Source organism: Actinomadura sp. RB99, from assembly GCF_014706005.1.
GTDB lineage: Bacteria > Actinomycetota > Actinomycetes > Streptosporangiales > Streptosporangiaceae > Spirillospora.
Genome location: NZ_JABMCA010000005.1, coordinates 170,033 through 227,703, shown reverse-complemented (window position 1 = coordinate 227,703; position 57,671 = coordinate 170,033). Strand labels below are relative to the sequence as shown.

Annotated in this window: 45 protein-coding genes and 3 pseudogenes (2 of these 48 running past the window's edge); 26 read left to right on the top strand and 22 right to left on the bottom strand. The window is 69.9% G+C overall.

The window, feature by feature from the left end:
- The 5 genes in view from amrb99_RS07475 to amrb99_RS07455 are tightly spaced (at most 39 nt apart) and all read left to right on the top strand, a layout consistent with a single transcriptional unit that may run on beyond the window.
- Window positions 1–246, top strand: the final stretch of a protein-coding gene (locus tag amrb99_RS07475) for a CocE/NonD family hydrolase (protein ID WP_190853885.1). The gene continues 1,650 nt to the left of window position 1, outside the view; only the last 246 of its 1,896 coding nucleotides appear in the window; the start codon falls outside the window, past its left edge; the stop codon is at window positions 244–246.
- 39 nt (window positions 247–285) lie between these two features.
- Window positions 286–1,884 carry an ABC transporter substrate-binding protein gene (locus amrb99_RS07470; protein WP_190853883.1) on the top strand — a complete coding sequence of 533 codons (1,599 nt, stop codon included), beginning with the start codon at window positions 286–288 and terminating at the stop codon, window positions 1,882–1,884.
- A gap of 21 nt (window positions 1,885–1,905) precedes the next feature.
- Window positions 1,906–2,847 (top strand): ABC transporter permease, encoded by a 942-nt coding sequence (locus amrb99_RS07465; protein WP_190853881.1) that lies wholly within the window; start codon window positions 1,906–1,908, stop codon window positions 2,845–2,847.
- Complete coding sequence (locus amrb99_RS07460) at window positions 2,844–4,763, top strand: dipeptide/oligopeptide/nickel ABC transporter permease/ATP-binding protein (RefSeq protein WP_190853879.1); 1,920 nt, start codon at window positions 2,844–2,846, stop codon at window positions 4,761–4,763. The genes amrb99_RS07465 and amrb99_RS07460 overlap by 4 nt, the downstream gene beginning before the upstream one ends.
- Complete coding sequence (locus tag amrb99_RS07455) at window positions 4,735–5,496, top strand: ABC transporter ATP-binding protein (protein WP_206699851.1); 762 nt, start codon at window positions 4,735–4,737, stop codon at window positions 5,494–5,496. Before amrb99_RS07460 ends, amrb99_RS07455 begins: the two co-directional genes overlap by 29 nt.
- 2,073 nt (window positions 5,497–7,569) lie before the next feature.
- Here amrb99_RS07455 and amrb99_RS50000 read toward each other — a convergent pair.
- From amrb99_RS50000 to amrb99_RS07445, 3 genes and pseudogenes are all read right to left on the bottom strand, one after another.
- On the bottom strand, window positions 7,570–7,755 hold the full coding sequence (locus amrb99_RS50000; protein WP_206699850.1) for a hypothetical protein: 186 nt from the start codon (window positions 7,753–7,755) through the stop codon (window positions 7,570–7,572).
- Between the two features lie 91 nt (window positions 7,756–7,846).
- A pseudogene (locus amrb99_RS07450) lies at window positions 7,847–8,659 on the bottom strand (transposase family protein).
- Between the two features lie 143 nt (window positions 8,660–8,802).
- On the bottom strand, window positions 8,803–10,017 hold the full coding sequence (locus tag amrb99_RS07445; RefSeq protein WP_190853874.1) for a hypothetical protein: 1,215 nt from the start codon (window positions 10,015–10,017) through the stop codon (window positions 8,803–8,805).
- A 1,552-nt stretch (window positions 10,018–11,569) separates the two neighbouring features.
- Here amrb99_RS07445 and amrb99_RS07440 point away from each other — a divergent pair.
- The 4 genes from amrb99_RS07440 to amrb99_RS07425 all read left to right on the top strand — a co-directional run bounded on the left by amrb99_RS07440 (window position 11,570) and on the right by amrb99_RS07425 (window position 16,555).
- A complete protein-coding gene (locus tag amrb99_RS07440) occupies window positions 11,570–11,851 on the top strand; it encodes a hypothetical protein (RefSeq protein ID WP_190853871.1) in 282 nt (93 codons plus the stop codon).
- A 747-nt stretch (window positions 11,852–12,598) separates the two neighbouring features.
- Window positions 12,599–12,922 (top strand): hypothetical protein, encoded by a 324-nt coding sequence (locus amrb99_RS07435; RefSeq protein ID WP_190853868.1) that lies wholly within the window; start codon window positions 12,599–12,601, stop codon window positions 12,920–12,922.
- 132 nt (window positions 12,923–13,054) lie between these two features.
- A complete protein-coding gene (locus tag amrb99_RS07430; RefSeq protein WP_190853866.1) occupies window positions 13,055–15,520 on the top strand; it encodes a glycosyltransferase in 2,466 nt (821 codons plus the stop codon).
- A 126-nt stretch (window positions 15,521–15,646) separates the two neighbouring features.
- Complete coding sequence (locus amrb99_RS07425; RefSeq protein ID WP_190853863.1) at window positions 15,647–16,555, top strand: glycosyltransferase family A protein; 909 nt, start codon at window positions 15,647–15,649, stop codon at window positions 16,553–16,555.
- Between the two features lie 386 nt (window positions 16,556–16,941).
- Here amrb99_RS07425 and amrb99_RS07420 read toward each other — a convergent pair whose 3' ends face one another.
- On the bottom strand, window positions 16,942–18,147 hold the full coding sequence (locus amrb99_RS07420) for a hypothetical protein (RefSeq protein WP_190853860.1): 1,206 nt from the start codon (window positions 18,145–18,147) through the stop codon (window positions 16,942–16,944).
- Window positions 18,148–18,781: 634 nt separating this feature from the next.
- Window positions 18,782–20,716: an Ig-like domain repeat protein gene (locus amrb99_RS07415; protein ID WP_190853858.1), complete on the bottom strand. Its 1,935-nt coding sequence runs from the start codon at window positions 20,714–20,716 to the stop codon at window positions 18,782–18,784.
- 939 nt (window positions 20,717–21,655) lie between these two features.
- Between amrb99_RS07415 and amrb99_RS07410 the strand changes: the two genes are divergently transcribed.
- Both amrb99_RS07410 and amrb99_RS50750 read left to right on the top strand, forming a co-directional pair.
- Complete coding sequence (locus tag amrb99_RS07410) at window positions 21,656–21,943, top strand: hypothetical protein (RefSeq protein WP_190853856.1); 288 nt, start codon at window positions 21,656–21,658, stop codon at window positions 21,941–21,943.
- A gap of 211 nt (window positions 21,944–22,154) precedes the next feature.
- Window positions 22,155–22,448 carry a hypothetical protein gene (locus amrb99_RS50750; protein ID WP_241755318.1) on the top strand — a complete coding sequence of 98 codons (294 nt, stop codon included), beginning with the start codon at window positions 22,155–22,157 and terminating at the stop codon, window positions 22,446–22,448.
- 250 nt (window positions 22,449–22,698) lie between these two features.
- Here amrb99_RS50750 and amrb99_RS07400 read toward each other — a convergent pair whose 3' ends face one another.
- Window positions 22,699–23,469, bottom strand: a complete 771-nt coding sequence (locus amrb99_RS07400) for a transposase family protein (protein ID WP_190853854.1) — start codon at window positions 23,467–23,469, stop codon at window positions 22,699–22,701.
- Window positions 23,470–24,531: 1,062 nt separating this feature from the next.
- On the opposite strand from amrb99_RS07400, the pseudogene amrb99_RS07390 reads away from it, so the two are divergent.
- A pseudogene (locus tag amrb99_RS07390) lies at window positions 24,532–24,918 on the top strand (transposase family protein); the annotation flags it as partial.
- A 167-nt stretch (window positions 24,919–25,085) separates the two neighbouring features.
- Here the strand turns inward: amrb99_RS07390 and amrb99_RS07385 are convergent.
- From amrb99_RS07385 to amrb99_RS53000, 3 genes are all read right to left on the bottom strand, one after another.
- The gene (locus amrb99_RS07385) at window positions 25,086–25,403 is read right to left on the bottom strand and encodes a hypothetical protein (RefSeq protein ID WP_190853848.1); all 318 of its coding nucleotides are present in this window, start codon (window positions 25,401–25,403) and stop codon (window positions 25,086–25,088) included.
- An 822-nt stretch (window positions 25,404–26,225) separates the two neighbouring features.
- Window positions 26,226–27,476 (bottom strand): helix-turn-helix domain-containing protein, encoded by a 1,251-nt coding sequence (locus amrb99_RS07380; protein ID WP_190853846.1) that lies wholly within the window; start codon window positions 27,474–27,476, stop codon window positions 26,226–26,228.
- Window positions 27,473–28,681 (bottom strand): PucR family transcriptional regulator, encoded by a 1,209-nt coding sequence (locus amrb99_RS53000; RefSeq protein ID WP_190853844.1) that lies wholly within the window; start codon window positions 28,679–28,681, stop codon window positions 27,473–27,475. The genes amrb99_RS07380 and amrb99_RS53000 overlap by 4 nt, the downstream gene beginning before the upstream one ends.
- Before the next feature lie 495 nt (window positions 28,682–29,176).
- On the opposite strand from amrb99_RS53000, the gene amrb99_RS07370 reads away from it, so the two are divergent.
- The 5 genes from amrb99_RS07370 to amrb99_RS07350 all read left to right on the top strand — a co-directional run bounded on the left by amrb99_RS07370 (window position 29,177) and on the right by amrb99_RS07350 (window position 35,136).
- Entirely contained in the window at window positions 29,177–29,824 is a 648-nt protein-coding gene (locus amrb99_RS07370) for a hypothetical protein (protein ID WP_190853842.1), read from the top strand.
- A 128-nt stretch (window positions 29,825–29,952) separates the two neighbouring features.
- Window positions 29,953–31,893 (top strand): hypothetical protein, encoded by a 1,941-nt coding sequence (locus amrb99_RS07365; protein WP_190853840.1) that lies wholly within the window; start codon window positions 29,953–29,955, stop codon window positions 31,891–31,893.
- Window positions 31,894–32,127: 234 nt separating this feature from the next.
- Window positions 32,128–32,838 carry a M20/M25/M40 family metallo-hydrolase gene (locus amrb99_RS07360; RefSeq protein WP_347256574.1) on the top strand — a complete coding sequence of 237 codons (711 nt, stop codon included), beginning with the start codon at window positions 32,128–32,130 and terminating at the stop codon, window positions 32,836–32,838.
- Between the two features lie 297 nt (window positions 32,839–33,135).
- Entirely contained in the window at window positions 33,136–34,041 is a 906-nt protein-coding gene (locus amrb99_RS07355) for an alpha/beta hydrolase (RefSeq protein WP_190853836.1), read from the top strand.
- Between the two features lie 255 nt (window positions 34,042–34,296).
- Window positions 34,297–35,136, top strand: a complete 840-nt coding sequence (locus tag amrb99_RS07350; RefSeq protein WP_190853992.1) for an IS5 family transposase — start codon at window positions 34,297–34,299, stop codon at window positions 35,134–35,136.
- Between the two features lie 28 nt (window positions 35,137–35,164).
- Here the strand turns inward: amrb99_RS07350 and amrb99_RS07345 are convergent, their stop codons facing one another.
- The 3 genes from amrb99_RS07345 to amrb99_RS07335 all read right to left on the bottom strand — a co-directional run bounded on the left by amrb99_RS07345 (window position 35,165) and on the right by amrb99_RS07335 (window position 36,850).
- Complete coding sequence (locus tag amrb99_RS07345) at window positions 35,165–36,256, bottom strand: serine hydrolase domain-containing protein (RefSeq protein ID WP_190853834.1); 1,092 nt, start codon at window positions 36,254–36,256, stop codon at window positions 35,165–35,167.
- Between the two features lie 19 nt (window positions 36,257–36,275).
- Window positions 36,276–36,446: a hypothetical protein gene (locus amrb99_RS07340; RefSeq protein ID WP_190853832.1), complete on the bottom strand. Its 171-nt coding sequence runs from the start codon at window positions 36,444–36,446 to the stop codon at window positions 36,276–36,278.
- A gap of 83 nt (window positions 36,447–36,529) precedes the next feature.
- The gene (locus amrb99_RS07335) at window positions 36,530–36,850 is read right to left on the bottom strand and encodes a multidrug efflux SMR transporter (RefSeq protein WP_190853830.1); all 321 of its coding nucleotides are present in this window, start codon (window positions 36,848–36,850) and stop codon (window positions 36,530–36,532) included.
- Window positions 36,851–37,038: 188 nt separating this feature from the next.
- Between amrb99_RS07335 and amrb99_RS07330 the strand changes: the two genes are divergently transcribed.
- Window positions 37,039–37,665, top strand: coding sequence for a TetR/AcrR family transcriptional regulator (locus amrb99_RS07330; RefSeq protein WP_190853827.1), 627 nt, complete (start codon window positions 37,039–37,041; stop codon window positions 37,663–37,665).
- Window positions 37,666–37,962: 297 nt separating this feature from the next.
- On the opposite strand, the gene amrb99_RS07325 is transcribed toward amrb99_RS07330, so the two are convergent.
- On the bottom strand, window positions 37,963–39,126 hold the full coding sequence (locus tag amrb99_RS07325) for an MFS transporter (protein WP_190853825.1): 1,164 nt from the start codon (window positions 39,124–39,126) through the stop codon (window positions 37,963–37,965).
- Window positions 39,127–39,194: 68 nt separating this feature from the next.
- Here amrb99_RS07325 and amrb99_RS07320 point away from each other — a divergent pair, with 68 nt between their 5' ends.
- Window positions 39,195–40,391, top strand: coding sequence for an ROK family transcriptional regulator (locus amrb99_RS07320; protein ID WP_190853823.1), 1,197 nt, complete (start codon window positions 39,195–39,197; stop codon window positions 40,389–40,391).
- Between the two features lie 131 nt (window positions 40,392–40,522).
- Here amrb99_RS07320 and amrb99_RS07315 read toward each other — a convergent pair whose 3' ends face one another.
- Entirely contained in the window at window positions 40,523–40,927 is a 405-nt protein-coding gene (locus amrb99_RS07315) for a helix-turn-helix domain-containing protein (RefSeq protein ID WP_190853820.1), read from the bottom strand.
- A gap of 152 nt (window positions 40,928–41,079) precedes the next feature.
- On the opposite strand from amrb99_RS07315, the gene amrb99_RS07310 reads away from it, so the two are divergent.
- Window positions 41,080–41,976: an SDR family oxidoreductase gene (locus tag amrb99_RS07310; RefSeq protein ID WP_190853818.1), complete on the top strand. Its 897-nt coding sequence runs from the start codon at window positions 41,080–41,082 to the stop codon at window positions 41,974–41,976.
- A gap of 281 nt (window positions 41,977–42,257) precedes the next feature.
- Here amrb99_RS07310 and amrb99_RS07305 read toward each other — a convergent pair whose 3' ends face one another.
- The gene (locus tag amrb99_RS07305; protein ID WP_190853816.1) at window positions 42,258–42,401 is read right to left on the bottom strand and encodes a hypothetical protein; all 144 of its coding nucleotides are present in this window, start codon (window positions 42,399–42,401) and stop codon (window positions 42,258–42,260) included.
- On the opposite strand from amrb99_RS07305, the gene amrb99_RS07300 reads away from it, so the two are divergent.
- The 5 genes from amrb99_RS07300 (at window position 42,400) to amrb99_RS49990 (ending at window position 49,037) form a co-directional block, all read left to right on the top strand.
- Window positions 42,400–42,687, top strand: coding sequence for a hypothetical protein (locus amrb99_RS07300; protein ID WP_190853814.1), 288 nt, complete (start codon window positions 42,400–42,402; stop codon window positions 42,685–42,687). The two genes, amrb99_RS07305 and amrb99_RS07300, sit on opposite strands and share 2 nt — an antisense overlap.
- Window positions 42,688–42,702: 15 nt before the next feature.
- Window positions 42,703–44,634 (top strand): IlvD/Edd family dehydratase, encoded by a 1,932-nt coding sequence (locus amrb99_RS07295; RefSeq protein ID WP_206699849.1) that lies wholly within the window; start codon window positions 42,703–42,705, stop codon window positions 44,632–44,634.
- A complete protein-coding gene (locus tag amrb99_RS07290; RefSeq protein WP_190853812.1) occupies window positions 44,621–45,631 on the top strand; it encodes a C-terminal binding protein in 1,011 nt (336 codons plus the stop codon). The genes amrb99_RS07295 and amrb99_RS07290 overlap by 14 nt, the downstream gene beginning before the upstream one ends.
- A 212-nt stretch (window positions 45,632–45,843) precedes the next feature.
- Window positions 45,844–47,673, top strand: coding sequence for a glycoside hydrolase family 15 protein (locus amrb99_RS49995; protein ID WP_206699848.1), 1,830 nt, complete (start codon window positions 45,844–45,846; stop codon window positions 47,671–47,673).
- Window positions 47,670–49,037 (top strand): glucose-6-phosphate dehydrogenase, encoded by a 1,368-nt coding sequence (locus amrb99_RS49990; protein ID WP_347256573.1) that lies wholly within the window; start codon window positions 47,670–47,672, stop codon window positions 49,035–49,037. The genes amrb99_RS49995 and amrb99_RS49990 overlap by 4 nt, the downstream gene beginning before the upstream one ends.
- 36 nt (window positions 49,038–49,073) lie before the next feature.
- On the opposite strand, the gene amrb99_RS07280 is transcribed toward amrb99_RS49990, so the two are convergent.
- Both amrb99_RS07280 and amrb99_RS07275 read right to left on the bottom strand, forming a co-directional pair.
- Window positions 49,074–49,895 (bottom strand): SMP-30/gluconolactonase/LRE family protein, encoded by an 822-nt coding sequence (locus amrb99_RS07280; RefSeq protein WP_347256572.1) that lies wholly within the window; start codon window positions 49,893–49,895, stop codon window positions 49,074–49,076.
- 718 nt (window positions 49,896–50,613) lie between these two features.
- Complete coding sequence (locus amrb99_RS07275) at window positions 50,614–51,369, bottom strand: hypothetical protein (protein WP_190853807.1); 756 nt, start codon at window positions 51,367–51,369, stop codon at window positions 50,614–50,616.
- A gap of 130 nt (window positions 51,370–51,499) precedes the next feature.
- Here amrb99_RS07275 and amrb99_RS50740 point away from each other — a divergent pair.
- Window positions 51,500–51,776, top strand: a pseudogene (locus amrb99_RS50740) (transposase); the annotation flags it as partial.
- Between the two features lie 189 nt (window positions 51,777–51,965).
- Here the strand turns inward: amrb99_RS50740 and amrb99_RS07265 are convergent.
- The 5 genes in view from amrb99_RS07265 to amrb99_RS07245 are tightly spaced (at most 46 nt apart) and all read right to left on the bottom strand, a layout consistent with a single transcriptional unit that may run on beyond the window.
- Complete coding sequence (locus amrb99_RS07265; RefSeq protein WP_190853805.1) at window positions 51,966–52,589, bottom strand: SGNH/GDSL hydrolase family protein; 624 nt, start codon at window positions 52,587–52,589, stop codon at window positions 51,966–51,968.
- A gap of 46 nt (window positions 52,590–52,635) precedes the next feature.
- Window positions 52,636–53,685, bottom strand: coding sequence for an amidohydrolase family protein (locus amrb99_RS07260; RefSeq protein ID WP_190853803.1), 1,050 nt, complete (start codon window positions 53,683–53,685; stop codon window positions 52,636–52,638).
- Window positions 53,686–53,692: 7 nt separating this feature from the next.
- A complete protein-coding gene (locus amrb99_RS07255) occupies window positions 53,693–55,303 on the bottom strand; it encodes a beta-N-acetylhexosaminidase (protein WP_190853801.1) in 1,611 nt (536 codons plus the stop codon).
- Between the two features lie 12 nt (window positions 55,304–55,315).
- Entirely contained in the window at window positions 55,316–57,322 is a 2,007-nt protein-coding gene (locus tag amrb99_RS07250) for an NPCBM/NEW2 domain-containing protein (RefSeq protein ID WP_190853799.1), read from the bottom strand.
- A gap of 10 nt (window positions 57,323–57,332) precedes the next feature.
- A protein-coding gene (locus tag amrb99_RS07245; protein ID WP_190853797.1) for an alkaline phosphatase D family protein crosses the window boundary here: on the bottom strand, window positions 57,333–57,671 show its end. 1,209 nt of this gene lie beyond the right edge of the window; only the last 339 of its 1,548 coding nucleotides appear in the window; the start codon falls outside the window, past its right edge; the stop codon is at window positions 57,333–57,335.

The following is a 57,671-nucleotide window of genomic DNA, read 5'->3' as shown; positions in this document are numbered from 1 at the left end:
GCCCTCGCGGCGCCCGCCGGACGCGGGCACCGGCTGCGGATCCGGCAGGAGCTCACCGCCACCGCCCACCGCACCGACCCCGCCGCCTCGTCCGTCACCGGCGCCGTCACCGCCGACGTCACCACCGGCTCCGGCCGGCGCGTCACCCTCGACATCGCCCTCGACGTCACCGGCCGGAGCGTGCACGCCGCCGGACGCGTCACCCGCGACGGCGAGACCCTCCTCGACCGGCACTGGCGGGCCTGACCTCCCCACCGGCCCGAAGACCACGGGAAAGGCACCACCATGATCGACGGTTCCACCTTCATCTCCGCTCCTCGCGGGGGGACGACCTCCCACACCCCCCGGTTCGCTCCGCTCATCTCCAGGCGCGGCTTCACCGCCTCCGGGCTCGTCCTCGGTGCGGGCGTCGCGCTCAGCGCCTGCGGCGGCCCGCGCCAGGGCGGCGGAACGTCCGGCACCCTCCGGATCGGCCAGCCGCTCCCGCCCGTCAGCCTCGACCCCGCCAAAGGCGGCGGCGAGTCCCTGCTCTACGTCGGCCCCGCCTACGACCCGCTCATCTACCGCGCCCCCGACGGGAGCCACCAGCCGCGCCTGGCCACGAGCTGGCGCTACATCGGCAGCGGCAACACCGCGTTCGAGATGACGCTGCGGCCGGGCGTGACGTTCAGCGACGGGACGCCGCTGAACGCCGCCGCCGTCAAGGCCAACATCGACTACTTCCGCGGGTCGGCGGGCCAGGCCGCCGCGTTCCTCGCGCCGGTCGAGGACGTCCGGGCCACCGGTGAGCTGACGGTGCGCATCACGCTGTCCGCCCCCGACCCGCAGCTGCCCGCGCTGTTCAGCCAGGACTTCTTCGCCGGGAACGTGATCAGCCCTGCGGCGATCGCCCGGCCCGGCGTGCTGGCCACCCGCTCGGCCGGCGCCGGCCCGTACATGCTGGACCCCGGGCAGAGCGTCACCGGCGACCACTACGCCTACGTCCCCAACCCCCGCTACTGGAACCGGCGGGACCGGCACTACGACAAGATCAGCATCAAGGTGCTGCCGAACGAGAACACCGCGCTCGCCGCCCTCAAGACCGGACAGGTCGACGTCATCTCGGGCGGCTACGCGATCGTGGACGGCGCGAAGGCGGCCGGGATGCGGGTCGCGTCCAGCCCGAGCATCGCCATGGGGCTCCAGCTCAACGACCGCGCCGGGCGGCTGTGCCCGCCGCTCGCCGACGTCCGGGTCCGGCAGGCGCTCAACTTCGCCGTCGACCGCGCCCGGATCACCCGGGCGCTGCTCGGCGGCTACGGCGTCCCCACCGAGCAGCTCGCCGCCCCCGGCCAGGACGGCTACACCGGCACGCCGTTCTACACCTACGACCCCGCCCGGGCGCGGGCGCTGCTCGCCGCCGCCGGCCACTCCGGCGGGTTCACCCTGCCCGCGCTGATCCCGACGGCGCCCGCCTTCTACCAGGACATCGTCCAGGCCGTCGCCGCCGACCTCGCCAAGGTCGGCGTCACGGTGAAGATCACGGCGAAGGAGCCCGCGGCGGCCGCCACCGAACTGACCCGCTACCCCGCGTCCATCCTCGGCTGGGGCGTCCTGCCCACCTACTTCATGGGCCGCGGCCTGTGGCTGCGCGACGCCATCGGCATGAACCCCTTCCACAGCTCCGACCCGGTCCTGCAGGACCTCGACCGCAAGGCCGCGGCGGCCGACGAGCGCACCCGCGCCGGCCTCGACCAGCAGATCGTCCGCCGCGTGGTGGAGCTCGGCTGGTTCCTGCCCGTTTGCCTCAGCCCGCTGTTCTACCTCTACCGCGACGACGTCGAGCTGGGCGCCCGGCCGGGCAGGCCGCTGCCGAGCCTGTCGTCCTGGCACCCCGCCGCCTGAACCGCCGGAAGGCTCACCCCCGTGACACGGTTGATCGCGCGCCGGCTGCTCGTCTCCGGCCTGCTCGTGGGCGTCATCTCGCTGCTGACGTTCCTCCTGCAGGCCGCCGCGCCCGGCGACACCGCCCGCACCATCCTCGGCGACCACCACAGTCCCGCCGCCCACGCCCAGCTCCGCCGCCGGCTGGGCCTCGACGAGCCCGTCCTCACCCGGTACGGGCACTGGCTGGCGCACGCGCTGCGAGGCGACCTCGGCACGTCGCCGATCAGCGGGCTGGACGTCACCTCGCAGATCACCTCCCGGCTGCCGGTCACCCTGTCGCTGACCGTCGGCGCCACGGCCGCCACCGCCCTGGCCGGCGTCGCCCTCGGCGTGCTCAGCGCGGTCCGCGGCGGGCGCCTCGGCCGGGTCTTCGACGTCCTGGCGCTCGCCGGGTACGCGCTGCCGAACTTCTGGCTGGCCCTGGTCCTGGTGACGCTGTTCGCCGTGACGTTCCCGCTGTTCCCGGCCACCGGCTACGTCCCGCTGGCGGACGACCCGGGCGGCTGGGCGCGCGGCCTCGTCCTGCCCGTCACGACCCTCGCGCTGCCCGGGACGGCCGTGTTCGCCAAGCAGACCCGGGACGCGATGCTGGCGGCCCTGTCGCGCGACTTCGTCACCGCGCTGCGCGCCAACGGGGCGTCGGAGCGCTCCATCGTGTTCCGGCACGCGCTGCGCAACGCCGGCGTCCCCGTCGTGACGCTGGTCGGGCTGACGTTCATCGGGCTGCTCAGCGGCACCGTGTTCGTCGAGGCGGTGTTCGCGATGCCGGGCCTCGGCGGACTCGCCGTCCAGGCCACCACCCAGCACGACGTGCCGACGATCCAGGGGGTCGTGATCGTGTTCACGCTGGCGGTCGTCACCGTCAACCTCGCCGCCGACCTCGCCTACGGATGGCTCGACCCGAAGGTGCGCGCGGCATGAGGCGCCTCCTGAAGCGGCGTGCGGCGGGCCTGCGGGGCGCCGTCCGGCGGCCGCTCACCGCCCTGGCCGCCGGCTACCTGGTGCTGCTCGCGCTCGGCGCGGTCCTGGCGCCCGTCCTCACGCCCTACGACCCGGCCTCCACCGACCTGGACGCGGTGCTGTCCGGCCCGACCGCCGCGCATCCGCTCGGCACCGACGGCCTCGGCCGCGACGTCGCCGCACGGCTGCTCTACGGCGGCCGGATCAGCCTGGCCGACGCCGCGGTCGCGGTGCTCACCGTCCTCGCCGTCGGCGCGGGGACCGGCGTCGCCGCGGGCTTCCTCGGCGGGCTCCCCGACCGGGTCTTCACCTGGGTGACGGACGTGATGCTGGCGGTCCCGGTGCTCGTCACCCTGCTGGTCGTGCTCGCGGTCGCCGGCGACCACCGGATCGCCGTGATGGTCGCGCTCGGCGTCCTGATGTCCCCCGGCCTCGCCCGGCTCGTGCGCGGCGCGGCGCTGACCGTCCGCAACGAGCCCTACATCGCCGCCGCCCGCGTCTCCGGGCTGCCGGACCGGCACATCCTCGTGCGGCACGTGCTGCCCCGCGTGGCCGGGCCGGTCATCGTCCAGACGTCGCTGCTCAGCGGCGGCGCGCTGCTCATCGACGCCGGGCTCGGCTACCTCGGCTTCGGCGCGCGGCCGCCCACACCGGCCTGGGGGTCGATGATCGCCGAGGCGTCCTCGGTCATCGGCCGGCAGCCGTGGCTGCTCGTCCCTCCCGGCACCGTCCTCGCGCTCGCCATCCTCGCGTTCGGGGTGCTCGGCGACACCGTCCGGGACGCCGCCGCCGCACCCGCCGAACGCGTCCCGTCCCCGCCGCGCCACCGTCACCGGACCACCGCCGCCCCGATCGTCCCGGACGCGCCGTCCACGGCGCTGCTGTCGCTGCGGGACGTGTCGGTCGGCCTTCCCGGCGGGCACGGGACGACCACCGTGGTCGAGAACCTCACCCTGCACGTCGACCGGGGGGAGACGGTCGGCCTCGTCGGCGAGTCCGGATGCGGCAAGTCCGTCACCGCCCGCGCCGTGCTCGGGCTCGTGCCCGCGGGCGGCCGGATCACCTCCGGGACCGTGCGGTTCGACGGCCTCGACCTGGCCGCCCTCGACCCCGGCGCGCTGCGGGCCCTGCGCGGCCGGCGGATCGCGATGATCTCCCAGGACCCCATCGCGAGCCTCGACCCGCTGTGGACCGCGGGCGAGCAGGTCGGCGAACTCGTCCGGCGCCACCACGGCGGCACCCGCGCGGCCGTCCGCGCCCGCGCGCTCGACCTGCTGCGCACCGCCGGCCTCCCCGAACCGGAACGCGCCGCCGCACGCTACCCGCACGAACTGTCGGGCGGGATGGCGCAGCGCGTCGGCATCGCGATGGCGCTCGCCGGCGAACCCGACCTGCTCATCGCCGACGAGCCCACCACGGCGCTCGACGTCACCGTCCAGGCCGCGATCCTCGCCCTGCTGCGCCGGCTGCAGGCCGAACGCGGCATGGCGATCCTGCTCATCAGCCACGACTGGGACGTGATCGCCGCGATGTGCCGCCGCGCCTACGTCATGTACGCGGGCCAGGCCGTCGAGGCCGGACCGCTGCCGGACATGCTGGAGCGGCCCCGCCACCCCTACACCGCCGGTCTGCTCGGCGCCATGCCGCAGCGGGCCCGCCCCTTCGAGCGCCTCGCCGCGATCCTCGGCACCGTCCCGGACCCGGCGCACCGCCCCGCCGGCTGCCGCTTCGCCCCGCGCTGCCGCCTCGTCACCGCAGGCTGCCGGGAGGCGCCGATCCCGGTCGTCGAGGCCGCCCCCGGCCACCGCACCCGATGCGTCCACCACGAGCATGCCGGAGGAGACGGCCATGACCGCGCCGCTGCTGGAAACCCATGACCTGCGCGTCGACCACCACGGCCGGCACGGCCGCACCCGCGCCGTCGACGGCGTCGCGCTGCGCCTCTCGCCCGGCCGCACGCTGGGGCTCGTCGGCGAGTCCGGATCGGGCAAGTCCTCCATCGCCGGCGCGGTGCTCGGGCTGGTCCGGCCCACCGGCGGACGGGTCCTCTTCCGCGGTACCGACATCACCCACGCGTCCCCGCGGCGGCGCCGTGAGCTCAGCCGCCACCTGCAGGCCGTCTTCCAGGACCCCTACGGGACGCTGAACCCGTCCCGCACCGTCGGGCAGACCCTCGCCGAGCCGCTGCGCGTCGTCCACCGGCTCGGCCGCGCGGAGGCAGCCGACCGCGCCGCCGCCGCGCTCGCGCAGGTCGGCCTGCCGCCCGACGCCGCCCGCCGGTACCCCCGCGACTTCTCCGGCGGGCAGCGCCAGCGCATCGCGATCGCGCGCGCCCTCGTCCCGCGCCCCGAACTGGTCATCTGCGACGAGCCGACCAGCGCGCTCGACCTGTCCGTCCAGGCGCAGATCCTCAACCTGCTCCTCGACCTCCAGCGCGACCTCGGCCTGGCCTACCTGTTCATCTCCCACGACATCGACGTCGTCCGCCACATGGCGCACGACGCCGCCGTCCTCCTCCGGGGCCGCGTCGTCGAGCAGGGCCCCGTCGACCGGGTCACCGGCAGCCCAGCCCACAAGTACACGCGCACCCTCCTATCGAGCCGCCCGTAAGGCGCGCGCTGCGACCAGGGCACTCGGCCGCCCGGCCACCGCGGGCCGAGATCCTACTCGCAAGTATCGGTCACCGAACAGGACTGACCACCAACCTTGCCCTTCGCCCGGCCCTCAAGAATCGGTCCGGTGGCTAGTAGGTCATCTGCTGCCGGTAGCCGAGCCGGTTGATCTCGGCCACGCAGGCTTGTTTTCGTGGGTGCGCCCTGGGTGGGTGCGCAGGGGCCGAAGGTCAGTGACACCTTGATGTCGTCAGCGGGGCGGCCGGAGGCACCGGTGGTGTGCTGGGACAGGATCCACGCGCCCGGTGTCGGGGCCTTGAGCCGTAGCTGGATCGGCCCGTCCGCGCGGTTGTCCATGAGGGATTCCAGATTCGCGCCGGTGATGGGAATGGTGACGCGAGTGGGCGGCAGCAGATGCGGCCGGATCGGGAGCGGCACGGCGATCGGAATGCGGCGATGATGGTCGCGGCCCAGCCGCAGGGTGAGGGGTGTGTCGGTATCGGCGGCTCCGATAGCCTCGGCCAGGCCGGCGGCCAGCAGCGCCGGTACGGTGATGGCGGTGTAGTAGAGCGTGTGATCAACGCGGCGTCTCGCCAGGCGCTCTCGGAGCCGAGTTGCTCGGCGCGCCCCAACGCGTGTTCGGCCAGCACGGCGCTGGCGGCGAGGCTGTAGGAAGCAACGGGTCGGCGCGCTGTCGCCGGGCCCTTGGCCAGGCGGATGTTGACGGCCAGATCGTGGTCGTAGGCCCCATGCTCGCTCAGGAAGCTGTACCAGGAGGCCAGCAGGCCACGTCGGCCGGCCAGGGTGCTGGCGGCGACATCGCGGCCGCGCCGGCCGCGGGCCTGGTTGAGCAGGAACTCCAACCAGATCTCGGTGGCCCTGCGGTCGGGCAGGTGCGGATAGTGGGTGATGACAGCCATTGCTGCAGGGGGCGCAGGCAGGTCGGGCGGCTGCTGGCTGCTTTGTCAGCAGCCATGCGACGGTCAACTCCTCCACGTCGCTGGCGACTACGGTGTATGGGCCCCTCCAACAACCGCCACGCCGCAGCTCACGACAGCAGCCTTGTGTGACACTCTCAAGATCGCTAGTGCCGGTTTCCGACGTATCCTGGCTGTCTGCTTACCGCTCCCACAACCACACAGAACTGCGGGCCGCAGCCGCAGCCTCTACCGAAACTGGGGCGCTTCACGGTGCTGTGTGCATGAAGGGTCGTCAACATCCTGCGAGATGTAGAGCCCCATGTTTCTTAGCGACCGTCTAAAGAATTGAGGAAGGGCCTGGCGGATTGAGACGACACCGGATGCTATACCGTCGCCGTCCTGATCGAGTTTGACTAGCGCGGGAATGGTCATATGCATTCCGACAAGTCCATTGGAATCGCCGCTACTTTTGCCGCCTGGATATCGTCCGACACCTCCGCTGCATGTATTGCGACCTCACCTGGTTCAGGGCAAGGAGGGGCACCCGGTCCACAATGGGGGTCCGGGCGTGACAAGAAAAGGAACCACATGAAGTCCTTCAGCTAAACCGAGCTGGACAAGCTGGCCGGGGAGGTTCTGCCGGAGCGCGCCGCGCTGTCCACCCTTCTCGTCGGCGGCGATGACACCACCGCGGTCGCGCCGGACTGCCAGAGCAACATCGACCACTCGCAGGGCGGCCTCGTCGGCGCACCGGGTCTCAGCTCCGAGAACCCGAACTCGTCGTTCACCTGCGCCGGCAGTTCAGTGATCTCGGGCCACTGATCCAAATGGGCCGATGCCCCGCAGGCAGTCCCGTCAAGGCTGCGAGCGCGGCAGCCAAGCGCGCGAGTCCGGCGCCTATACCTTCGAGTTGCGTAACCGTGCGCGTGGTGGCCTCCGAGGTCCTTGCGGACTGGGATTCACTTCTCATCCCGCCGGTCACCGCCCTGCGGCAGGCCGTGCTCGATTACAGCGAGTGTCATAGCAGCGAACGCGGAGGCGGAGGTCATCGAGGTCGCCGAGCCGCTCGGCGCCGGGATCACCGCCGAAAAGAGGTGTCGATCGCCGGGGCTTGCTCCGCTTATGAGGCTCCGCGGCCTCCTCGCAGGCGATCAATAAAGCGGCATTGTGATGGGATCGAGAATGAGGTTGTCGAGAACGGTAGCGCACGCTCGCCCCTGATTGCCTGCGGTGGCCCCGGCCGCGAGCAACGGACAATTCCGAACGAATGCGTTCTCAACGCTAGCAATCTTGCGCTGATGTTCTTCATTGAAACGTTCTCCGCTGTCCTCGCTCAAGGTCCTCGAAGACCATATCGAACGCTCGAATCCTGAAAATCCGACACTCCCGTCCGTAGCCAGTAGACGTGGTCGATACCGTGAGCCTTTTTCAGCCTGTTGTGGTCTCGCGGAGTTGCAGGGTGTGGATGGCCTTGGCGATACGACCGCGCGATAGGGGCGGCAGCGCAGCTTCCGCAGGATTCGCCATGACTTGAGCTGGGCGTTCGCTCGTTCGCCTGGCCCGCGCGGCTTGGCGTGTGCAGCTTGGCGTGTGCAGCTTGGCGTGTGCAGCTTGGCGTGTGCACGGTTCGCCTCCTGCGCTTCGGGCTTGTCGCGTCCCTTGTAGGGCGTGAGGACGTACGCGCCGGCGCCCTGATACGCCTTGTCGGCGAGCACCACCAGTCCGGTGGCCGCCAGTGCCCGGACGGCGCCCGGATCCGGGCGGCCGCCAGGTCGTGGACCGAGCCGCGCAGCGGTCCCGACACCCACAGCAGAGCACCGTCTGGAGCGGCGATCACCTGGAGGTTCATGCCGTGGCAGCGGTGCTTGCCCGAGTAGTACGGCCGGTCGGCGGTGACCCGGTCGATCGCGATCAAAGTGCCGTCCAGGACCAGGTACGGCAGTCCGTCCCTGACCGCTTCGGCCAGGGCGGCACCGAGTTTGGGTGACCGGGCGGCCAGCGCGTCGGCGGTCTCATTGACATAGCGCCACGCAGTGCTGGTGGAGACGGTGAAGCCCGCACCCAGTTCGGCTAAGGTCTCGCTTTGCACAGGTGGACCAGGGTCATCAACGCCTGCAGGCCGGGTGGCAGCGCCCGGCGCTTGCTGCCGATCTCCTTGCGGTGCCGACCGACGACGCCGGTGGCGTACGTCCTACCAGGGGTTCCTTGACGCTCCGGGGCAGCCACACCGACCGCGACCATCATGTGATCAGCAGGCACAGCACCGCTGCTGAAAAGGGCTCCGTGATGGCGCAACGCCTCGCCTTCGGCCTGCCGTGAGGACGGGTCGGCCGGTGGCGAGGCGTGTCGCGGTTCGGTCATCGCCTGAGCGCGGACCGGTCGGCCTATGGTTTCCCTGGGTGGTCCGGTTTCGGCTTGCCAGGCTTCTCCGGCTCCGGCTTGCCGTTGTCGTTCACCGGCACGGTGAGGCTGGATTCGTTCGAGGTGATGGTCTCGTCATCGTCCTCCCTGGTGCCGGTGGCGGTCGCGGTGTTCTCCACGAAGCCGCGTTCCCTGTCGGCCTTGGTGACCGTGTGCCGTCCCGTGCAGGTCACCGATTCGCCCGGGGCGAGCGTCGTGGCAGGGCAGTCCAGATCCTGGGCGATCCGGTCGTGGATGGTGATGGTGTTCAGCGGCTCCTCGCCCGTGTTCTCGACGATGAACCGGTACCGGATGACGTTCCAGCGCTTGTCCGGCGCTCCCCAGCCGGCGAACTCCTTGGTGAGGTGCAGGCGACCCAGCGGACGCTCTGAGTGCAGGGCGACTCTGCGGATGAGGTGGACGTCGGTGAAGAGGCCGGTGGACGCGGCGAATCCGAACTTGTAGGTGTCCGGAACGGGCTCGGGCGCGGGGAAGCTCAGCACCGGCTGGAAGCCCTCCCCGTCCTGGAAGTCGATGGAAACGTGGACCTCGGGGTTCGGCGCGGGTGTCACCACGACGTGGACGGTCCGCTTGTGCGGTGCCAGCAGCGCCTCCGCCTGCTGGGGCGTGGCGTTGGCCGGGATGTCGCGCAGGTTGCTCTGCAGTTGTCCCGGCAGTGTGGAAGGCCAGGGCCCGGTGGTCGTCTTGTTGCTGGTCGTGGCGTCGAGCCAGCAGTATCCGTTGATGCCGTTCCCCGGTCCCCGGACGGTGACCATGTTGGGGCCGGGTGCGGGGACGTGGAAGGCGGTCCCGGCCGGGGAGCGCTGTTCGCAGCCGTTCCCCCGGTGCTCCCAGTCGCCGAAGTAGTTTCCGAGGACGTCGAGGCCGATGCCGAGGTACCCGCCGTTCACGCCAGGGACGAACGCGGCGTTGGGATCGTCGTCCGGGAGCTTCTGGGCGTAGCCGAGGCTCCCGCCGAAGGCGCCCGGCTGGGTGAGGTGCGCGGTGCCGTCGGTGAGGAAGAACGAGATCCCGTCCGCCGGGACCTGCGAGGTGTTGCCGTACTGCCACTGCTCGAAGGTGACGTCCAGGCCGTCGGTCGCGGGGATCGGCGTGTCGAAGAGCACGGCGCCGGTCTGGTCCCTGTGCGCGTCGGTGAGCTGAAGGTATCCGTGCGGTGCGGCGTCGCCGGGCGGCACGGGGCCCTCCGGGTCCGACCGGCAACCTCCCAGCGGATGCTCCCCCTCGCCCGGTATCCCGCCGCGCGGCGCGCCCGTCAGGCAGGCCGATCCGTACCCGATGAACCGTGGATCCGCGGTGGCTCCGGTGAACGTCTCGCTGACGAGCTCCGATCCCTGCCGCAGCTGGGCCGCCGACGCCCGCCCGTCCTAGGCGTCACTGGCTGCGGAGGCCAGCGTCACGGCGACGCCGACCGCCGCCGCCCCCGCCGCAACGCGGGATATCCGTTTTCTCATGCCATTGGCGCTTTCTATTCGATGTAAGGAAGAGGTTCACCCCCATCCACTGTTCATTTACCAACGCCTTCCACGGCAGTTCCCGGAGATCGCCGCACGCATGGCCAATCCAGCATCAAAGAATTGCGGAATGACGTGCCGGCCCAGGGGACGGTCAAGTCTCCAGAGCGGTGGGCACCGCGACGCTGGCTATCCGCTGCGCATCGGCCACCTCCCGCGCATCTCGACCGGAACGCCGGGACCTACCTGCGCTGCCTCCTGGATGGGGTCGGTCACCGGACGCTGAACCGTTGGTCGCGCTGCTCAGGGCGGTCATCGGCTTGCCCAGCCACGCCTCGCTGGGCGCTGCAGGAGGTGGCGTGGGCGCAGGCGTCCGCGCGTTCGTCTCGCGACACCGATGCGCGGTCTGCGCTGATCGGTTTCGGGAGGTGGAGCCAGGCCAGGTGGAGACCAAGGCCCAAGGGTTCCGGGCGGGATGCCGTCGAACTGCGTCATTCAGACGAGACGGCCTTCATCAGCACGGCTCGGGCGCGATCTTCTCGCGCCACGCACTGCCGCCCCTCACCCCGCTCTTGATCACAAGCGTCACCTGGAACGGCGCTGTGCGGACGAACGGCCGTCCACATCCTTCGAGAATGTGTGGGTGCCCAGCTCGGTTGGCCGGGCACCCACATGGGACGGACAAGGAATCGGATCCCACTGCGGGATTGAGGATACTGGCCGAGGCCCGGTCAGGGCGGGATGAGCGCGCGGGACAAAAGCGCATGTTTCTCTGTGACCGGCTAGGCGATCACGGAAGGGCCTGGCAGATGGAGGCAGCACCGGGTGCTGCGCCGTCATCGTCTTGATCGAATTAGGCTTTCGGTCTGATTCTGTGCCACGGGTGTACTACGGCCATACCAGACAACGCCGTCCACGGCGCAAGTCGGGGGGCAACCGGACCGCCTGTGTCGTCACCGCAACGCGGGTTTCCTTCGGGGCCTGTTCAGAGGCATCTTCGGCATCTCGCCCGCCCCACCGCTGCAGAAGTTGTCGTTCGGCCATTCTCGTTCCCTTCGGCGAAGTCAGCCTTGTCGGCAGGGATGTCTCGGTACCGCCTCAGGACGGGATTGGCGTCACGCATCCGGACAAGTCCGTTGGAATCGCCGCCACTTCCCCTCCTTGGTTACCGTCAGCAACCTCTGCTATACGTATTGCGACCTCATCTGGTTCAAGGTGAGGAGGGGAATCCGGTCCACAACGGGGATCCGGGCGTGACAAGAAGAAAAGGAATCACATGAAGTCCTTCAGCTACACCGAGCTGGACAAGCTGGCCGGCGAGGTCCTGCCGGAGCGCGCCGTGCTGTCCACCCTTCTCGTCGGCGGCGACAGCGACAACGAGAACTTCAACCTCGGCGGGGGCGGCGGCCACGGCGAGGGCACCACCGCGGTCGTGCCGGACTGCCAGAGCAACATCACCCACTCGCAGGGCGGCCTCGTCGGCGCGCTGGGTCTCAGCTCCGAGAACCCCAACTCGTCCTTCACCTGCGCCGCCAGCTCGGTGGTCTCGGGCCACTGATCCCGCACGACGTAGGCGGGCTACGGCCCGCAGGGGAAGGACCGACGTTCCCTCGTCGGTCCTTCCCTCTTTTCATGTGCCTTCAAGACGATTCCGTGTGCACTCCTATAGCCGTTCGACTGGCTTGGGTCGGCCTGGAAGCCGCAATCCCAGTGGAGGCCCGGCATCGTCGGCGCCCGCGCCGACCGAAACGGGTACGCATATACTGGCGCTGCGGTGGAAACGGCAAGAACTTTAAGGTTAATTCACATCTGACTCTTTAATTCATGCTTCGGGGCACGGATAACCCGTTGCGTGGTCCCACTCGATTCGCGCTCAGATGAGAGTTACATGGGCAGGGGGATTCGCGAACAAGCCTATGTGGGACGCCAACCTGTTGACACCGGTGCACGACCGAACGGCACGGCCGCTAACGGTCCGGGACCGGGTTGCAGGCGGTGAGCGTCTTGGACGGCATCAGAGGTGCAGATCGTCCTTGGCGGTCTATTTCTGGACCTACGGTGACGTTGGCGAACCCGCCGCACCCATTGGAAATACGTGACACCTCGGCCACAAGCGAGTTTTTGCAAGGAAACGCCATCTGCCTCGACTGTCCAGCAAAGAACTGCCTGCGTTCTGGTCGCGTTTCGGTTATCTGCCGAGGGTGTCGGCGACATGGCCACCTGTGGTGTCCTTCTATGGGCAGAGCGTCTCGCGGAATCGATTGGGCGCGTGACGCGATCCACAAAGAGAACCTGGAGGTGAAAGATGCAGATCGCCAAATCCGCCGCGCTCCTGGGCACGGCTGCCGGAATCGTCATGCTCTGGGGAGGTGCTGCTGCGGCCACCGGCGAACCTTCCGACGGCGACGACGGAGGGAGCGGTGGTCAGATCAACCACTGTAAGAGCATCTCCATCAACAGCAGTGGTCATACATCGGCTACCTGCCTGAACTTCGAAGAGTCGTTCGGGAAGCACAAGAGCGGCCCGCAGGTGAACCACTGCAAAGCCGTCTCTGTCTCCAATGTGGGGAACCTAGTGTTCTTCCCCATGGGCGATAACAGCGTCCACTGCAAAAACATCATGCGCTGACCGTTCACAGGCGCTTCCTGTCATGCCAGAAATGCTCTGCTCGTGAGATTCGCGGTCTTGAAGTCCGAAACGCGCACGAGGGTCGGTTTCTGAACATCGTTGCGCCTTCGAATGATTGAGAGCTTCTTGCGAATGTCTGAACAGAGAATTCCGGCGCTGATCCATCAGGCGTGGGTGGACACCGATGTGCCCACCCGGTGGCGGATGTGGAAGGATTCCTGGATGCGGCATCATCCGGGGTGGGAATACCGGCTGTGGACGGACGCCGACAGCCGCTCCTTTCTCGAGGAGCGCTATCCGTGGTTCATCCCCGTCTACGACGGCTACCCCGACCCGGTCATGCGTGCCGACGCCATCCGGTACTTCCTGCTCGACCATTTCGGCGGGGTATACGTCGACCTGGATGTCGAGTGCCTGCGGCCGGTGGGCGAACTGCTCGCCGGCCGCGAACTCGTAGTCGGCTGCGAACCGTCGCTGCACACCCGTCTCCCGCTGTCGCGCCAGCGGAACCTGAGCCGCATCGTCGGCAATGCGTTCATCGCCTCAAGGCCAGGACACCAGTTCTGGGTGCACGTGCATCGAGAGCTGGTCCGCACTCACCGTCTGCCCAACGCTCTGGACGCGTCGGGCCCCTTCTTTCTCACGCACGCGGTGGAGGATGCGCCGGAGTCCGATTCGATCACTATGGTCGACTCGGAGCTGCTCTATCCCAAGGTGAGCCCACACGCAAGCCAACTGTTCGGGCCGCAGGACGCGGACACCTCCCGGGCATATGCCGTGCATCATGCGGCTGGAAGCTCGGCTGCAGGGCAGGGGTGGGCGCCGCGGAACTCCTCGGACAGACGGGTGGAATTCTGGGCCAGCCAGGGACTGCGGCCTCTCGCCGACGGAGGCTTCGACCTGGACGAGCAACGCCACCGGTGGGCCTCAGGATCCGCAGCGCCGCTAGTCTCCTGCCTGATGGTGACCAAGGACCGTCCATCGCTCGCCGAGCGCGCGATCAAGTGCTTCCTCGCCCAGACCTACCCGAACAGGCAACTGGTCGTGGTGGACGACGCGGCAGGCGATGCCTTGGAAAAGCACGTACGCGATCTCGGCGACGAACGCATTCGCTACCACCGGCTCCCGCCGGCCCGGCAACCGCTCGGAATGCTCCGCAACATCGCCGTGGACCGTGCGACCGGGGCCTATGTGTGCCAGTGGGACGACGACGACCTCTACGATCCCGAGCGGATCGAGGTGCAGATGGCGGCGGTGCTCGCGCTCGGCGCCGACGCCTGCTTCCTCGCGCGGCAGCAACTGTGGCGGCCGGCCCGCCGCGAACTGGCCATCTCCCACATACGCGTATGGGAAGGCACCATGCTGTGCGCGAAGGCTGCGCTCCCTCGCTACCCGGCGCAGCGCCGGGGGGAGGACACCCCCGTCGCGGCCCATATCGTCACCAACAGCAAGGTCGTCTCAGTGGACGTGCCGGAACTCTGCACCTATGTCTGCCATGAGAACAACACCTTCGAACCCACCCATTTCGAGCGCATCTTCGATGCGGCACCCCAGGTATGGCGTGACGGTGCCTATGCCGAGCGACTCCTGGCGATGGCGACGCGGCTGCCGATCGCTCCTGCGGACCTGGCCAACGCAGAGATCGGCATCGACCCCGGAACGGACCTGAGCACCTGGGCGAACGTGACCACCGGGACAGATCCCCACGCTGGGAGTGACGCCGATTCCCTCCGATCGCAACGGGCCAGATGGGTGATCAGCGAGCCGGCTCCGGAGCCTGTGCACGAGCGGCCTTCGATTCTGGTGCTCACACCGGTCAAGGACGCGGCCCGGTTCCTGCCCGGCTACCTGAACAACCTGCGCGGGCTCGACTACCCGCACGACGCCATCTCCCTCGGCCTGCTTGAGGGCGATAGCCAGGACGACACCTGGGAACTCCTCCAGGAGGCGCTGCCCGAACTCCAACAGCAGTACCGCCGCGTCACGCTGGCGCGTCACCACGAGGGAGTCCGCCTCCCCGGGGAGCGCTGGGAGCCCGGAGTCCAGCGGGAGCGCAGATCCGCTCTGGCGAGAGTCCGCAACCACCTGCTCTCCCGAGCTCTCACCGATGAGCAGTGGGTGCTGTGGATCGACGTCGACGTGACCGAATACCCACCCGACCTGATCCAGCGACTGCTCGCAGCCCGGAAAGACATCGTTGTGCCGAACTGCGTCATCGAACCAGGCGGACCCACCTACGACCTCAACACATTTCTCCTGCGCCCTGAGGCCGGCGCTCTGAACTGGACGCAGTGGATTCGCGACGGCATCCTGCAACCTCCCAGAGGGTTCGGAAGGGCCTATCTCGACGAACTCGGGGAACACGATCTCGTCCGCATCGACTCGGTCGGCGGCACGGTGCTGCTGGTACGGGCCGACCTGCACCGGTCCGGACTGGTGTTCCCGTCGATCCCCTACCGGCATCTTGTCGAAACCGAGGGGATGGCGGCCATGGCCAAGGACATGGGGACGAGGTGTTGGGCGCTCCCCAAACTCGAAGTGCTGCACCCTCATCACTGGGCCGAGCCCATCGCCGAACTCGCCTCATCGACCTCCTGAACAGATGCATGACTTGAGTGGATTCACGACACGGCACAGTTCCGCCGCCGCCCTCGACGCGAAAGCCACCACTGCACCCGAAAACGACGACCCACCCACGGACGCGCCTCACCCAAAGGACTGGCAATGAAAGACAACCGCGAACCGACGGTCTCAGTGATCATCCCCTGCTACAACTACAGCGACTACCTTCCCCAAGCGCTGGACAGTGTGCTCAAGCAGACGTTCAGCGACTGGGAGATCATTGTCGTCGACGACGGGAGCACCGACGGGTCCGCAGAAGTGGCCCAGGGCTTCATCGACCTCCACCCCGACCAGCGCATCCGTCTGATCCGCCAAGCCAACGCCGGCGTCTCCGCGGCGCGTAACTCGGGCATCGCAGCAGCAGCCGCTCGCTACATCCTCCCCCTGGACGCCGACGACATGATCGCCCCCACCATGCTGGAGAAGACGACCGCGGTCCTCGATGCGGACCCGGATGTCGCAATCGCCTCGACCGACCTGTTCATCTTCACCGACATCGAGGACTTGCCCCCAGAAGTGCTCCCCCTTCCGCCCTACGACAGGGAACTGCTGCTCCAGCGGTTGATCATGTTCTACTGCTCGCTTTACCGCCGCGAAGTCTGGGAGACTGTCGGCGGTTATAACGAACAGATGGACGCGGGAGAGGACTGGGACTTCTGGATCGGCTGTGCCGAAAACGGGTTCGACGCCCATCACATCTCCGAGCCGCTGTTCGGAGTACGCAACAAGGACACCGGTCTGCATGTGCAGGCCGCGGAGAACGATCTCGCCGTCCGAGCCCGAATAGTCGCCAACCACTCCGCCATGTTCAAACCTCTCACCTGCGCATGGGCGCAGGCCTTGCTTCATCTGGATCAAGGGTCCTGCCGGTACGACGCACGCGTACCCGACGAGATCCTCAGCAGGGCCGGCGAGATGGACCAGTTTCTGCAGGTCGTCATGGACCTTCAGCGCATGGCGCGCTCGCAGTACTACCGCATCCAAGAGTTGGAGAAACCCGTGGCGGACTAGGAAAAGCACGCCCGTGAACAGCAGCCGATGGCCCGACCAACTGCCCTGGTGGTGGCTCCGGGCTGTCCGCTGTGCTGCCCGGCGACTGGACGAGGCTTTGGTCTAGCCGAAACTGCACCGCCCCACCGCGGAGCCACCGGACTGCTGCGATTGCCGAGGGTTGATGCCGCATCTCCCGGCGTGAAGCCCGCGGTACCGATCGGGTGAAAATGACTTGGCGGCCACTGCGGTGGCCCTGCCGCCGCAGGTGCCGGGCTTGATTGGCCGGCATCGGGGTCGTGCTCGCGATACCGCGACCGCGCAGGCGGGCACGGAGGACCGTCCTATCCGCCCTATCGGCCCCTCTACCAAGGGCCTGCCGGGGTAAACGGCACGCCGTTAGGCTGTCATGAGGGCGAACCGTCTTCTTGAGTTCGCGGCGGCCGCTGCGACGAACCGGCACCGTCTCCTCGCCAATCCTCCTCAGAAAGAAGTCCGTCAGTGGCACGGGCCGTAGGCTTCGGACGCGATTCGTCTTGTGTCTCTGAGCCGGCGGCTGAGCTGTGTGTTTTTCGTTGCTGGTGATCGGGCGCCGGGCAGCGGTCCGACTTGGGTTTTGGGCATTCTGTGGGTTTGGTCGGTTTCTCTATGGGAGTGGGCTTCGCCGTTGGGGTAACCGTGGGTTTGGGTGGCGGAGTGGGCTCCTCGCACGAGCCGGTTTCGTAGGTGATGATCACCTCGCCGTTCCCTTCGCGGACGCCGCTGTCCATGGTCGCTTCCGGCGGCCCGAGGCTGGATCCTCCTCCTCCGCCGCCTCCCTGAAGGGTGCCCCCGCTGGAGGAGCCTCCGGCGCCACCGCCGCGTGCTCCCGCGCCCCCTCCGCCTCCGGTGCCCATATGGGGGTCTCCGACGTTGATCGCGGCGTCGCCACCCTGGCGTCCTGCACCGGCGCCGCCGGCGAACCCGGGTGTGTCCTCCTCGGAGACGGGCTGGCCCGGGGCACCACCGGCTCCTCCGTTGCCGCCCGCCGCGCCTCCGCCACCGGCGCCCGCGTCATCGCTGCTGGCGCCATCGGTGCCGGTGTCGCCACCGTCGCCCCCGCTGGAGGATCCGTCGTTGGTGAAACTGCCTGCACCGCCTCCACCGCCACCGGCGATGATGATCGGTTCACCGGCCAGGCTGACCGTGGTCGCGCCGCCGCCGCCTGCGCCCACGGCGCCGTTGCCGGGAGTGTGCTGATCGTTGTAGGAGCCGCCTGCGCCTCCGCCGCCATAGCCACCCCGAGCCATGCTGCCGGAGACATTGAGGTCCCCGCCGGTGCCCGCCCCGGCGACGTTCACGGTCAGTTGCTGTCCCGGCCGCACGGCCAGGGGGGCGCTGACTCGCGCGCCACGCCCTCCGGGCGAGCCGTAGACGGCATCGCCACCGGCCCCGCCGAAGGCGTCCACTTCCATCGTGCAGACACCGTCGGGGATGGTGAAGGTCTGCGGAGCTCCGGTGTAGTCGAAGGTCTGTGAGATTTCTTCTGCGGACGCTGCCGATGTCAGGACAAGGGCTGCGGAAGCGGTCGTCCCTAGCAGCAGCGTCGGCCACACAAGGCCACCATTGATCACATAGAGGAGCGTAGGATGTCGATTTCCATGCGACGCCCTCGTCCGCATCCAGGAAATCCCATCTGATGAGCTGCGTGAACGCGGTGCTGGTGGCCGCTGGTGCCGATCAGCCGCACTGGCGCCCTGCGCGGTCGGCGACTGTCCGACTTCGGAGTCTTCGGCCGCGAGTTGGCGATCCGGCACCAAACACCCCGCGGCCGACTCTTACCGCCTGCGGCTGTGGCCACGCCCCCAGCACTCTTGGCGGCCCTGCGTCCGCGAGCCGCACTGGGGAGCCGCTAACGGCGAGAGCCACACGTCCGAGAGACAGTTGGAGACGACTCCGGGCTCACAGCGTGCCGCCCCTCCGGACCCAGCCGAGAGTCGGCTTTCATGGGAGATCCAATCCGCAGGTCGGGCCCTGTGTCAGCCCCTCTACCGTTGCCACCACGGAAGCTAAAAGATGATCTTGCTTGGCGTGGAATCCGTCAGAGCGGGCCCCACATTGTCGCTGGTCAAAGAGTGAGGTGGCGACAGAACTCGCCGAGGGTGGGACGAGCATGCGCTCTCGTCCCACCCCCGGCGTCCCCCCCGCTTCGGCGTCGTTGCGCCGAGCTACGTCGGGGCTCACTGTGGTGTCATTTCACGTCGCGCGCTACTTGCCTTTCGGAGGCTTGGGCGGCTTGGGTCCTTCTTCGGGATGCTCCTTCTTCATGATGGTGACCGTCACCTCGTTGGAGGTGGAGGGCCCGCAGTCGCCGTTGCCCGAGTAATGCGCGGTGATGGTGTTCTCGCCGACCGGCAGGTCGCGGGTGACGAGCGTGGCCGTGCCGCCCTCGAGCTGGACTCTGCCCAGTTCGGTGGAGCCGTTGTAGAAGGCGACGGTTCCGGTGGGCGTGTGGTCCGGGCAGGTGATCGTTGCGGTGAGAGTGACCGGTTTCCCGACCTTGGCGGTGTGCGGTGAGGCCTCCAGCGCCGTCGTGGTCTCGCCGGGCGCAGCCGACGTTATGGTCACCGTCACCAGGTCGGAGGTGGACGGGCCGCACTGGCCGTCGCCCTCGTAGTGCGCGCTGATGTCGTGTTCGCCGACGTCCAGACTGCTGGTGGTGAGGGTAGCCGTGCCGTCGTGGAGTTCGGCGGTGCCGATCCGGGTGTCGTCGGTTCTGAAGACGACGGTCCCGGTCGCGGTTCCGGCCTCGCATTCCACGTGCGCCGTCAGTGTCACCGACTGGCCGTGCGTCTGCTCGTGCGGTGAGGCCGACAGCGTGGTCGCTGTCTCCGCGGGTTCGACCGGGACGACGGCCAGGGTGTGGTACTGGCCGGCGCCGATGGCCTGGACCGGGACGCCCCCGGGCACGTCCGCCTCGACGGGCAGGGTGCTGTTGGTGTTGGTGCCGTTGCCGAGCTGACCGTAGCGGTTGTATCCCCAGGTCAGCACGCTCCCCTCGGACGTCAGCGCCACGGTGTGGTCGTCACCGCCCGCGATCGCGGTGATGGTGGTGTCGTCGGGCGGGTGCACCCGGATCGGAACAGTGCTGCGCGTGGTGGTGCCGTTGCCGAGCTGGCCGTAGGAGTTGTCGCCCCAGGTGAGCATCTGCCCGTCGGAGTCCAGCGCGAGGCTGAACCAGCCGTGGCCGCTCCCGTCTCCGAGCGAGGTGATCGTGCTGTCCTCCGGCAGATGCACCCGGACCGGGACGTTGCTGCTGGTGGTGCTGTTGTTGCCGAGCTGGCCGTAGTTGTTCCATCCCCACGACCACATCTGACCGGTGGACGACAGGGCCAGGCTGTGGGCCGAACCGCCGGCCACCGCGGTGAACCTGACGTCTTCGGGAAGGGGCACCTGCACCGGCACGCTGCTGTCGTTGTTGTTGCCGATCCCGAGTTGGCCGGTGTTGTTGTAACCCCAGGCGAGTACCCGTCCGGCCGAGGTCACCGCCAGGCTGTGCCCGGCTCCCGCGCCAATCGCGGTGATCGTGGTGCCGCTCGGCAGGTCCACCGCGACGGGTGTGAGCCGGTCGGTGGTGCTCCCGTCCCCGATTTGACCGAAGTCGTTGTACCCCCATGCCAGCAGCCGCCCCGTGGAGGTGAGCGCCAGCGTGTGGTCGTCGCCGGTGGCGATGGCGGTGACGGTGGCGCCGGCGGGGAGGGCCACCCGCACCGGCACATGACTGCGGTTGGTGGTGCCGTCCCCGAGCTGGCCGTTGGGATTCTCGCCCCAGGCCCAGACCTGCCCGTCCGAGGTCAGCGCGACGCTGAACCCGTAACCTCCGCTCACCTGCTTGACCGTGACGCCTGCGGGGAGCAGTGCCGTCACCGGCACATTACTGTGCTCTTCGGAGTCGTTCCCCAGTTGCCCGAACTGGTTGCGTCCCCAGGCCAGCACCTGGGTCGCCACGTCGTCGGGTTGCCGACCGGGCGCGGCGGCCGCCGTACCGGCCCGAACACCCACCAGCCCGACCACCATCGCCGCGGCCAGCACCACAGCGATGAATCGATTCGTTTCCACCCGTGCCCGGCGAACCAGCCAATCCGGCATTCGCTCGCAGTTATGGAGTGCCACGATTCCCCCATCGAAGACAAAGAAGCTCACGCAAAGGCGCGAGAATCTCAGGACGGATCGAAACCGTAGCAGGATTCGGGCCGCCAATTGACCAGCTGAAAGCCAAAGTCAAGTCTAATTGAGCTACATCAAATCAAGTGAACCGGGGTTTTCTCCTGAGTCGTGCCGACGGGCGGACAAATGCACAGAGACCTTGCCATGTGCTCCGCTTGGCTCGAGGCTGCGGCGCACCCTTCATGTACATCCGGCCGCAGTGGTCAAAGCATTCGTTGATCGTCACCGCGCGAGGGTTAATTGTTGCTATCGGGGAGCTCGCGTCTCCACCTACTGTGCAGGCGAAGGCTACTTCGAGGGCGCACCCGATCACGGTTCGCGCGCTCTCGGTGTTTCGCGGTCGGGTTCCACCGGCGGCCTCCTCGGCTGCGGCATCGGAGCCACGCGTGTCGCCGACGATTTGCGCCTGACCTGTAGAGCTGCCGTGTGCACACCACCTGCGGCGAGCCCCCCATCAAAGGTGTGGGTGCCCGGCAGAGTTGCCGAGCACCCACAAGGGACAGACAAGTGGATCGGATCCCACTACGAGCTTGAGCATACAGACCGACGGCAGGCCAGGCAGGAAAAGCACGCGAGACAAAGTCGCACGTTTCGCCACGACCAGCCAAGTGATCAAAAAGGGCAGGCGAACTGAACGCGGCGGAGAGCGAAGCGGCGCGTCGCTACTGCTCATTTTGGTCGATCCCGCTCCTCCTGATGGACCGATCCTTGTCAGCAGAGAACCCCCGTTTCACCCAACAAGGAAAGGGTGTGAAGCCTCCGGACAATACCATTGAAATCGCCACCACATCTCCTACTTGGTTACTGTTGGTCACTTCTGCTATACGTATAGCCTCCTTACTCGATTCGAGATGGGGAGGGGGCATCCGGTGTCCACACTGGGCCCGGGGCGTGGCCAACAAGAAGAGGAAGCACATGAAGTCCTTCAGCTACACCGAGCTGGACAAGCTGGTCGGCGAGGTCCTGCCGGAGCGCGCGGTGCTGTCCACCCTGCTCATCGGTGGCGACAGCGACAACAGCAACGAGAACTTCAACCTCGGCGGGGGCGGCGGCCACGGCGAGGGCACCACCGCGGTCGTGCCGGACTGCCAGAGCAACATCACCCACTCGCAGGGCGGCCTCGTCGGCGCGCTGGGTCTCAGCTCCGAGAACCCCAACTCGTCCTTCACCTGCGCCGGCAGCACGGTGGTCTCGGGCCGCTGATCCCACACGACGTAGGCGGGCTACGGCCCGCAGGGAAAGGCCGACGTTATCCCGTCGGCCCTTCCTCCTTCTCTATCTTCCTTCCATACGACAGCACCCCTGGCTCGGGGGCAGCGAGCGGCGTCGCCGGTTCATCGAGCATGGCCTGGCAGGGCTGGCTGATGCCCGCCCCTGTCGGCCACCCTCGATCCTGCTGGACAAGGTCCAGCAGGTGGTCACGCTCACGTTGGAGCAGACCCCGCCGGGCGCCACTCACTGGTCGAGGGCCCCGACGGCCGAACGCACCGGGCTGAGCAAGTCCGCCATCGGACGGATCTGGCGCCGGTTCGATCTCAAGCCGCACCGGGCCGACACCTTCAAGATCTCCACCGACCCGCTGTTCGTGGAAAAGGTGGTGGGCGTGGTCGGCCTCTACCACCACCCGCCCGAGCGGGCCGTGGTGCGTGCGTGGACGAGAAATCGCAAATGCAGGCCCTCGACCGCTCGCAGCCCGTGCTGCCGATGATGCCGGGCATGCCCGAGCGGCGCACCCACGACTACACCCGGCACGGCACCACCAGCCTGTTCGCCGCCTTCAACATCGCCGACGGCACCGTCATCACCGATCCGCACCGCCGGCACTGCGCCGCCGAGTTCAAGAGATTCCTGGTCGCGATCGACAAGGCCGTCCCGGCCGAACTGGAGGCGCGGCGTCCGCAAAAGTGCCCATGCCCTCGAAGCCGACGCCCGCGCCTGGCCCAGACAGTGAGCCTTTTTCAGCGTGCTGCGGTCTCGCGGAGTTGCAAGGTGTGGATGGCTTTGGCGAGGCGGCCGCCGCGGTGGGGGCAGCAGCGTAGCTTCCGTAGGATCCGCCATGACTTGAGTTGGGCGTTTGCGCGTTCGCCGGGTCCGCGGAGCTTGGCGTGTGCGCGGTTGGCGTCCTTGAGCGGTTCGGGCTTGTCGCGTCCCTTGTAAGGCGTGAGGACGTGTGCGCCGGCCCCCTGGTATGCCTTGTCTGCCAGCACGAGCAGGCCGGTGGCGGCCAGTGCCCGAATGATGCCCCAGATCCGGGCCGCGGCCAGGTCGTGGACCGAGCCGCGCAGCGGTCCCGACACCCACACCAGTGCCCCGTCCGGCGCAGCGATGACCTGGAGGTTCATGCCGTGGCGGCGATGCTTTCCCGAGTAGTAGGGCCGGTCGGCGGCGACCCGGTCGATCGAAATCAGAGTGCCGTCCAGCACCAGATACAACAGCCCGTCCTTGACCGCTTTGGCCAGCGCCGCGCGGAGTTTGGGTGCACGGGTGGCCAGTACGTCGACGGTCTCGTTGACGTAGCGCCACGCGGTGGTGGTCGAGACGGCGAACCCGGCGCCCAGTTCGGCGTAGGTCTCGCCTTTGCGCAGGTAGACCAGGGTCATCAGGGCCTGCATGCCCGGGGACAGGCTCCGGCCCTTGCTGCCGATGGCCCGGCGATGGCGGCGCACCACCCCGGTGGCGTAGGCCAGGGTCTGACGCGACAACGGCAGCGAAGCACGGTACAAAAGCATGTGAGGCCTCTGGTGGGGACGGGGGTTGTGAGAGATCAACCGTCCTACCAGGGGCTTCTTGACGGCCGGCACCGCCCACGCCGTCCGCGATCATGCTGTGATCAGCGCACACGGAACTGCCGCTGAAAAAGGCTCAGTGGAACACTAACCCCAAACTATTCGTGTGGACCAAGACCGCCGAAGAGGTCCTCGCCTCCTCGCCCGATATCTACAACGGATTTCAGGCGCAGAACACTAGGCGGCTCTCGCATCGCGGGTGCGGATCTCATCGCTAGCTGCAGCGTTTTGGCTCGGCGGGCACCGGTGGCTCATCAGGTGCCGCGGTCGCTGGGTTGAAAATGGTGTTGTTGAGAACAGTGGCGCGGGTGTTGTGGTTACCGGTCTGTGGAGCGCTGCTGGGACAGGGCTGGCTTGTGGCAGCCGTCGTGGGAGGAGTGATGCCACCTGACCGTCCCTGGGGTGGCCGCCCATCACCCCCAACCTGTTGCGCACCACCTACGGTGTGCATGCGCTCGAACTGCGCGGGCGCCTGTGTCATCGTCGCGCCTCCTGGACGGCCATGTACCAGTTCCTGCTCAAGCCGTTCAGCGCGGTCGCCCCGGGCAACTACTTCAAGACCGTCCGCCTCCACGAGGCGCGGCGGCAGATCGTCGCCCAGGCCGACACGCTCGCCCAGATCGCCTCAGCCGTGGGGGTCGTGAGCCCGGCGCGGTTCAGCCGCGACTACAAACGGACTTTCGGCGTGGCACCGTCGCGACACGCTGCGCGCTTCCGTACGTCCATGGACGCACCCGCGGCCTGGGGGCACCAGGCCGCCCACCTGACATCGGCGGGCGACCGGGAGCACGGCGAACGCACTCCTCAGCGACCTAACTTGATCTTTCACCTCAGCCGCGGGAGCGGGCGATGGCCATGCCTTCGCTGGTGCGCGTCTTCAGCAAGTCGGTCATGCCGGTGCTCGCACCCGAGGATGTCTCGTTGAACGAATCTCTAACTGACAGTTCATCTCATCCTCTAAAGGCTGTCCCGTAACGCCAGGCGATCAAGATCGTTGATCTCGGTGTGGAGCGGGTGATCAAGGCCGATCGGGACGACTGGGTGCCGGCGTTCACCGGCCTGTCGTTGCGGCAGTTCCGCCCGCCTGGTGCGGATCGTTGCAGGTCGAGGTGGTGAGCAGACCGGCACCGGGCGCTGGAGGCTGCCGCTGGCCGACCGGGTCCTTCTGATCGCGGCGAACTACCGCACCAACCTCACACTGCGGCAGGTCGCACTGCTGTTCGGAGTGTCCAGGTCCCCGCGCACCGCATTGTCGACCACCTGCCGCCGCTGCTCGCACTCGCCCCGGTCACTCGCCGGCACGGCCCCGAAACCGTGCTGATCGTGGACGGGACGCTGGTTCCCCTCCACGACCGACCGGTCACCGCCTCGTCGAAGAACTACCGCTACTCGGCGAAGCAATTCAGAAAAGTCGATCTTGGCCGGTCTGAGTCCTACGGGGAGCCTCTGACCTGCAGAAATATTCTAACTAAGCCGCAGTGAGTCGATGGAAGCCTGAGGGCGTTGGCTCCCGAAACTGGCTCCCGAGGTCAGGCGGAACAAGCCCGGCTGTAACAGTGTCAGCCTGCTCCCGCGGACAGGGTGAAGCCGAGCACGTCACACAGGTCGCGGGCGACGCGAGGCCGCTCGGCAGCGACCGGGCGACCCGCTGGGGGCAGACGCACAGCACCGCCGCCGCGATCGCCAAGAGCAACCAGTCCCAACCCCGTCCGCACCAGCACGAACGGCAACAAGGCCAGACCGTCACCGCACCCAGCAGCCCGTACCGGACACCCCGGCGCGCCTTCTACGACGCAGCAGATCGCGATCAGCGGCGGATAGGAGGCCGCCGCCAACGCCACCGCCGCGCCCGCCAGCTCGTTCTCCAGCGCTTGCACGGCACTGCATGACGAAAAGCAGGATCAGTACAGTCCACAGCATGCCCGCGCGCCATGGGGATGGTCAGCATCGGCGGGTGCGGCGAGAAGATTCGGGCCTCGTAGGGCGGCGGCGGAGGCGCTGTCGCGGCTGCGCGGGCCGTCAGGGAGGCCGTTGACGGTGGCGGAGTGGCCGGCGTGCTGGCTGGTGAATGATCCGGCTACGCCCTCCACGGTGGCTGGCTATGCATCCGTCCCCATTTCCAACCGCAGATACCAACCCCCACGGCCCGGCTCCGCCACAGACCGCAGACATCTACCACCCATGGCATGGCCGGTCTGCAGATCCCCACAGCCGCAGCGCGGCTACACCCACCGGCGTGCCAGACGATCGTCATCACGGTCGGGGACGACATCCAGGAGACGCTTCGACGTGTCGACGAGGCACTCGTTGGTCTGGCGGGGCCCGGCGAATGACGGCGCCGCCGGACCCTCTCCAGTCCGGTGCTGGTAGGGGTGTCGCGCTATACGGGGATGCCCGTCGAAAGGCAGTTGCCGCAGGTCACGAACGGACTGGAGCACCTGGCCGGACTACTGTGCGACCCCGAGGTCTGGGGCCTGCCCGAAGACGCCGCCGTGCTGGAGCTGGGCATGACCGCGCTGGTCGAGGGGACGGTCGCCCATCGTCCGGCGGGGACACGTTCGAACTCGGCGAGCCTCAAGCCCGCGAGTTCGTCAACGACACCGTCGAGGAGTGCCGTTACGTCGTGGTCGTCACCCGCAAGGATCGGGCCTGACGGCGATCCAGGAACTCGTGCGCGCGGGATTTCACGGCGAACGAGCTCATTCCCCATTCGGGGTGCGGCCGCGTAGCCGGAGCGCGCGCAGCGACGCCTCGATGGCGAAGCGCCGGTCGGAGTCGGCGAGGTCGTCGCCCATGAGCTGGTCGAGCAACCGCGTCCGGTACCGGACGGTCTGCACGTGCATGCCGAGTTCGCGGCTCATCGTCGTGGCGCGGCCCCGCGTGCGGAGCCAGAGTTCCAGGGTCTCGATGAGCCGCTGCCTGCGCCGCTCCGACACCCAGGCGAGCGGGACGATCGCGCGGTCCGCGATCCGCGCCATCAGCGGCTCGTCGGCCAGCAGCCACAGGGTCATGATGTGGTCCTCGCACAGCAGGAGGCCGCGCCCGTCCCCTCCCCCGGTCCCAGCGCCGTCCACGACGCCGTCCGTGGCCAGTTCGAGCAGCCGGCGCGCCCAGCGCAGCGAGTGCCCGGCGGACGCCGGCGGGACGGTCAGCCCGGCCACCGCCCATCCTCCGGCGAGGGACGCTTCCAGCATTTCCCGCCGGTCGTGCGAGAACGGGCCCGGCACCAGCAGGTAAGGGGCGGGGTCGGCCGCGTCCAGCAGCACGTCCGCGTCCAGCAGCGGCCGGACGAGCGGCGAGCCGGGCGGCAGGGCGACCATGGTGACCTGCTCGGGCGGCCGCCAGTCGGCGGCGGCCGGGACCTCGGTCGCGGGCTCGCCCCGCGCCAGGCCGCGCAGCAGCCGCAGCCGGGCGGCCGTGCGCTCGACGTCCCGGGCCCGCTCGTAGCCCTCCCGGGACAGCGCCGCCGCCTGGTCCATGTACTCCGCGAGGGCCTCGGCGAGCGCCGCGATGGCCTGGACGGAGACGCTCCGGTCCGCCAGCTGGGCGCGGATCCGCGCCCACGCCGCCCCCGTCCCGATGCGGTAGGCGGCCTCCAGCACCGCCAGCGGCCGCCCTTCCATCACCTCGAACGCGCCGACCTTGCGGCACAGCTCGTCGCGCTTGTCCAGCGGCCGCCCGGGATCGACCATCCAGTCGAGGAAGCCCATGATGTTCCGCTCGGTCGCGGCGCGGAGCACCTGGTCGTAAGGGCCGCCACGGGGACGCGCATAGTCCGGGACGCTGTCGCGGACCCGCTCGATGACCTCCTCCACGAGGCTCGGCACGAGTTCGCTCGTGATCACCGGGAGCTGGTCGGCGAGCAGGCGCCGCGCCTCGGCCAGCCCCTCCGGCGCCGGAGGCTCCAGCGCCGGGCGCCGCCCGAGCGGTCCGTGGGACGGGCCCGTCATCGACCCGATCCCGGCTGCTCGGGGCGGGCCGGGTCCCGCGGACCTCCCGGGGCCGGTCGCCGGTTCCGCGCCCTCAGGACCGCCTCCACCGCGAAGCGGGCCTCCGGGTCCTCCAGCGGATCGCCGATCAGCTGCCGGACCTGCTGCAACCGGTACCGGACGGTCTGCGGATGCAGATGCAGCCGGGCGCCCACGTCGGTCACCGTCGACCAGGTCTCCAGCCACACCCGCAGCGTCGTCGCCAGGACGGTGCGCTTGTCCTCGGGCAGGTGCTCCAGGCCGCCCAGCAGGCGCTCGGCGAGCAGGTCGGTCAGGTGCGGGTCCGCGCACAGCCAGAGATCGAGGAGATGGTCGTCGACGTGGACGACGGGCGCCTCGGCGATCACGCCCTTGAGGGTGAGGGCGAGCGCCTCCCGCGTCCAGCGCATGGCGTCGGGCAGCCCGCCGAGCGGGACGGTCGGGCCGATCACCACCGGACCGCCCGTCACGGGCGTGCCGAAGACGGCGTGCCGCGCCGCGTCGAACGGGCCGGGCACCAGCAACCGGTACGCGTCGCCCTCCTGGTCGGCCAGGACGTCACCGTGCGCGGCATCGCGCGACCACCGGGTCCCGGGCCGGACGGCGACGGGCGTCGCCTCCGCCGGCAGGCTCCACCCCGACCGGGCGGCCAGGTCGGCGAGCGCGGCGGGTGCGGCCGGCGGGCGGTCGACGAGCCCGCGCAGCAGGCGCCGGCGCAGCGCGGCCCGCTCCTGCACCGCCCGCCCGTCGCTTCGCAGATAGCCTTTGACGATCTGGGTGATGACCCGGTCCCTGTGGGCGAAATGGACCTCCGCCAGCCACGCGACGTCCTGTCCGGTGACCTGATGGCGGGCGCAGACCTCGACGAGGCGGCGCCACGACGTGCGGAACGCGACGCCGATCGCCGCCTGCACGGTGTCCAGGCTCCGCCCGGCGCCGCCCTCCTGCTCGCCGAACAGCCGCAGCAGCCCGTCCAGCCCGTCCAGCGGCTGCGACAGGCCCGTGGCGCGGACGAAGAACGCCTGGATCGCCTCCTGGACGATCCGGCAGGCCGACGGCGAGGTCCGGTCGGCCGACGCGTAGGCGGGGACGGCGGCGCGAACGGCGGCGCAGACCTCCTCGCACAGCTTCGGCGGTCTCGACCGCAGCACCTCGGCGAGTCCGGGGGACAGCACCACGGGCCCCACGCTCCCGTCCCTCCTTCCAGCGCCGCGGCCGCGCCGCGGGCACGCGGCAGGGGTCCGCCCGCGGCGCCGATCCGGCCGGGCGGGAGCGGCCGCCCTCAGACCTGCCCGGCGACGGTACCTCCGGCGCCGGCGCGAGAAAAGGCTCCGCCGCGTCCCGATGCGGACAGAATCCATCCGGCCGCCCCCGATATCGGAACGGGCGGATAAGCCTTTTCGGATACCAGACCGCGCGCTCACGCGATGACAATGAGCATGCCGTCTCACGCGCGCCGGGGAGAGCCGTTCGTACGATCGGCAAAAGTTCGCGGCTCGTTTTACTCACTCGATGACAGAACTTGCGGGGAACGCGTCGAGAGGCCGCGTCCGCTATTGCCGACCCGCGCCGGCCTGCCTACCGTACCGGCCAGTAGGTGAATGTGAGCTCACGCACTCGCGAGAAAGGCCCGGGCCCCCGCCCCGAGGGCCCGGCGTCCCACCCCGAAGAAGGGCAGAACCATGCGGAAATCCGCTGCCGCCGCGCTCACCGCGGCCGGCACCGCAGCCTTCGCGCTCCTCCTGAGCTCGACCGCCTACGCCGCGAACCTCACCGCCACCGTCACCAACGGCGGCAGCGTCACCGCGGCCAACTCCGGCAACCTGGTGTTCAAGGACACGACCACCAACCAGGCGATCACCTGCACCTCGTCGCACGCCAGCGGCAGCGTGCCGAACGGCACCAAGTCCGGCGCCTCGCCGCTCAGCGTCGGGTCGCTCAGCAGCGTCTCGTTCAGCGGCTGCACCGGCACCGTGCTCGGCATCAAGATCACCTTCACCGTGACCACGTCCAACCTCCCGTGGAGCGTCAACGTCACGGGCGCCACCTCGGGCTCGACGACGGCGGGCAGCATCTCCGGGATCGCCACGCACCTGTCGGCCACCGGCTGCAGCTTCGACGTCGGCGCCGGAGGCACGGGCGTGGCCAACGGCAGCTACACCAACGGGACCGGCGCGCTGACGGCCTCGGGCTCCGGGTCGCTGCCGATCAGCAACGTCAGCGGCTGCGCCGGCCTGGTCGGAAACGGCCACAACGGATCGCTGTCCGGCACCTACATCGTCAGCAACGGCAGCGGCGGCCACCCCAGCATCAACGTCACCTCACCGTGACCCCTGCCGCCTGAACCGATCCGGGGCCGCGCGCCCCCGCCGTGAGCCTCGCGGCCCGGCCCGGCGAGCCGGAGACGCCTCGGCGTCTCCGGCTCGCCCTGGTATCCACCCCTCTCTTGGAGACGCACATGCGCCATCGCGCCATACGGGGACGCCTCGTCGTACGGGGCCGCTTCGTCCTTCGGGGACGCCTCGTCGCCTTCACCGGCCTGCTCGGCACCACCTTGACCGCCCTGACCGTAATGCCGGCGCAGAGCGCGCTCGCGGGCCCGCCGGCCGAGATCTCGCTGTCCAAGGCGGGCGGCGTTCCGGAGGCCCTGGTCGACGGGCTGGCCCGGGGCCCGAAGGGCACCGTCTGGTTCGCCGAGAACGCGGGCGGGATCGGGAAGGCGGACGCGACGGGCGCGGTCACCCGCTTCCCCGTGGCGGCCAATTCGCAGAAGTACGCGGGAGTGCCCTCGGCAATGGCCACCGCCTCCGACGGATCGGTCTGGCTCGCCGACGCCTCGCAGGCCGTGCCCCGCATCGGCAAGGTGAACACCGCGAACGGGAGCATCCGTTTCTACGAGCTTCCGGAGACGGCCGCGGGCATGAGCGACCTGGTCCAGGGGCCCGACGGCGCGATGTGGTTCACCGGCGCGGGAGGCGCCTATGTCGGGCGCCTAGAACCGGCATCGGGCAACGTCACGATGTACCAGGCGCCGTTCGGCGGGCTGTTCGGCGCCCTCACGCGGGGCCCCGACGGCGCGCTGTGGTTCACCAGCGACTCCACCCCGATGGTCGGCCGCATCGACACCGCCGGGAACGTCACCACCTACGCCCCGCCGGGAGCCGCCACCGCCGTTCCGGCGCTCGGCGGCATCACCACCGGCCCCGACGGCGCGCTCTGGTTCACCGAACCCGGTGCCGGCAAGATCGGACGGCTGGCCCCCAAGACCGGGCAGATCACCGAATACGCCGTGAAGACCACCGCCTCCCAGCCGGAGGGCATCACCAGGGGCCCCGACGGCGCCCTGTGGTTCACCGAGGCCGCCGCCAGCAACATCGGACGCATCACCCGCTCCGGCAAGGTCACCGAGTACCCCCTGCCCAGCACCTATTCCGCCCCGACCCGGATCATCCCGGGCCCTGGCGGGCAGCTGTGGTTCAGCGAACCCGGCAAGGGCGTCATCGGACACTTCTCCCCCGCGTCCCCGCCGTCGGGCGCTCCCCATCCGGCCGTCACGATCGGTTCCGCGCCGAGCGCCGCGACGCCCTTCCAGAAGCAGTGCGCGTCCGGGCTGCTGTGCATCCGCGAGGTCACCACCGGCGGGACCACGAAGATCGGCGGGTTCCGCCTGGACCTCCCCCCGGGAGCGATCCGCGTCACCGGCGCGGTGACCGACCTGTCGCCGGGCGCGACGCTCACGCCTCCCGTGGAGGGCGAGGAACTCGTCTCGGCCCCGGTGAACGTGCCCGGCGGCCTCATGGGCACCCTCCCGCTCATCGGCCCGATCCTCGGCATGACCCCCGCCGCGATGCTGCCCTTCAACAAGCTGACCGTCACCCAGTCGCTCGCCGGGCCCGTCGGCCTCGGGGTCACCGACGCCGGCACCCTGCAGGCGACCCTGCCGCTCACCATCCACCTCGGCAACGACCTCCTCGGCCCCACCTGCACGATCGGGCCCGTCACGGTGGCGGTCGCGCCGACGTCGCTGACGAACTCCTCCGGTTACGGCGGGATGAACCTCAACCCCACGGCGCTGCCGATGGCCGCCAAGGACACCGGCGCGGCGGTCCCGGCCGCCACGGGCTGCGGGCCGTTCGACAGCGGGATCCTCGACCCGGTGATCAACGCCATCATCGGGCTGCCCTCGCCGTCCGGCAAGAACACCTTCGACCTGCCGCTCGTCCTCAGCCTGGGCACGGGCGTGGCGCCGGCCTCCGCCCGGTCCCTGAAGGCCGGCGCCGCCGGCCGGCCGAGCCTGCCCTTCCTCACCCGGCCCGCTCCGCGTCCCGGGAAGCTCCTGCCCAACGCCACCACGTTCAAGGCCACCGGCGTCACGACCAAGGCGACCGTGCGCCCATGACGCACGGCGCCGGAACGCATCGGTGAGGAGCCGCCCGCCGCGGGCCGCGGCGGGCGGGCCGCCCGTCCTCACGCCGGGGACGGGCGGGCGCTCGGATCGGCACTCTCCGTGTCGGCCTCTGCTCGGTTTCATCGCCGCGTCCCAACCTCGCGCGCCGGCGTTGGCCGACAGAACAGGCCCGTTCGCGGTGCGTCTCGCGATGCTTGGGCGATGCGTCGACCAGAGGTGCCCGCCGTGACAGAACGCCGTGCCGCGGCGAACCGCGACCTGCGACGGGCCGGGGCTCGGCCAGCGGCCCGCGAACAGGCGCGCGAGGCCGCGTTGATCGCCGACATCGAACGGCTGGTGTGCTGCGAATCCCCGTCCGACGACCTGGCCGCGGTCGCCCGCAGCGCGGAGGTGGTCGCCGAGATCGGCGCCCGGCACCTGGAGGCCGAGGCGGAGCGGGTCGTCATCGACGGGCGCACCCATCTCCGCTGGCGTTTCGGCGCCGAACCGCGCGTCCTGCTGATCGGGCACCACGACACGGTGTGGCCGATCGGCTCGCTGGAGACGCACCCGTTCCAGGTCCGCGACGGGGTGCTGCGCGGACCGGGATGCTTCGACATGAAGGCGGGGCTGGCGATGGCGTTCCACGCGTTGGCGGCGCTGGACGACCTGGACGGCGTGACCCTCCTCGTCACCGGTGACGAGGAGCCGGGGTCGCCGTCGTCACGGCGGCTCATCGAGAACGAGGCGCGGCGCTGCGCGGCCGCACTGGTGCTGGAAGCCGCCGGGCCCGGCGGGGCCCTGAAGACCGAGCGCAAGGGCGTGTCGCGCTACGAGGTGCTGGTGCGGGGAAGGGCCGCGCACGCCGGCCTGGAGCCGGAGCGAGGCGTGAACGCGACGGTCGAGGCGGCCCGCCAGATCACGGCCGTAGCGGCAAGATCCTGTCGCCGCCTGTAAGGACCATGGCAGCATCAGACCCAGGCAGCGGCTCGCGCCGTCCAGCCGGTCGTGCTGCTCGACGAGCCCGGCGCTGTCGTGATCGGCCCAGGACCTCCACTGAATCCGGACGCTGTGGCCGAGGTCGGTCCAGGCGTCGTCGCTCACTACTTCACCTACTGCGAACCCTTCGCCGCGTACCTTCCCGACCGGAACAGCGTCTTCATGACAAGGACCCTCGGATCGGCGTGAGGGCGCGGCGTTGCGCGAGCCCGCGTAGGGCGGTTATCTGATGGGGCGCGCGGGTAATGCGCGGGGATGTTCTTTGACGGGTTCGAGCTGGATCGAATCGATGTCGGGGAAGTGACGCTGCGGGTGCGGCATGGCGGTTCCGGGCCGCCGGTGCTGCTGTTGCACGGGCATCCCCGTACGCATGCCACCTGGCACAAGGTCGCGCCCCGTCTCGCCGAGCGGTTCAGCGTCGTGTGCCCGGACCTGCGGGGCTACGGGGAGTCGTCCAAGCCGCCCACCGACGCCGAGCATGCGCCGTACTCCAAGCGCGCGATGGCCCGCGACGTGGTGGGCCTGATGCGTGGGCTCGGCCACACGGAGTTCGCGGTGGCCGGTCACGACCGGGGCGCGCTCGTGGCGTTCCGGACCGCGATGGACCATCCGTCGGCCGTCACCGGCCTGGTGGCCATGGACGGGTTGCCGGTGGTCGAGCACCTGGAGCGCTGCGACGCCCGTTTCGCGGCGGCCTGGTGGCACTGGTGGTTCTTCGCCCAGACCGACAAGCCCGCCGAACGGGTCATCAACGCCGACCCCGACGCCTGGTACACCGCGACCGACGAGCACATGGCGCCCGAGGCGTGGGCCGACTACCAGAACGCGATCCACGACCCGGAGACGGTGCGCGGGATGCTGGAGGACTACCGGGCCGGGGTGGGCATCGACCGGCGGCACGACGAGGAGGACCGGAGCGCCGGACGCCGCGTCCGGTGCCCCACGCTGGTGCTGTGGTCGGCGAAGGACGACCTGGAGGACCTCTACGGCGACCCGGTGCGGATCTGGCGGGCCTGGGCGGACGATGTGCGCGGCCACGCCATCGACTCCGGGCACCACATGGCCGAGGAGGCGCCCGCCGCAGTGGCCGACGCGATCGCCGGCTTCCTCGGAGGCGCCGCCGGCCCAGAAGGTGTCTTCGAACCTTTTCCGGATCGTTGAAGGGATCGGAGACACCTTCTTAGAGGGAGTTTCGTCCCAGTAGCTGGCGGTTGACAGCGGTTCTGGAGAGGTATTGAGGGCCGAGGTGGTGGGGCGGGTGAGTCTTGAGGCTTTTCGGGATGCTATGGAGGCGGATGTGGGGTCGGTTCGCCCGCATAATTCTGTCTCGTCCCAGAACCTCAAGTGAGCGCGCTCTGCCTTGCCGGATTCTGCATACGCCTGGGCATCTGGTTCCGCCTGGCGTACAGCCTGGTCATGAGCACACGCCGTGGTTATCCCAGTGATCTGTCCGATGCCCGCTGGGCGTTGATCGAGCCGGTCCTGACCGCCTGGCGCGAGGAACGCATGGCCGGCGCGCTGGCCATCGGCCGTCCACCCGAACACGACCTGCGCACCCTGATGAACGCCATCTTGTACGTCGACCGGACCGGCATCCCGTGGCGCTACCTGCCGCACGACTTCCCGCCCCACCAGACCGTGTACGCCTACTTCGCCCGCTGGCAGCGCGACGGAGTATTCGCCCAGCTCACCGGGCTGCTGCGTGACCTGGTCCGCGAGCAGGAAGGGCACCGGGCCCAGCCCAGCGCCTGCATCATCGACTCTCAAAGCGTCAAGCCCTCCATCGACGTGCCCACCTCCGGCCAGGGCACCGATGCCGGCAAGAAGATCGTGGGCCGCAAACGCCACATCGTCACCGACTCCCTCGGGCTGCTGCTGGCGGTGCTGGTCACCGCGGCCAGCGTGCCCGACGGCACCGCCGGCATGCAGTTGCTGGCCGGAGTGGCCGCGGCCCACCCGACGATCACCAAGGCATGGGCCGACACCGCCTACCGCACCAAGGTCATCGACCACGCCGCCACCCTGGGCATCGACCTGGAGCCCGTCCGCCGCGACCCCGCCACCAAAGGATTCGTGCCGCTACCGCGACGCTGGCTGGTGGAGCGCACGTTCGGCTGGCTGATGTTGCACCGCCGCCTGGCCCGCGACTACGACACCTTGCCGGCCCGATCCGAAGCCATGGTCCACGTCGCAATGATCAACCTGATGAGCCGCCGCCTCACCGGCGAGGCCACTGTCACCTGGCGGGGCACTTGACACCACAGATACAGGACGAAACTCCCTCTTATCTGCAGGCTGCGTTGATGGCGTCGCTCACGCTGCTGATGTGGTCCGCGCCCTCGTGTCTGGGCGGCAGTAGGGCGGTCAGGTACGCGAAGACGAGCCGCCGGGTCGGGTCGGCCCAGGCGATGCAGCAGTTGCTGCCGCTATGGCCGAACGTGCGTGGACTGCTCAGCCTGCCCATCGGTGGGCCGCCACGGGCGCCTGACCTGGGTCCGCCGAGTTGGAAGCCCTGTGACCACCGGATCGGTAGGTTGAGCAGCCGATCCGTCTCGCCCTCGCTCGACGGCAGGGTGGCTTGCGCGATCGTCGACGGGTCGACGACGCGCACGCCGTCCAACTCGCCGCCCTGGAGCAGCGCTTGGTAGAACCGTGCGAGGTCCCGGGCCGTGGTGGATATCCCCGCCGCGGGGACCACCGCCCGCCGTGCCGCGGGCCGATTGAGGCCGACCCGCACGATCTGATCCACCGGGGCGCTGGCACGTACCGGGACGTGCCGAGACCACAGATGATCGGGCAGGCCGAGATAGGTGTCGTGCAGGCCGAGCGGCCGAAGCAACCCGGCGGTGAGGGCGTCTGACACCGGGATGCCGCCGACTTGACGGACGAGTTCCCCGAGAATGACACCGTAACTGATGACGTGGTACGCGGGGACCTGCCCGGGCGGCCACCGGGGCCGAGCCCGCTCGACGTGGCGTACCGCCCGCTCCCAGCTCATCATCGCGAGCGCGTCACCGAGCATGCTGCTGGACAGGGGAACACCCGCGCGGTGCTGCAGCACCTGCCGGATGGTGATGCGGTCCTCGCCATGCCGGCCGAACCGCGGCCAATACGCGGCCACGGCGTCGTCCAGGTTCAGCGCGCCCCGCTCGGCGAGCTGGTGCACCAGGAGCGCGACGAACGGCTTGCTGGCCGAAAAGATCCAGAACAGCGAGTCAGGCCGACACGCGACCGAGCGATCGAGCACGACCCGGCCGTCGCGAAGGACGCAGATCTGGGCGGCCGCCCGCCGCGCCGCAACCAGCTCCAACGCGCGAGCAAGGCCGGCGCTGTCGACGCCGACCTGCTCCGGCGGACACTCCGTCCAGTCGACCACGCCCGCCTCGACCCGCCCGTCACCGACACACGCCCAGAGATCGCAAAGCTACCCCATCCGGACCGGACAACCGCACGCTCATCATCGTCACTTTGCGCAGCCGCAAATCGCCCGGGGTGCGATTCTTTTTTTGAAGAACCTGGATGAGCTGGGTTTTCGAGAAGGTGTCTTCAATCCCTTCAACGATCATCGGAAAGGTTCGAAGACACCTTCTTACATCGACAAACGTTGCCGCCAGGCCTTATTTAAGTGCCTTTAGGGGCCAAAAGCCCCCTAAGAGCTCTCCAGTACCTGCAGGCCGATCACGCCGATGACGATCAGAGCGAGGAATGCCAGCCGGGCCGGCGACGTGCTCTCGCCGAACGCGACCATGCCGGCGAGCGCAACGCCGAGGGCCCCGAGGCCGACGAAGACCGCATACGCCGTCCCGACCGGCAGCGTCCGAAGCGACAGCGACAGCACGACGACGCTGAGCAGCGCCACCGAGAGTCCGATGACGGTCGGCCACAGGCGCGTCAGGCCGTCCGAGTACTTCAGCGCCGTCGCCCACACCAGCTCCGTCGCCCCCGCGATCAGCAAGAAGACCCAGGCCATCAGGCCGAGTACCCCCCGTCCACGGCGATCGCCGCACCGCTGACATGGTCCTCGCCCAGGCCCGTCAGATCCGTCGCCATCCCAGCTCCTCGCCACTAATCGGAGAAAATTCCGCTTAGGGAGCTTAACCGGAGATTTCTCCGGATATCAACCCGTTACGCTGGTGAGCCGTGCCGAGAGGGGGCTGGATGCGGGAGCTGCCCGTGGTCGGGCGTCCGCCCGCCGAGCGCGCGGACGCCGCGCACAACCGCCGCCGCATCCTGCGCGCCGCCGCGGAGGTGATCGCCACCCGTGGGGCCGAGGCCGTCTCCATGGACGAGGTCGCGCGGGCCGCCGGGGTCGGCGTCGGCACGGTCTACCGCCGGTTCGGCGACCGGGCCCGCCTCGTCTACGCCGTGATCGACGACCGCGAGCGCGACTTCCAGGCCGCCTTCATCACGGGCCCTCCGCCGCTCGGCCCGGGCGCCGCGCCCTCCCAGCGCGTCCGCGCCTTCCTGCACGCCCTGGCCGACCGGACCGAGGCCCAGGCCGACCTGCTGCTGATGGCCGAGTCCGACCCGCCCGACGCCCGCTTCCGCGACGGTTCGTACGGCCTTTACCACCGGCACCTGGCGATGCTGCTCCGCGAGATCCGCCCGGACGCCGACGCCGCCTACCTGGCGGACGCCCTCCTCGCCCCCCTCGCCGCGAACCTGTTCCTTCACCAGCGCCGGATGCGCGGCATGCCGCTCGACCGGATCAAGGCGGGCCTGGACGCCCTCGCCGCAAGCCTCACCGCACGACCCGATGCCGCGCCCGCCGACCGCCCCGGTTGATCATTCACCGGGGCGCCCCCGACGTCCGCGCTGTCGGCGAACTCCGGCGGACGGCGGCCCGCAGACAGGGCGCTAACAGGGCGAACACCCGGTCGATGCGTGCGGCGCGGCTGGCGGGGCCGTCCCGAGTGCAGCCACTCGCGGGCGGCCGTGTCCGGGGCGGCGCCCGCGGCGGTGGTGAGCAGGTCGGCGGTGAAGGCGCCAGGGAAAGCGCCGGATGTGCGGCGAGTCCGGCCCGCCACCGATGGCGCGCACGCTCGTGGACCACGGCCTGCCCATAACGCGGCTCGCCGCAAGTCAGTGCGTTCGCCGGACGCGGCGGGCGAGCAGGGCCAGCAGGAGGGCGGGCGCGACGAACACGGCCGCGCGGAGCGTGGTGAGGTCGGCGAGCGCGCCGAGGACGAGCGGGGCCGTACCGATCGCGACCCCGGACGCAAGCGCACAGCGGGCGGAGGCGCGGGCGGGCTGGGACGGCCACGCCGCGAGCGCCTGTCCCAGGATGACCGGGTACAGCAGCGCCACGCCGAGGCCCACGACGAGCAGCCCGGCGACGGCGAAGGGCGCCGGCGCCGTCCACAGCACGGCGAATCCGGCGACGCCGACGCCGGCCGCCGCCGCGACGAGCCGGTCCGGGCGGCCGCGCGCCAGCCGGACGAGCGGCGCGGCGGCCGCCCGCGCGAGCGCCATGCCGAGCACGAAGGCGGTGGAGAACATGGCGGCGGTGCCCGCGGACAGGCCCTTCACCGAGCCGAGGAAGTCGGCGGCCCAGAACATCATGCAGAACTCGGTGCCCACCGCGAGCACGAGGTCGAGCCACCTGCTGCGGAACGTGCGGGGCGCCCGGCCCGCCGCGGGCGGCACTGCCACGGCCGCCGGGGGCGCCACGGTCAGCCGGGTGATCAGGAGGACGGCGGCCACGGCGAGCGGCGGCACCACGAACGCCGGCCGCCAGCCCGGTCCGTGCGCGACGGCGGCGCCGATCGCCAGCGGCGCGAGGACGGAGGCGGTGCTCGCCACCGCGTTCGCTTCCCCGATCGGGACCGTTCCATCCCCGCCGTGCAGGGCGCGCAGCGCGGCCGGGATCAGCTGGACGAGCCCCGCGCCGCCGAGCCCGAGAACCAGCGCGCCGAGCCCGGCGCCGAGCCGCCCGCCGCCGGCGGCCATGATGGCGGCGCCGGCGACGAGCACGGTCAGCGCGGCGGGCGGCGCGTACCGTCCGAGCCTTCCGGCGAGCCGGTGCCCGACCAGGCCGACGATGACGAGCCCGAGGGCGAAAGCGGACGGGTAGAGCGCCACCTCGCCGCGCGGCAGCCCGCGCTCCTCACGGAGCTGCGGCAGGATCGCGCCGAGCGCGGTGAGCATGTAGCCCAGGCACCCGAGCGCCCCGTAGAGGCCGAGCGTTCCGCGGGTCCGGCGAAGGGCGCCGGCGGGGCCGGTCAGGGTCCGGATCTCGGAGGCCATGCTTCACCTCAGCTCCCGAGGATTATCCTCGTCACACGAGGATAATCCTGTCCGGCAAGGATGTCACCATGCGACCGAGCACCGCCGCCGCGCGGGCCGGCACCGCGCACTCGGCCCGCGCCCTGCGCAGCCAGGGAGCGCTCGCCGTCCTGCGCCACGTCCACGCGCACCCGTCGGCGACGCGCGCGGACACCGCCCGCGCACTGCACCTGAGCAGCGGCTCCGCCACCGAGATCACCGCCCGGCTCAAGGCCGCGCGCCTCATCGACGAGCGCGCCCCCGAGCGCACCGGCGGCCGGGGCCGGCCCTCTCCCGCGCTCACCGCCCACCCGGAAGGCCCGCTGGTGTGCGTGGCCGACATCGGCCACGAGCACTGGCGGGTGGCGTGTGCGGAACTCGGCGGCCGGATCGTGCACGAGGACGGCGGGCGGCATTCCGGCTCCCCGGACGTGCTGGACGTCCTCGCCGACCGGATCGAGACCGCCCGGGCCGCGTACGGGTCCCGGATCCGCGCGGTCTCGGCCTGCGTCGCCGGAACCGTCAGCGGCACGCGGGTGGTGCAGGCGTCCGGCATGGGATGGCGGGACGTCGACCTCGAACCGCTCAGGACGCCCGGGACCCTCCTGCTCGTGGGCAACGACGCCTCGCTGTCCGGGCTCGCCGAGGCCCGGCGCGGCGCGGGCGCCGGGACGCGGGTCGTGCTGCACCTGACCATCGAGGTGGGCGTCGGCGGCATCCTCGTCGTCGACGGCGGCCCGGTCGACGGCGCGACCGGCGCGGGCGGGGAGTTCGGTCACGTCCCGTTCGGCGACCCCGGCGTGGAGTGCCCGTGCGGCGCGCGCGGCTGCTGGGACATGGCGGTGGACGGGCGGGCGATGGCCCGCGCCCTGCACCGGCCGCCGCCCCCGGACCCGCGCACCGCGGCCGGGGAGATCATCGCGTCCGCGGCGTCCGACCCGGCTGCGGCGCACGCGGTGGCCGGCGCCGCGCGCGCCTTCGGACGAGGCGTCGCCGCGCTCGTCAACGCGCTCGATCCCGGCCTGGTCACGCTGTCCGGCCTGGCGGTCGACCTCCGCGCGGCCGCGCCCGAGGCGCTCGCCGAGGCGTACACCGCAGGGCTGATGCGCTACCGCCGGGCCGCGCCCCCGCCCGTCCTGCCCTCGGTGCTCGGCCCGAACGGGCCCCTCACCGGCGCCGCCGACGCCGCCTTCGACATGCTGCTCACGGAGGAGGGGTTGGACGCCTGGACGCGCCTGCCCGTCTGACGCCGCCCCGCGGCCGATGTCACCGGCGTGGCCGTACAGCCCGGCATCGATGAGAGGCCGCGCCGCTCGACGATCTGCGAGTTCGCCGGCACCCGCGCCCAGGTGGGTGATCGATCGCGGGCCGCCGCTGCTTACCGGGCACGCTCAGTGCGGTCGTCGTACTCCCCACGGGCGGCGATGACTTCCTCGATGTGCCGCACCGACCATTCCGTGAGCGCCTTCAGCGGCTCCCGCAGCGTCTCACCGAGGGCGGTCAGTTCATACTCCACGTGCGGCGGCACCTCCGGGTAGACGGTCCGGCTGACCAGCCCGTCGCGTTCGAGGGTGCGCAGCGTCTGGGTGAGCATCTTCTCGCTCACGCCCGCGAGCGCCTGCCGGAGACGGCTGAACCGGCAGGCCCCGTTCCGGCCGAGCTCGCCCAGCACGAGGACCGCCCACTTGCTGCCGATCTGGTCGAGCAGGTCCCGCGACGGGCAGCCGCGCTCGTACGGATCGAATGACGGTATGGGCCCGGTCACGTTCTCGACAGCCGCCATACGGACTCACCTCAATGCTTTCGCTTGGGTAAGTACCCTACCCGAAAGTGGCTACTTCCCGAAAGAGAGTGTGCAGGTCACTCTGGGTTCCATCCCGCCGCGGACGATCCGTGACAGGCGCGAGGCACGCGCGGGAGGAAGGAAGGCTCATCATGTCGATCGTCGTCACCGGAGCCACCGGCCGGCTGGGCAGGCTCACCGTCGAGGCGCTGCTGCGGCGGGGAATCCCGGCCGCGGACATCATCGCGACCGGCCGGGACATCTCCGGGATCAAGGACCTGGCCGACCGGGGCGTCACGGCACGCCGCGCCGACTTCGCGGACACCGACAGCCTGGCCGATGCCTTCGCGGGGGCGGACAGACTGCTGCTGATCTCGGCCTCGGTCCCCGTGAACGAAAGGGTCGCCAACCACCGCCGCGTGATAGACGCCGCGGTGGCCGCGGGCGTGTCGCTGATGGCGTACACGAGCACGACGCACGCGGACACGGCCGCCACCATCATCGGTGCCACGCACGGCGAGACCGAGAAGTACCTGCGGGACCGCGGAATCCCCAGCGTGCTGCTGCGCAACGGCTGGTACCTGGAGAACTACACCGCCCAACTGCCGCAGATCCTGCAGAACGGCGCCGTCATCGGCGCCGCGGGTGAGGGGCGGATCAGCGCCGCGTCCCGCGCCGACTACGCCGAGGCCGCGGCGGTCGTCCTCACCACCGAAGGCCACACCGGCGCCGTGTACGAGCTCGGCGGCGACGAATCCTTCACGCTGACCGAACTCGCCGCCGCGATCTCCTCTGCGGCCGGGAAGGAGATCGCCTACGCCCACCTCCCGGTGACCGAGTTCGCCCAGGCGCTGGCCGCCGCGGGCCTACCCGCCGAGCTCGCAGAGGTCCTCGCCGATGCCGACCTCGGCATGAGCCGCGGCGAGATGTACACCGATTCCGGCGACCTGCGCCGCCTGATCGGCCGACGGCCCGTGACCCTGGCCGAGGCACTCGTCCCCGCCGTCCAGACCGCGATCGGCACAGCCGAGCAACGATCGACGGGCTGACGGGGTCAGCAGGCCCGGTTCACCGGTTCTGGCCGGGTCGGGGGGCGGCGGCGGGCGGACGGTTTGCGACCAGCCCGCCCAGCAGCCGATTCATTCGCCGCATGGTGCGGTACCGGACGAGCCGTTGATCGCGATGCTTGAATCCGGACGCGGGGCGATGCGGTGGACCAGCGAGGGCGGGCGGTCCCAGCAGACCGAGCGGGCACCGGAGTTTGCCCTCGTGGGCGAGATCGCCGGCCATGTCGACCACCGACGATCACGACATGGAGGACCGGGACGCTTCAACGTCTTCGCGCGTGCCGCCGGACCACGATGATCCGCGCGACCACGAGCACGACCAGCAGCACCACGACCCCAATCGCGATCAAGACCTTGTGAAGAGTCGTAATGTGAGCGGCCAGTTCACTGGCCAACGCTTCCATCATGAGCGGCATCATTCCCGCCGATAAGTGCTTCTACCTCGACACTCCTGCTACTTGGGCGTTGACGATATTTAAAGAAACGCTTACTCGACTGCGATATTTCTCGGTGCAGATTGATGCAATCTTGTCGAACACAGGAGTTTCGTCGCTGTTCTGCCGCGCCGCGTCGGATCCTTCGCGTGCGCTCTTCAGGAACCGGGCCGATCTCGTCGGCCCGGCGGCCGCCCCCATGGGACGGCGCAGGCGGTCTTTACCGTCATTTGCGCTGGTCAAGTGGATGTCTCTGTAAGTGCCGGGTAGCTGTGTGCCCAAGAGCACGTCTTGCCTGGGTCGGGTGTCCTGTGAGCAGGACCAGGCATCGGCTGCGCTCCCTGCGCTTCCGCAGCGCCATGGCATCACCCGGCCCGCTGGGGGCGGAGACCCGGACAAGTCGGCGAGGAGCCCTATGCCACCGACGGAGCACGTCAAAGGGAAGCTGCGCAGCCAGGCCTGGTGGGACGATGCGGCCAACCCGGAGATGACGGCCCTGTACCTCGAGCGCTTTCTCAACTTCGGCCTCACCGCCAGGGAGCTCCAGTCGGGGCGGCCGATCATCGGTATCGCTCAGACCGGCAACGACCTGGTCCCCTGCAACCGGCACCATCTCGACCTGGCCGACCGGGTCAGGGACGGCATCCGCGACGGCGGCGGCATCCCGTTCGAGTTCCCTGTGCATCCCCTTCAGGAGACGGGCAAGCGCCCCACCGCGGCGCTGGACCGCAATCTCGCCTATCTCGGGCTGGTCGAGGTGCTCTACGGATATCCGTTGGACGGAGTGGTCCTGACGACGGGTTGCGACAAGACGACACCCGCGTGCCTGATGGCGGCGGCGACGGTGAATCTCCCGGCGATCGTCCTGTCCGGGGGGCCGATGCTCAACGGCTACCACAACGGTATGCGGACGGGCTCGGGGCTGGTGATCTGGCGGTCGAAGCGGCTGCTGGCCAGCGGGGAGATCGATTATGCGGAGTACATGTCGCGCGTGTGCGCGTCCGCGCCCAGCATCGGGCACTGCAACACGATGGGCACCGCGCTGTCGATGAACAGCCTGGCCGAGGCGTTGGGAATGTCGCTGCCCGGTTGCGCCGCGATTCCGGCCCCCTATCGCGAACGGGCGCAGATGGCCTACGACACGGGCCGCCGAGCCGTGGCCCTGGTGCACGAGGACGTGACGCCGCGCCAGATCATGACGATGCGGGCCTTCGAGAACGCGATCGTGGTCGCCTCGGCCATCGCCGCCTCGACCAACGTGCCCATCCACATCAACGCGATCGCGCGGCATGCCGGGGTGGCCCTGTCCAATCAGGACTGGCAGCGGGCCGGAGCCGACGTCCCGGTCCTGGCGAACACCGCACCGGCCGGAGAGTACCTCGGCGAGGACTTCCATCACGCCGGCGGCGTCCCCGGCGTGATGCGATCGCTGCTGGCGGCGGGCCGTCTGCACGGTGAGGAGATGACGGTCTCCGGCCACACCGTCGCTGAGAACCTCGCCGACGTCCCACCCGCCGACCCTGCGGTCATCCGCCCCTTCGACGACCCCGTCTCACCGCGGGGCGGCCTTCTCGTCATGTCCGGGAACCTGTTCGACTCCGCGGTCATGAAGACCTCGGTCATCACCGACGACTTCCGGGCCCGCTACCTCCCAGGCCCCGGACGGCCCCAGACGGTCGACCTTCGCGCCATCGTCTTCGACGGACCGGAGGATTACCACGCCCGCATCGAAGATCCCGAGCTGGACATCGACGACCGCTGCATCCTCGTCATCCGCTACACGGGCCCCGTCGGCTACCCCGGCTCGGCCGAGGTCGTCAACATGGAGCTGCCGTCCGCGGTGGCCCGGCGAGGCGTCACCTCGCTCCCCGCGCTCGGCGACGGCCGGCAGAGCGGCACCTCGGACGCCCCGTCCATCCTCAACGCCAGCCCCGAGGCCGCGATCGGCGGCAACCTCGCCATCTTGCGCACCGGCGACCGGATCCGCATCGACCTGGACAACGCACGCGTCGACGTCCTGTTGCCGGAGGAGGAGATCGAGGCGCGGAGGGCCGAACACGTACCGCCGGCCTTCGAGAACCAGACACCGTGGCAGGAGATCTACCGCTCCACGGTGGGGCAGTTGGACAGCGGGGGCTGTCTGGAACTCGCGGTGGCCTACCAGAACCTCACCGAGACCAAGGGGATTCCGCGTGACTCGCACTGACTCCAACGGCACCGTCCTGATCGCCGATTACGACTTCGGTGACGTGGACATCGAGCGCGCCATCATCGAGGACGCCGGGTTCCGGCTCGTCGCCGCACAGTGCAAGAGCGAGGACGAGGTGATCGAGAGGGGCCGGGACGCCGACGGCGTCCTGACCCAGTACGCGCGGGTCGGCTCCCGCGCCATCGACGCCCTCACCCGTTGCCGGGTGATCGCGCGCTACGGAACGGGCGTCGACATCGTCGACGTCGACGCCGCGACCCGGCGGAGCGTCCAGGTCACCAATGCGCCGAACGAGTGGTGCGCCGAAGAGGTCGCCGATCACGCCGTCGCGCTCTGGCTCGCCGCCGCCCGAAAGATCTGCGCGTACGACCGGGCGACACGGCAGGGCGAATGGCACTGGAAGACCGGCGAGCCGATCTGGCGGCTGCGGGGACGGGTGCTCGGGCTGCTGTCCTTCGGTGCCATCGCGCGCCTCATCGCCGAACGCGCGCAGGCGTTCGGCGTCGAGGTCTGGGCATGCGACCCGTTCATCGACGAGGCCGAGATCCGCTCGCGCCGCGTGCGGCCGGTGTCCTTCGACGAGCTCGTGGAGGGCGCCGACTACCTGGTGGTCCAATCGCCGCTCACCCCGCAGACGCACCACACCTTCGACCGTGCGACGCTCCGCAGGATGAAGCCGACCGCCGTCCTCGTCAACACCGCACGCGGGCCCATCGTGGAGGACGCGGCGCTCCACCAGGCCCTGACCAAGGGGTGGATCGCCGGCGCCGCGCTGGACGACCTCGAAGAGGAACCCGCGAAGCAACGCGACTGGCGCCCGCGCAACGCCCTCCTCGAACTGCCCAACGTGATCATCACCCCCCATGCCGCCTACTACTCCGAGGAGGCCGTCAGGACGGTGCGGCGCATCGCCGCCGAAGAGGCCGTACGGGTCCTGACCGGGCGGCCCGCGCGCTTCCCCGTCAACAACGTGATGGCCGGCTCCCACCCGTGAGGCCCTCGGACCGGACCGGGAGCGCCCCGGCCGGACGTGAAGACCTGGTTGGCCAGAACCTCGCAAAGTTCGTACAACTCGCGCGTGGGCACCACCGTCGCGGACATCGGAAGTGGTGATGAGAACCGTCGCGTTCGACGACGCGAACAGCGCCACGGCGGTGCGATCCCCTTGGCGGCGAGGCGGCACGTGTCCCCGAGGAGGAGTTCGCCATGCTCGATCCGGATCCGCCGTTCCGGCCGGTCCGCCGCCGGGACGGCTACCAGCGGCTGGAGGATCTGGGCCTGATCGGGGACGGCACGACGGCGGCGCTCGTCGGTTCGGACGGCTGGATCACATGGCTGTGCCTGCCCCGATTCGACAGCGATCCGCTGCTGTGCGGCCTGCTGGATCACGAACGCGGCGGCCATTTCGCTCTCACGGTGGACGGTCTCCGTGAGGCCCGCCAATATTACGAACCCGACACCGCGGTGCTGGTGACCGAGATGCGCGGCCCGACCGGCCTGGTCAGGATCACCGATGCGCTCGGCCTCCGCGCGGACGCCGACCTGTCGGACGACGCGGGCGGAAGCCGGGGCGAGCTCATCCGGTCCGCCGTCGTCCTGGACGGGACCGTCCGCCTGCGGGCGGAGCTGCGGCCCTGGGGCGGTGCGCAGGCCCGGGCGCTCGCCAGCGGCCTGGAAATACAGGCGCCCAGACGGCGGGACCTGCGGCTGCACCTGCGCGCCAACCGGCCGCTGACCGGCCTCGACACCGTGCACGACCTCGAACAGGGCGATCGTCTCGCCGTGACGCTGTCCTGGGGCCGCGTCCACCGCCACCACCGGTTCGAACCCGACGCGGTGCTGCGTGACACCACCGAGGCATGGCGCCGCTGGATGCGGAACTTCGGTTATGCCGGTCCGCAGGAGCCGCTGGTCCGGCGTGCCGCGATCACGTTGAAGCTGTGCGACGACTGGACCAACGGCTCGCTGGTGGCGGCGCCGACGTCCTCGCTGCCCGCGCCGATCGGCGGGGTCCGCAACTGGGACTACCGCTACGCCTGGATCCGGGACGCGGCCTTCACCGTGTTCGCGTTCCGCCGCGTCGGATTCGGCTACGAGGCCGACGCCTTCCTCGGCTGGGTCCTGGACGCCTTCGAGAGCACCTCGCGACCCCGGATCATGTACACCCTCGGCGGGGACCCCGTCCCCGAGGAGGTCCAGGATCCGGGTCTGGAAGGCTACCGGCGGTCCGCTCCCGTGCGGTGGGGCAACGGCGCCGCCGACCAACTCCAGCACGACATCTACGGCGAGGTCCTGGACTGCGCCGACCAGTGGCTCCGCGCCGGCGGCGATCTGCAACCCGCCCTGTGGTCCCGCCTGGCCGAGCTGGCCCGGACCGCGCAGACCGCGTGGCGCCAGCCGGACCAGGGCATCTGGGAGGTGCGGAGCGGGGGCCGGGTCTTCACGTACTCGGCCGCGATGTGCCAGGTGGCCCTGGACCGGGCCGCGTCCATCGGCGAACGGCTCGGCCTGCCCGGACCGCTCGCCGCCTGGCGCGACGCGGCCGACGAGCTGCGCCGGCGGATCCTGGAACGGGCCTGGGACGAGGACGCGCGGAGCCTGAGCGAGCACCTCGACGGCGGCGGAGGGCTGGACGCCAGCCTGCTCGCCCTCCCCCTGCGGAAGGTCGTCCCGGCCGATCACCCGCGGATGACCGCCACGACCGCGGCGGTCGCCGAACGCCTGTCCGCCGGCGGCGGCCTGCTGTACCGCTACCTGCACGACCGGTCGCCCGACGGCCTCGCCGGCGACGAGGGCGCCTTCCTGCTGTGCAGCTTCTGGCTGGTCGAGAACCTCGCGCTGCAGGGCCGGACCGAGCAGGCCGAGGACCTGTACGCCTCGCTGTGCTCCCGCGCCAGTCCGCTCGGGTTGCTGCCCGAGCAGATCGACCCGTCGACGGGGACGTTCATGGGCAACTTCCCCCAGGCGTTCAGCCACATCGGTGTCATCGCCGCCGGCGTCACACTCGCCCGGGCGAGGGAAGGGCGGACAGGGTGATCGAACGACTCGTCGTCTTCGGCGCCACCGGCGACCTCAACGCCCGCTACCTCCTGCCCGGTCTGGCCGCCCTGCGCGCGGCCGGGCACCTCGGCGACGGATTCCAGCTCGTCTGCGCCGATAGGAAGGAATGGGACGACGAGGGCTTCCGCGGCTGGGCGGCCGAGCAGCTCGACCGGCACGCGGGGTCCTCCCCCGCCGACGCCAGGCGCTGGGTCGCCGGAGCCACCCGCTTCCGCCGAGCCGACGCCACCGACCCCGCCGACCTCGCCTCCCTCATCGCCGGTGACCGGCCCGTCGCGCTCTACTTCGCCCTTCCCCCGGCGGTATTCCCCGGCGCCGTCACCGCCTTGCGCGGCGCGGGTCTCCCGGCGGGCAGCCGGATCGTCCTGGAGAAGCCCTTCGGCGAGAACCTGGCCGACGCGCAGGAGCTGAACCGGCTGCTGGCCGAGGTCGTCCCCGAGCAGGCGGTGTTCCGCGTCGACCACTTCCTGGCCATGACCACCGTCCAGAACCTGCTCGGCAGCCGCCTGGCCAACCGCGTGCTCGAACCCCTCTGGAACAGCGCGCACATCGCCGAAATAGAGATCGTGTGGGACGAGTCGCTCGCCCTCGAAGGCCGAGCGGGCTACTACGACGGAGTCGGGGCGCTCAAGGACATGGTGCAGAACCACCTCCTCCAGGTGCTGTGCCTGGTGGCCATGGAGCCCCCGCTCAGCCTGAGCGAGCGCGACCTGCGCGACCGGAAGATCGATGTACTGCGCTCCGTGCGCCCGCTCACCGACGAGGACGTCCTGCGCCGCACTCGCCGGGCCCGGTATCTCGCCGGTCGCATCGGTGACCGCAGGGTTCCCGCCTACGTCGACGAGGACGGCGTGGATCCGCGGGGGCACACCGAGACCTTCGCCGAGGTGGAATTGCGACTGGAAAGCTGGCGCTGGTCCGGCACCACCTTCCGGCTCCGCACCGGCAAGGCGCTCAAGACCGACCGCAAGGAGGTCGCGGTCCGCTTCCGCCCCGTCCCCCACCTGCCCTTCGGCCATAGCGGGGAGGCCGTGCCCAACGTGCTCCGCTTCGGGCTCGACCCGGAGAGCGTGACCCTGGCGCTCACCGGAATCGGCCCCGGTCCGCAGACCCTCACTCCTCTCACCATGACCGCCCAGATGGGGCCAGCCGACCTGCCCGCCTACGGCCGGCTGCTCCTGGACGTCCTGCGAGGCGACGCCGCCCTGTCCATCCGGGGCGACGAAGCCGAAGAGGCATGGCGGGTCCTCGCCCCGGTCATGTCCGCCTGGTCCAACGATCTCGTGCCCCTCGAGGAGTATCCGGCCGGGTCCTGCGGACCCGCCCCCAGGGACCAGTAGGCGCGGAACGCATCCGGCCCGGATCGACGGTGGCGATCAACCCGCGAACTCGCGTACCGGCCTGCCCTTCACGCCCACCATCGCCCGGAACAACGCCCCGGCAGGCGAAGCGTCGCCCGGAGGAAGCCCCTCACGAGAAGTGGTGACGAACAGCTCGTCCAAGCCCGGACCACCGAAGGCGCACGCGGTGACTCCCCGCACCGGCACCTCGACCACCTCGTCCAAGATGTCGCCTGGCGTGTACCGGCGCACGGCCCCGCCCTGATTCAACGCGACCCACACCCCGCCCTCCGCGTCCACGGTCAGGCCGTCCGGAGCACCGTCCTCGGGAGGGATCGACGCGAACGTCCGTCCCCCGCTCAACCCCTCGGCCCCGTCGAAGTCGAATACCGCGACCTTTTGCGTGGCCGTGTCGACGTAATACGCCAAGCGTCCATCCGGGCTCCAGTCCAGCCCGTTCGAAATCGTCACGCCGTCCAGCACCACCACCGCGGCACCACTTGGATCGAGCCTGTAGAGGGCACCCGCACCCGGCGTCTTGCCATAGGCCATGGAACCACAGTAGAAACGGCCCTCCGGATCGCAGCCCCCCTCGTTCATGCGAACGCCCTCATCGCCCCACAGTTCCGGCAGGGTCGTTATCGTGCCGTCGACGTCCTCGAGTGCGAACCCCCGTTCCACCGCGATGACCGCACCGCCGTCACGCCGGGGACGCAGCGCGGCGGCGACGCCACCGACATGCCGCCGGCCGACCGTTCCATCGGCCCCCAGCGACATCACATCACCGGCCAGCATGTCCACCCACCGCAGCCCTTCCCAGCGGGATGACCAGACCGGTCCCTCCCCGTGAAAGGTCACCGGATCAGTGATCTGTTCAGCACACGGCAAACCCTTGCACCTCCAACCACCCGGCGCACCAAAAAGAATCGGCCCAGTTCAGCTATACAACCGATCCCCTACCCCGAGCTGCACTGCAAGAAAGCCACCTAGAAACAAAGGCATGCCATGCGACACCAAAACAACAAACGGCCTCCTGACTTTGCGGGAGCTTCACTGCTTAGCGGTCATAGCCGGTGAACCGCATCCAGTTCGCGACCAGCCCTCCCAGGCTGGAAACGACTCACTGAACGACTGAAGCCCACCGGTTCGACGAAGTCCGCGATCCGTTGGGCCACTCACTCCCGTGCAGGGCATCTCCCCGGCGCCTCTCCCGACCGACTCCTGTGATCGGCGAAGACGTTTCACGCAGAGTCACTAGGGCGAAGGAGATTTGCTGAACACAGTCGGGGTGAGGCAAGACCCGTGCCCCAGATCCGCCCCCAGAAGCCGCACCACACTTGCACAGAGCACCTTGAAGGGACCGTGACCTTCGGCAACGCCTCCGCAGGAACTTGTGACCTCCTCGGCCGGGGCAGGATACGCGAAGGTGCATGCACTCGGTGAGCGCATGCACCTGAGCTGGGATTATGTGGGCGATACTGGATTCGAACCAGTGACCTCTTCGGTGTGAACACGACCGATCATGCCTTGGCTATACGGCTGTCATCAAAACAATAGCCTCGCCTTTTTCTGCGACTCAGCGTGGTGGCGTAAGGCTTCCGACAATCGCGGTCAAGTGGTCCAGGGCGGTGTCGACCTGGTCGAGCGGGAATCCACCCATCGGCGTGGCCCGGGTCCATGTTATGGCCGACACTCTCGAGATCCGCCACGACCAAGCGGGCTGACTGAGTATAAGAAAAGTTATATCGCGCAATACTCCTGCCGCCCAGGATGGTTGATCGGAATGGACGTAAAAGCGCTCGTCCACATACGCGTCGCCGACCGCGATGGTCGGCAGCGCAGGTGACGCCGGCGTACGAGGCGTCACCTGTAGGCGCGGCAGTGGGGTCGGCAAGTCCAGCAACGCGGCGACCCAGTAGCGCGAGTTCTCCCGCCCACGACGGCCGAAACTGTCATCGAGGATCTCCTGCTCGCGTGTGTACACGAAAACGGCTGCGGACCGGCCACGGTAGGCGCCCCGCATCACATCCGACAGCCGATGCCGAAGACGGCCGAGTACGGGGTAGGGAAACGTATCGCGGGACCGTTCAGCCATGTGAAACGGCTCGCCGCGTAGTTGCTCGACAAGCCCGTCCTCCCCCTTGCCTGAGACGTTGAAACTCCAGCCGCGCTTCGCTGCGAACGCCCGAGTCGTGCGGTATCTGGCGCCGAAGCCCTCCATGAACACCTCATTCATTTCCACATGCGCCCAGCCGTCGGCGATCCGCTCGGCCTGTGGGCCTTCATTATCCCAGTTCGGGGCCTGACCTGCCGGTTTCCCGAGTGGGATCATGCTGTGGTCGGGCAGGCTGCGCCGCCATGGTGTGGTCGCTGTTGTACGACCTGACGCGCAACTCGCTGGGCGTGATGCCGCTTCGGCTCCGTGGGGATACGGCCAAGGACAACGAGATCCCGGCGTTACGTCACCAGCGGCGGCCAACGTCCACGACAGCCAGGCGCTCAAGTCGCTGCTGATGGCGTTGTCGGCGATCCGATCGCGCCGTGGGCCGCGTCGGCGGCGGCCGGCGAAGATGCGCGCCGACAAGGCGTACCACTCCGCCGAGCACCGCACCTGGCTGCGGCGACGCGGAATCGCGCCGCGCACCGCGCGGCACGTCATCGAGTCCGGTTGAACGCCTGGGCCGACACCGCTGGGTGATCGAACGGACGCTGGCCTGGCTGTTCGGCTACCGGCGCCTGAGCGTCCGCAACGAACACCACGGCCACCTGTTCAATGCCTTCCTCGTCCCGGCCGCCGCCATCACCTGCTACAAGAAGCTCGTCGAACAGCCCACATGAGACACGCTCCTATTTCAAGAAGCGGACTGGATGACGACAACGATAGGTGGTGATGCCGCCGGGTGTGGTTGTTGGGTTCTTTTCAAACCCCTAGAGGCCGAGCGCGATCCGGTACCTGTTGTAGATCGCTCGGTGCCCGGTGTCGTTCGGGTGGAATCCGTCGGTGGTGTATCCGCCGAATGCCGGATCTCCCGTCGGGTTGCGGTTCGGGGCGTGGTCGAACAAATCGGTGAAGGGGACGTACATGCCATCGTGCTTGTGCGCTTGCTCCGCGATCAGCGCGTCGTAGTGCGCGACGCGCTCGCAGTCGGTCCATGTCCCTCCGTTGCTCGGCATCCATGCTCCTCCGACCACCAGCAGCGCGTCCGGTGCGGCGCTGCGAACGCGGTCCAGCGCAGAGGCGCAGTCGGAGTCGAAGGCGTCGTACTCCTGCACCTCCCGGACGTTGTTGGTGCCCAGCATCACGAACGTCAGGTCCTCGCCGCCGCTGACATTGGAGACCGAGGTGAAGACGGTATTGCCATTGGCATTGTGGGTGTGGTCGTAACTGCCGTAGACGACCGGGCCGACCGACTCGAGGCGGGCCCGCATGAGATACCGCCAGGAGTTCTCCAGCGTGCTGGCGAAGGATCCCCGGTAGCCGACGGAGTCGCCGAGGAAGTTGACTCGTAGCGTTCCACTATCGGGCCAGGTGATTTTTCCTACCTGGGTCACTTTCGGTCCCCTCTGGGTTTCGGCTCCGCGTTAACGCCGGCCTGTGCTATTGGAGTAGGCGCAAGGCGTTGCCGCTGTACACCTTTTCCAGCACGTCGTCGGGTAGGTCGAGTGCGGATATGGCCCAGCGTCCCTGGGGCGGAATCTCCTCGTCGGGGGCGTAGGGAAAGTGCTCGTCGGCGGTCTCCAGGAAGCGGTAGTGCGTGGGGTACGAGGACGCCGAGAGCGGGAAGGCGTCGGTGCCGAACAGGACGCGGTCGGGGTGGCGGGTGAACAGTGTCCGGGTCGCGCGGGGACGGCGGCCGAGTTCGGCGAGCCTGCCGGCGATGTCGATGTGGAAGTTCGGATGCTCGTCCAGCATTCGCGAGACCCATCGGAGGTCCTCGGCGTAGCAGCCGACGTGCGCGCCGATGAAGACGGTGCGCGGGTGGGTGGCGACGAGGCCTTCCAGGGCGTCCATGAGTCGTTGGAAGGACGGGATTCCGGGGCGGTCGAAGTGCCAGTCCGGATGGGCCAGCAGTTCTTCGAGCCGCTCGTTGTGCCGGTCGGCGGGGTGGAAGAACGCCACCGGATCGGCGGTGTGGATCAGCACGGGCAGGCCGAGTTCGCCGGCTGCGGCGAAGACGGGGGCGAGGCGCGGATCGTCCGGCAGGACCAGGCGACCGTCGGGTCCGGTGTGGTGCAGGCCGAGCGTCTTCCAGACCTTCAGGCCGCGGGCGCCGCGCGCGTGCGAGTCTTCGAGGCTGCCCACCAGCCGGTCGACGCCGTCGCGCTCGCGGAGCAGGCCCCAGTCGAGCTGGCAGAACGTGAGGAACCGGCCCGGGTGGGCGCGGTCGTAGCGGTCGAGGTTGGCCGACAACTCCTCCCCCCACATGCCGTCGAGGTTCACGATGGCGGCCACGTCGTGCTCGTCCATGAGCGCGAGCAGCCGGCCCACGTCCGGCGCCATCCATCCGCCGTCCCCGGTGAGCCAGCGGCCGAGGTGGTTGTGGACGTCGACGCATCGGTACCGCGGCCGCGGGACATGGTTCCCGGGGATGGCGACGCTCGGGCGCGGCGCATAGTCGGACAGCCGCAGATCGTGGAGCTCGGGCATGGCCGCCTCAACGGCCTTCGCGCAGGGGACGGGTCCATTCGGAGACCTTCGCCTGCCAGGCGTCGTCCTCCTCGGGACGCCCGGCCACGCCGGGGCGGCGCTGCCAGGGCAGCGGTCCCGCTTCGGGACGGTACTCCACGCCGAGTGCGGCGAGGCGGTCCAGGTGGGCGCCGAGCCGCCGCCGGAACCCGGCCGGGTCCCGGTCCTCGGTGCTCCACACGGTCTCGGCGAAGGCGGCGAGCCGGGGGAAGGCCATGTAGTCCAGCTGCCGAGGGGAGTCGATCAGTTCGGTCCACAGGCAGCACTGGGCGCCGAGGATGTGGCGGGCCGCCCGGTCTCCCGCGAGCGCGGGCGGGATCGGTTCGAAGGCGTAGACGTCGTCGACGGTGAGGACGGTGCCGAACGGCACTGGTTCCTGGTCGCCGGGCGCCTGACGGTAGTCCAGGTAGACGGAGGTGTTGGGGCAGGGGACGACGTCGTGTCCGCTCTTGGCGGCGACCACGGTGCCGTGGTCGTCCCGCCACGAGGTGATGACGGTGTGCTCGGGCGCGCCCCTCCCCTCCAGGATCTCGTCCCAGCCGACCGTGCGTCGTCCGTGGGCGGCGAGGTGGCCCGAGATCCGGCCGATGATCCAGCTCTGCAGGTCGGCCTCGTCGCGCAGGCCGAGCTCGCGGATCCGGCGCTGCGCGGCCGGGCTCGCCCGCCACTGGTCCTTGCGGCATTCGTCGCCGCCGATGCTGATGTACGGGCTCGGGAACAGCTCCACGACCTCGTCCAGGACGTTCTGGAAGAACGCGATCGTGTGCTCCTCGGCGTTGAGGACGTTCGGGCCGACGCCCCAGGTCGTGGCAACGTCGAGGGGGGTGTCGAGGTTGCCGAGCTCGGGGTGGGCGGCGATCGCCGCCTGGGTGTGGCCGGGAAGGTCGATCTCCGGGACGACGGTGATGTGCCGCCGGGCGGCGTAGGCGACGATCTCGCGGACGTCGTCCTGGCTGTAGTAGCCGCCGTGGGGGCGCCCGTCGCCGGGACCGTTCCATCCGATCTGGCTCTCCCGGCGCCACGCACCGACTCCGGTCAGCCGCGGGTAGCGCCTGATCTCCAGCCGCCAGCCCTGGTCGTCGGTGAGGTGCAGGTGAAGGAAGTTCAGCTTGTGCAGGGCCATCAGCTCGATGAAGCGCAGCAGATCCGCTTTGGGGAGGAAGTTCCGGGCGACGTCGAGGAGGCAGCCGCGCCAGGCGAAGCGCGGCCGGTCCTCGATCCGGACGTGGGGCAGCGGGAGGCTCCGGCCGGCGGCGGCCTTCCGGTACGCCTCGGGCGGGAGGAGCTGCCGGAGGGTCTGCGCGCCGTAGAACGCGCCGGCGGCGTCGGCGGCCTCGATGAGCGCCCCGCCGTCCTCGACGCTCAGCCGGTACGCCTCGGGCGGCATCTCCCGGACCGCGAGCGTGATCCCGCCGGGCCGCGGCCCAGGCGGCAGCTCGCCGCCGGTGACCGGGCTCAGCTCGCCGCGCAGCCAGGCGGCGACCTCGGCGAGCGCGGGGGCGGCGGTCAGGGTGGTGTGCCGGTCGAGGACGAGCCGGCCTGGGCGGGTGTCGAGACGTACCGGTTTCGGGATGACCATCGAATGCCCCCGTCAGTCGCAGGTGATCTTCGCGTCGGCGAAGTCGGTGTGGTCGAAATAGGCGTTGTCGCCGCCGTTGGTGGCGACCAGGCGGATGTACCTGGCCCCCTTGACGGACGCGGTGACCTTCCGAGGCGGGCTGTCGCCGGTGAGGACGCCGGTACGGGCGGCCAGCTCCCCGTCGGCCCACACCTGGAAGTCCGCCGAGCCGCGGACGGTTCCGGGCGCGTCGACCTCGTCGTCGATCCCGGCGAAGAACTCGACGGTCGTGCAGCGTCCGGCCGTGTAGTAGCCGATCTCGGCGGGGGCCTGCGCGCCGAGCCCCTTGGCGTACCGGACGCCGCCGATCGTGAGGGGCCGCCCGTCGCCGGCGGCGGCGTCGCCGCCGCTCATGTCCTTCTCGACCGGGCCGAGGTGGTTCACCATCGTCGCCCACGGCACGTCGCTGAGGTAGCTCGTACCGGAGCCGGGCGCGGTCGCCACATGGACGACCGCGCTCCCGTCGAGTCCGTCCTTCCAACGGTCGGAGGTGACCTTCCCGGTCAGGGGATAGTCCCGCTGCGCGGCTCCGGACGGCGGGGTGACCGACCATCGGGTGGTGAACGTCGCGCCCGGGGCCAGCCTCCCGGCCGTGGCCGGGGTGACCGCCGTCGCCTTCCAGCCGTCGGGCACGGTCAGCGAGACGGCGACGTTCCGTACCGGTGCGGTGCCCCCGGTGTTGGTCACCCGCGTCAGCAGGGAGCCGTCCTTGCCGGGCTCGACGGTGGTGGGCCGGGTCTCTCCGAGGACGGTGGCGGGGTCGATCTCGTAGGTCGGCAGCGGCGCGGCCGGATCCCGCCGCGTGCTGACGCGGTACATGACGGTGCCGTGCGCGGGCACCGCCGCGGAGATGTCCCCGCTGGTGCTCCACACGGCCCCGGTCCAGAGATCTTCCAGGCGGTACCGGGACGCGGCGGGCAGTTTCAGCTCGCTCGCGGTGGTGGAGATCGTCCTCTCCCGGTCGCTCTCGTTGTAGAGGGCGACGGCGGTGTCACCGCCTGCCAGCGGCCGGGACAGGACGTGGTACCAGCCGTCGGTGCGGGCGAAGGCGGCGGCACGGCCGAGCGCGTCCTGATCGACCGCGACCACCCGGGGTTCGGCGACGATCGCGGCGGGCGCCTTGTCCGGAGCCGCCTGCAGGATCAGCGGGGCGGCGGCCATCGCCCACAGGCTGACCTGCGTGCGGTACTCGGTGTCGGTCATGCCGCCGAGTCCCGCCTGCAGCAGGTCCGGGTCGGCATGGCTGCGCGGGCCGGCGTACTGCAGGCGCAGCATCGCGGTCTCCCAGATGCCGAGCATGCCGGCGTAGGAGTCCGACATCGGCTTGGTGACGAGGTTGGTCCGCCAGGTGGTGGCCAGCTGCCCGCCCCACAGCCACGGGACGCTGTTGCCGTCCTCGTTGTTCATGGCGAACGCGATCCCGTCGCCGAGCGCCTCCCGCATGCGCGGGTAGAGCTTCTGGGCGATGGCCTGGGAGTTCTGCCCGGGGAAGTCGGCGGTCGGGATCGAGCAGTAGTCGTACTTGACGTAGTCGACGCCCCATTGCTCGACGAGCGCGCCGTCGTCGGCCTCATGTCCGTAGGAGCCGGGACCGCCGCCGACGCACGTCTTGGTGCCCGCGGAGAGGTTGAGGCCGAACTTCAGGCCCGCGGCGTGGACGGCGTCGACCAGCGCCTTCATCCCGTCGGGGAAGCGGCCGGGGTCGGCGGCCAGCCGTCCGGAGGAGTCGCGCTTCCCGGCCTCCCAGCAGTCGTCGATGATCACGTACCGGTAGCCGGCGGCCTTGAGCGCCGCCAGGCCGGTGGCCGCCCGGCGCACCGAGGCGTCGGCGACCGAGCAGCCGAGGGCCCGGCTGCTCCAGCCCATCGGCGGAGTGTCGATGGCGGGCGGCGCCGCCGAGCGGGCCATCGCGCCGGACTGCGGCACGGTGGACATGGCGAGGAGCACCGCCGCGAGGGCGGCGGTCACGCGTCTGCGCATGATCGTCCTGTCAGCCCGGGTGGAGGCTCGGGTCGCCCGGCTCGATGGCGAACGAGCCGGAGGTGTAGGCGAGCGCGTAGGGCTGGGTCACGACGGGAAGCGACCGGAAGTCGACCTTCATCTCCCGTCCGGAGATGACGCTGCGGACATAGCCCCGCCGGCCGTTGAAGAACTTGACGTGCGGGTTCTCGGCGAGCAGCTGCCCGGTGTTCGGGTATTCGTCCAGGCCGTTGCCCGCGGACGTGACCGACGTGCTCACGAGTTCGACCGCCACGGACTTGGACTCGGGGTCCTGGTAGTCGCGCTTGACCTCGCCCGCCCAGTGCGAATGCACGTCACCGGTGAGGAC

Coding starts and splice junctions, on each gene's coding strand:
- amrb99_RS07470 (WP_190853883.1), top strand. CDS start 286: ATGATCGACGGTTCCACCTTCATCTCCGCTCCTCGCGGGGGGACGACC.
- amrb99_RS07460 (WP_190853879.1), top strand. CDS start 2,844: ATGAGGCGCCTCCTGAAGCGGCGTGCGGCGGGCCTGCGGGGCGCCGTC.
- amrb99_RS07455 (WP_206699851.1), top strand. CDS start 4,735: ATGACCGCGCCGCTGCTGGAAACCCATGACCTGCGCGTCGACCACCAC.
- amrb99_RS07440 (WP_190853871.1), top strand. CDS start 11,570: ATGAAGTCCTTCAGCTACACCGAGCTGGACAAGCTGGCCGGCGAGGTC.
- amrb99_RS07435 (WP_190853868.1), top strand. CDS start 12,599: ATGCAGATCGCCAAATCCGCCGCGCTCCTGGGCACGGCTGCCGGAATC.
- amrb99_RS07430 (WP_190853866.1), top strand. CDS start 13,055: ATGTCTGAACAGAGAATTCCGGCGCTGATCCATCAGGCGTGGGTGGAC.
- amrb99_RS07425 (WP_190853863.1), top strand. CDS start 15,647: ATGAAAGACAACCGCGAACCGACGGTCTCAGTGATCATCCCCTGCTAC.
- amrb99_RS07410 (WP_190853856.1), top strand. CDS start 21,656: ATGAAGTCCTTCAGCTACACCGAGCTGGACAAGCTGGTCGGCGAGGTC.
- amrb99_RS07400 (WP_190853854.1), bottom strand. CDS start 23,469: ATGCTTTTGTACCGTGCTTCGCTGCCGTTGTCGCGTCAGACCCTGGCC.
- amrb99_RS07380 (WP_190853846.1), bottom strand. CDS start 27,476: ATGACGGGCCCGTCCCACGGACCGCTCGGGCGGCGCCCGGCGCTGGAG.
- amrb99_RS07370 (WP_190853842.1), top strand. CDS start 29,177: ATGCGGAAATCCGCTGCCGCCGCGCTCACCGCGGCCGGCACCGCAGCC.
- amrb99_RS07365 (WP_190853840.1), top strand. CDS start 29,953: ATGCGCCATCGCGCCATACGGGGACGCCTCGTCGTACGGGGCCGCTTC.
- amrb99_RS07355 (WP_190853836.1), top strand. CDS start 33,136: ATGTTCTTTGACGGGTTCGAGCTGGATCGAATCGATGTCGGGGAAGTG.
- amrb99_RS07350 (WP_190853992.1), top strand. CDS start 34,297: ATGAGCACACGCCGTGGTTATCCCAGTGATCTGTCCGATGCCCGCTGG.
- amrb99_RS07340 (WP_190853832.1), bottom strand. CDS start 36,446: ATGATCGTTGAAGGGATTGAAGACACCTTCTCGAAAACCCAGCTCATC.
- amrb99_RS07335 (WP_190853830.1), bottom strand. CDS start 36,850: ATGGCCTGGGTCTTCTTGCTGATCGCGGGGGCGACGGAGCTGGTGTGG.
- amrb99_RS07330 (WP_190853827.1), top strand. CDS start 37,039: ATGCGGGAGCTGCCCGTGGTCGGGCGTCCGCCCGCCGAGCGCGCGGAC.
- amrb99_RS07325 (WP_190853825.1), bottom strand. CDS start 39,126: ATGGCCTCCGAGATCCGGACCCTGACCGGCCCCGCCGGCGCCCTTCGC.
- amrb99_RS07320 (WP_190853823.1), top strand. CDS start 39,195: ATGCGACCGAGCACCGCCGCCGCGCGGGCCGGCACCGCGCACTCGGCC.
- amrb99_RS07315 (WP_190853820.1), bottom strand. CDS start 40,927: ATGGCGGCTGTCGAGAACGTGACCGGGCCCATACCGTCATTCGATCCG.
- amrb99_RS07310 (WP_190853818.1), top strand. CDS start 41,080: ATGTCGATCGTCGTCACCGGAGCCACCGGCCGGCTGGGCAGGCTCACC.
- amrb99_RS07300 (WP_190853814.1), top strand. CDS start 42,400: ATGAGCGGCATCATTCCCGCCGATAAGTGCTTCTACCTCGACACTCCT.
- amrb99_RS07305 (WP_190853816.1), bottom strand. CDS start 42,401: ATGATGGAAGCGTTGGCCAGTGAACTGGCCGCTCACATTACGACTCTT.
- amrb99_RS49995 (WP_206699848.1), top strand. CDS start 45,844: ATGCTCGATCCGGATCCGCCGTTCCGGCCGGTCCGCCGCCGGGACGGC.
- amrb99_RS07275 (WP_190853807.1), bottom strand. CDS start 51,369: ATGATCCCACTCGGGAAACCGGCAGGTCAGGCCCCGAACTGGGATAAT.
- amrb99_RS07260 (WP_190853803.1), bottom strand. CDS start 53,685: ATGCCCGAGCTCCACGATCTGCGGCTGTCCGACTATGCGCCGCGCCCG.
- amrb99_RS07255 (WP_190853801.1), bottom strand. CDS start 55,303: ATGGTCATCCCGAAACCGGTACGTCTCGACACCCGCCCAGGCCGGCTC.
- amrb99_RS07250 (WP_190853799.1), bottom strand. CDS start 57,322: ATGCGCAGACGCGTGACCGCCGCCCTCGCGGCGGTGCTCCTCGCCATG.